General features: G+C 69.4%; 58 protein-coding genes and 1 tRNA gene (2 of these 59 only partly in view). 23 read left to right on the forward strand and 36 right to left on the reverse strand.

Annotated elements, in window-relative coordinates; genetic code table 11:
* A protein-coding gene (locus RS86_RS15540; RefSeq protein WP_045273158.1) for an alpha/beta fold hydrolase crosses the window boundary here: on the forward strand, positions 1 to 266 show its 3' portion. Its footprint begins 427 nt before the window's first position; 266 of the gene's 693 nt are visible here — the last part of the coding sequence; the start codon falls outside the window, past its left edge; the stop codon is at positions 264 to 266.
* Between the two features lie 84 nt (positions 267 to 350).
* On the opposite strand, the gene fabG is transcribed toward RS86_RS15540, so the two are convergent.
* Positions 351 to 1,061, reverse strand: a complete 711-nt coding sequence (fabG, locus tag RS86_RS15545) for a 3-oxoacyl-ACP reductase FabG (RefSeq protein ID WP_045273159.1) — start codon at positions 1,059 to 1,061, stop codon at positions 351 to 353.
* 119 nt (positions 1,062 to 1,180) lie between these two features.
* Here fabG and RS86_RS15550 point away from each other — a divergent pair, with 119 nt between their 5' ends.
* Genes RS86_RS15550 through RS86_RS15565 form a run of 4 tightly spaced genes read left to right on the forward strand, consistent with a single transcriptional unit; the run spans position 1,181 to position 3,214 of the window.
* Complete coding sequence (locus RS86_RS15550; protein ID WP_052680309.1) at positions 1,181 to 1,774, forward strand: DUF4190 domain-containing protein; 594 nt, start codon at positions 1,181 to 1,183, stop codon at positions 1,772 to 1,774.
* A 38-nt stretch (positions 1,775 to 1,812) separates the two neighbouring features.
* The gene (locus RS86_RS15555) at positions 1,813 to 2,169 is read left to right on the forward strand and encodes a DUF3099 domain-containing protein (protein ID WP_045273160.1); all 357 of its coding nucleotides are present in this window, start codon (positions 1,813 to 1,815) and stop codon (positions 2,167 to 2,169) included.
* Positions 2,166 to 2,390: a hypothetical protein gene (locus tag RS86_RS15560; RefSeq protein WP_045273161.1), complete on the forward strand. Its 225-nt coding sequence runs from the start codon at positions 2,166 to 2,168 to the stop codon at positions 2,388 to 2,390. The genes RS86_RS15555 and RS86_RS15560 overlap by 4 nt, the downstream gene beginning before the upstream one ends.
* A complete protein-coding gene (locus RS86_RS15565; protein ID WP_045273162.1) occupies positions 2,387 to 3,214 on the forward strand; it encodes an SURF1 family protein in 828 nt (275 codons plus the stop codon). Before RS86_RS15560 ends, RS86_RS15565 begins: the two co-directional genes overlap by 4 nt.
* 122 nt (positions 3,215 to 3,336) lie before the next feature.
* Here the strand turns inward: RS86_RS15565 and RS86_RS15570 are convergent, their stop codons facing one another.
* The 4 genes from RS86_RS15570 to RS86_RS15585 form a co-directional block, all read right to left on the reverse strand.
* On the reverse strand, positions 3,337 to 4,935 hold the full coding sequence (locus tag RS86_RS15570) for an ABC-F family ATP-binding cassette domain-containing protein (protein ID WP_045273163.1): 1,599 nt from the start codon (positions 4,933 to 4,935) through the stop codon (positions 3,337 to 3,339).
* Positions 4,936 to 5,063: 128 nt separating this feature from the next.
* Complete coding sequence (locus tag RS86_RS15575; RefSeq protein WP_045273164.1) at positions 5,064 to 5,666, reverse strand: energy-coupling factor transporter transmembrane component T family protein; 603 nt, start codon at positions 5,664 to 5,666, stop codon at positions 5,064 to 5,066.
* Positions 5,667 to 5,676: 10 nt separating this feature from the next.
* Positions 5,677 to 6,357 (reverse strand): energy-coupling factor ABC transporter ATP-binding protein, encoded by a 681-nt coding sequence (locus RS86_RS15580; RefSeq protein WP_200892822.1) that lies wholly within the window; start codon positions 6,355 to 6,357, stop codon positions 5,677 to 5,679.
* Complete coding sequence (locus tag RS86_RS15585; RefSeq protein ID WP_045273165.1) at positions 6,347 to 6,916, reverse strand: biotin transporter BioY; 570 nt, start codon at positions 6,914 to 6,916, stop codon at positions 6,347 to 6,349. Before RS86_RS15585 ends, RS86_RS15580 begins: the two co-directional genes overlap by 11 nt.
* A gap of 98 nt (positions 6,917 to 7,014) precedes the next feature.
* Between RS86_RS15585 and RS86_RS15590 the strand changes: the two genes are divergently transcribed.
* Positions 7,015 to 7,584 carry a TetR family transcriptional regulator gene (locus RS86_RS15590; protein ID WP_045273166.1) on the forward strand — a complete coding sequence of 190 codons (570 nt, stop codon included), beginning with the start codon at positions 7,015 to 7,017 and terminating at the stop codon, positions 7,582 to 7,584.
* On the opposite strand, the gene RS86_RS15595 is transcribed toward RS86_RS15590, so the two are convergent.
* From RS86_RS15595 to sufB, 7 genes are all read right to left on the reverse strand, one after another.
* Positions 7,547 to 8,986 (reverse strand): MFS transporter, encoded by a 1,440-nt coding sequence (locus RS86_RS15595; RefSeq protein WP_045273167.1) that lies wholly within the window; start codon positions 8,984 to 8,986, stop codon positions 7,547 to 7,549. The genes RS86_RS15590 and RS86_RS15595 overlap by 38 nt on opposite strands.
* Positions 8,983 to 10,155 carry a MalY/PatB family protein gene (locus RS86_RS15600; RefSeq protein ID WP_235281796.1) on the reverse strand — a complete coding sequence of 391 codons (1,173 nt, stop codon included), beginning with the start codon at positions 10,153 to 10,155 and terminating at the stop codon, positions 8,983 to 8,985. Before RS86_RS15600 ends, RS86_RS15595 begins: the two co-directional genes overlap by 4 nt.
* A 76-nt stretch (positions 10,156 to 10,231) precedes the next feature.
* Complete coding sequence (locus RS86_RS15605; protein WP_045252088.1) at positions 10,232 to 10,561, reverse strand: metal-sulfur cluster assembly factor; 330 nt, start codon at positions 10,559 to 10,561, stop codon at positions 10,232 to 10,234.
* A gap of 9 nt (positions 10,562 to 10,570) precedes the next feature.
* A complete protein-coding gene (gene sufC, locus RS86_RS15610) occupies positions 10,571 to 11,341 on the reverse strand; it encodes a Fe-S cluster assembly ATPase SufC (RefSeq protein WP_045273168.1) in 771 nt (256 codons plus the stop codon).
* 46 nt (positions 11,342 to 11,387) lie between these two features.
* Complete coding sequence (locus RS86_RS15615; protein WP_045273169.1) at positions 11,388 to 11,723, reverse strand: non-heme iron oxygenase ferredoxin subunit; 336 nt, start codon at positions 11,721 to 11,723, stop codon at positions 11,388 to 11,390.
* Positions 11,720 to 12,922 (reverse strand): Fe-S cluster assembly protein SufD, encoded by a 1,203-nt coding sequence (gene sufD / locus RS86_RS15620; RefSeq protein WP_045273170.1) that lies wholly within the window; start codon positions 12,920 to 12,922, stop codon positions 11,720 to 11,722. The genes RS86_RS15615 and sufD overlap by 4 nt, the downstream gene beginning before the upstream one ends.
* A 1-nt stretch (position 12,923) precedes the next feature.
* The gene (gene sufB, locus RS86_RS15625; RefSeq protein ID WP_045273171.1) at positions 12,924 to 14,342 is read right to left on the reverse strand and encodes a Fe-S cluster assembly protein SufB; all 1,419 of its coding nucleotides are present in this window, start codon (positions 14,340 to 14,342) and stop codon (positions 12,924 to 12,926) included.
* A gap of 250 nt (positions 14,343 to 14,592) precedes the next feature.
* Here sufB and RS86_RS15630 point away from each other — a divergent pair, with 250 nt between their 5' ends.
* Positions 14,593 to 15,606 carry a COX15/CtaA family protein gene (locus RS86_RS15630; protein ID WP_052680310.1) on the forward strand — a complete coding sequence of 338 codons (1,014 nt, stop codon included), beginning with the start codon at positions 14,593 to 14,595 and terminating at the stop codon, positions 15,604 to 15,606.
* A 9-nt stretch (positions 15,607 to 15,615) separates the two neighbouring features.
* Here the strand turns inward: RS86_RS15630 and RS86_RS15635 are convergent, their stop codons facing one another.
* Positions 15,616 to 16,587: a helix-turn-helix transcriptional regulator gene (locus RS86_RS15635; RefSeq protein WP_045273172.1), complete on the reverse strand. Its 972-nt coding sequence runs from the start codon at positions 16,585 to 16,587 to the stop codon at positions 15,616 to 15,618.
* A 283-nt stretch (positions 16,588 to 16,870) separates the two neighbouring features.
* Between RS86_RS15635 and RS86_RS19960 the strand changes: the two genes are divergently transcribed.
* On the forward strand, positions 16,871 to 17,347 hold the full coding sequence (locus RS86_RS19960) for a hypothetical protein (protein ID WP_052680311.1): 477 nt from the start codon (positions 16,871 to 16,873) through the stop codon (positions 17,345 to 17,347).
* Here RS86_RS19960 and RS86_RS15645 read toward each other — a convergent pair.
* A complete protein-coding gene (locus tag RS86_RS15645; RefSeq protein ID WP_045273173.1) occupies positions 17,293 to 18,225 on the reverse strand; it encodes a heme o synthase in 933 nt (310 codons plus the stop codon). The two genes, RS86_RS19960 and RS86_RS15645, sit on opposite strands and share 55 nt — an antisense overlap.
* Before the next feature lie 235 nt (positions 18,226 to 18,460).
* Between RS86_RS15645 and tkt the strand changes: the two genes are divergently transcribed.
* The 6 genes from tkt to pgl are packed head-to-tail and all read left to right on the forward strand — an operon-like array spanning position 18,461 to position 26,610.
* Positions 18,461 to 20,563: a transketolase gene (gene tkt, locus RS86_RS15650; protein ID WP_045273174.1), complete on the forward strand. Its 2,103-nt coding sequence runs from the start codon at positions 18,461 to 18,463 to the stop codon at positions 20,561 to 20,563.
* A gap of 21 nt (positions 20,564 to 20,584) precedes the next feature.
* Positions 20,585 to 21,697, forward strand: coding sequence for a transaldolase (gene tal, locus RS86_RS15655; protein ID WP_045273175.1), 1,113 nt, complete (start codon positions 20,585 to 20,587; stop codon positions 21,695 to 21,697).
* A complete protein-coding gene (locus RS86_RS15660; protein ID WP_045273176.1) occupies positions 21,694 to 23,313 on the forward strand; it encodes a glucose-6-phosphate isomerase in 1,620 nt (539 codons plus the stop codon). The genes tal and RS86_RS15660 overlap by 4 nt, the downstream gene beginning before the upstream one ends.
* A 36-nt stretch (positions 23,314 to 23,349) precedes the next feature.
* Entirely contained in the window at positions 23,350 to 24,897 is a 1,548-nt protein-coding gene (zwf, locus tag RS86_RS15665; protein WP_045273177.1) for a glucose-6-phosphate dehydrogenase, read from the forward strand.
* Positions 24,894 to 25,829 (forward strand): glucose-6-phosphate dehydrogenase assembly protein OpcA, encoded by a 936-nt coding sequence (locus tag RS86_RS15670; protein ID WP_045273178.1) that lies wholly within the window; start codon positions 24,894 to 24,896, stop codon positions 25,827 to 25,829. Before zwf ends, RS86_RS15670 begins: the two co-directional genes overlap by 4 nt.
* Position 25,830: 1 nt before the next feature.
* Positions 25,831 to 26,610 carry a 6-phosphogluconolactonase gene (gene pgl, locus RS86_RS15675; protein WP_045273179.1) on the forward strand — a complete coding sequence of 260 codons (780 nt, stop codon included), beginning with the start codon at positions 25,831 to 25,833 and terminating at the stop codon, positions 26,608 to 26,610.
* A 39-nt stretch (positions 26,611 to 26,649) separates the two neighbouring features.
* Here the strand turns inward: pgl and RS86_RS15680 are convergent, their stop codons facing one another.
* Complete coding sequence (locus RS86_RS15680) at positions 26,650 to 27,744, reverse strand: DMT family transporter (protein ID WP_152642208.1); 1,095 nt, start codon at positions 27,742 to 27,744, stop codon at positions 26,650 to 26,652.
* A 127-nt stretch (positions 27,745 to 27,871) separates the two neighbouring features.
* On the opposite strand from RS86_RS15680, the gene def reads away from it, so the two are divergent.
* From def to RS86_RS15700, 4 genes are all read left to right on the forward strand, one after another.
* Positions 27,872 to 28,438, forward strand: a complete 567-nt coding sequence (gene def, locus RS86_RS15685; protein ID WP_082076822.1) for a peptide deformylase — start codon at positions 27,872 to 27,874, stop codon at positions 28,436 to 28,438.
* 141 nt (positions 28,439 to 28,579) lie between these two features.
* On the forward strand, positions 28,580 to 29,092 hold the full coding sequence (locus RS86_RS15690; RefSeq protein ID WP_045273181.1) for a septum formation family protein: 513 nt from the start codon (positions 28,580 to 28,582) through the stop codon (positions 29,090 to 29,092).
* A gap of 158 nt (positions 29,093 to 29,250) precedes the next feature.
* Positions 29,251 to 29,326, forward strand: a tRNA-Asn gene (locus tag RS86_RS15695).
* A 246-nt stretch (positions 29,327 to 29,572) separates the two neighbouring features.
* Complete coding sequence (locus RS86_RS15700) at positions 29,573 to 31,144, forward strand: Na+/H+ antiporter (RefSeq protein ID WP_045273182.1); 1,572 nt, start codon at positions 29,573 to 29,575, stop codon at positions 31,142 to 31,144.
* 50 nt (positions 31,145 to 31,194) lie between these two features.
* On the opposite strand, the gene RS86_RS15705 is transcribed toward RS86_RS15700, so the two are convergent.
* From RS86_RS15705 to RS86_RS15720, 4 genes are all read right to left on the reverse strand, one after another.
* On the reverse strand, positions 31,195 to 31,590 hold the full coding sequence (locus RS86_RS15705) for a pyridoxamine 5'-phosphate oxidase family protein (RefSeq protein WP_045273183.1): 396 nt from the start codon (positions 31,588 to 31,590) through the stop codon (positions 31,195 to 31,197).
* Between the two features lie 9 nt (positions 31,591 to 31,599).
* Entirely contained in the window at positions 31,600 to 32,442 is an 843-nt protein-coding gene (locus tag RS86_RS15710) for a universal stress protein (protein ID WP_045273184.1), read from the reverse strand.
* A gap of 169 nt (positions 32,443 to 32,611) precedes the next feature.
* Positions 32,612 to 33,268, reverse strand: a complete 657-nt coding sequence (locus RS86_RS15715; RefSeq protein ID WP_045273185.1) for a hypothetical protein — start codon at positions 33,266 to 33,268, stop codon at positions 32,612 to 32,614.
* Between the two features lie 608 nt (positions 33,269 to 33,876).
* Positions 33,877 to 34,641, reverse strand: a complete 765-nt coding sequence (locus tag RS86_RS15720) for an AraC family transcriptional regulator (RefSeq protein WP_160299700.1) — start codon at positions 34,639 to 34,641, stop codon at positions 33,877 to 33,879.
* A 325-nt stretch (positions 34,642 to 34,966) separates the two neighbouring features.
* Here RS86_RS15720 and RS86_RS20665 point away from each other — a divergent pair, with 325 nt between their 5' ends.
* A complete protein-coding gene (locus RS86_RS20665) occupies positions 34,967 to 35,125 on the forward strand; it encodes a hypothetical protein (protein WP_160299701.1) in 159 nt (52 codons plus the stop codon).
* A 168-nt stretch (positions 35,126 to 35,293) separates the two neighbouring features.
* On the opposite strand, the gene RS86_RS15725 is transcribed toward RS86_RS20665, so the two are convergent.
* From RS86_RS15725 to dusB, 4 genes are read right to left on the reverse strand one after another with little or no spacing between them, the layout of a single operon-like run.
* Positions 35,294 to 36,064: an ATP-binding cassette domain-containing protein gene (locus RS86_RS15725; protein ID WP_045273187.1), complete on the reverse strand. Its 771-nt coding sequence runs from the start codon at positions 36,062 to 36,064 to the stop codon at positions 35,294 to 35,296.
* A gap of 53 nt (positions 36,065 to 36,117) precedes the next feature.
* Complete coding sequence (dnaG, locus tag RS86_RS15730; protein ID WP_045273188.1) at positions 36,118 to 38,007, reverse strand: DNA primase; 1,890 nt, start codon at positions 38,005 to 38,007, stop codon at positions 36,118 to 36,120.
* Entirely contained in the window at positions 38,007 to 39,392 is a 1,386-nt protein-coding gene (locus RS86_RS15735) for a deoxyguanosinetriphosphate triphosphohydrolase (protein WP_045273189.1), read from the reverse strand. The genes dnaG and RS86_RS15735 overlap by 1 nt, the downstream gene beginning before the upstream one ends.
* Entirely contained in the window at positions 39,382 to 40,536 is a 1,155-nt protein-coding gene (dusB, locus tag RS86_RS15740; protein ID WP_045273190.1) for a tRNA dihydrouridine synthase DusB, read from the reverse strand. Before dusB ends, RS86_RS15735 begins: the two co-directional genes overlap by 11 nt.
* A gap of 60 nt (positions 40,537 to 40,596) precedes the next feature.
* Between dusB and RS86_RS15745 the strand changes: the two genes are divergently transcribed.
* Entirely contained in the window at positions 40,597 to 41,088 is a 492-nt protein-coding gene (locus RS86_RS15745; protein WP_045273191.1) for a glutathione peroxidase, read from the forward strand.
* Positions 41,089 to 41,226: 138 nt separating this feature from the next.
* Here RS86_RS15745 and RS86_RS15750 read toward each other — a convergent pair whose 3' ends face one another.
* The gene (locus RS86_RS15750) at positions 41,227 to 41,910 is read right to left on the reverse strand and encodes a DsbA family oxidoreductase (RefSeq protein WP_045273192.1); all 684 of its coding nucleotides are present in this window, start codon (positions 41,908 to 41,910) and stop codon (positions 41,227 to 41,229) included.
* Positions 41,911 to 41,964: 54 nt separating this feature from the next.
* Here RS86_RS15750 and RS86_RS15755 point away from each other — a divergent pair, with 54 nt between their 5' ends.
* On the forward strand, positions 41,965 to 42,534 hold the full coding sequence (locus RS86_RS15755; protein ID WP_045273193.1) for an ATPase AAA: 570 nt from the start codon (positions 41,965 to 41,967) through the stop codon (positions 42,532 to 42,534).
* Between the two features lie 37 nt (positions 42,535 to 42,571).
* On the opposite strand, the gene RS86_RS15760 is transcribed toward RS86_RS15755, so the two are convergent.
* Both RS86_RS15760 and RS86_RS15765 read right to left on the reverse strand, forming a co-directional pair.
* Positions 42,572 to 43,516, reverse strand: coding sequence for a tetratricopeptide repeat protein (locus tag RS86_RS15760; RefSeq protein WP_045273194.1), 945 nt, complete (start codon positions 43,514 to 43,516; stop codon positions 42,572 to 42,574).
* The gene (locus RS86_RS15765) at positions 43,513 to 45,402 is read right to left on the reverse strand and encodes a hypothetical protein (protein WP_045273195.1); all 1,890 of its coding nucleotides are present in this window, start codon (positions 45,400 to 45,402) and stop codon (positions 43,513 to 43,515) included. The genes RS86_RS15760 and RS86_RS15765 overlap by 4 nt, the downstream gene beginning before the upstream one ends.
* A gap of 187 nt (positions 45,403 to 45,589) precedes the next feature.
* Between RS86_RS15765 and RS86_RS15770 the strand changes: the two genes are divergently transcribed.
* Positions 45,590 to 46,654: an AI-2E family transporter gene (locus RS86_RS15770; protein ID WP_045273196.1), complete on the forward strand. Its 1,065-nt coding sequence runs from the start codon at positions 45,590 to 45,592 to the stop codon at positions 46,652 to 46,654.
* Between the two features lie 4 nt (positions 46,655 to 46,658).
* On the opposite strand, the gene RS86_RS15775 is transcribed toward RS86_RS15770, so the two are convergent.
* From RS86_RS15775 to rpsB, 9 genes are all read right to left on the reverse strand, one after another.
* Entirely contained in the window at positions 46,659 to 47,372 is a 714-nt protein-coding gene (locus RS86_RS15775; RefSeq protein ID WP_082076825.1) for an alpha/beta hydrolase, read from the reverse strand.
* Position 47,373: 1 nt separating this feature from the next.
* Positions 47,374 to 47,658 carry a hypothetical protein gene (locus RS86_RS15780; RefSeq protein ID WP_045273198.1) on the reverse strand — a complete coding sequence of 95 codons (285 nt, stop codon included), beginning with the start codon at positions 47,656 to 47,658 and terminating at the stop codon, positions 47,374 to 47,376.
* 13 nt (positions 47,659 to 47,671) lie between these two features.
* Positions 47,672 to 48,235: a transglycosylase SLT domain-containing protein gene (locus RS86_RS15785; protein ID WP_235281797.1), complete on the reverse strand. Its 564-nt coding sequence runs from the start codon at positions 48,233 to 48,235 to the stop codon at positions 47,672 to 47,674.
* 219 nt (positions 48,236 to 48,454) lie between these two features.
* Entirely contained in the window at positions 48,455 to 49,036 is a 582-nt protein-coding gene (locus tag RS86_RS15790) for a DivIVA domain-containing protein (protein WP_045273200.1), read from the reverse strand.
* Complete coding sequence (locus tag RS86_RS15795; protein WP_045273201.1) at positions 49,033 to 50,100, reverse strand: phosphatidate cytidylyltransferase; 1,068 nt, start codon at positions 50,098 to 50,100, stop codon at positions 49,033 to 49,035. Before RS86_RS15795 ends, RS86_RS15790 begins: the two co-directional genes overlap by 4 nt.
* Before the next feature lie 8 nt (positions 50,101 to 50,108).
* Positions 50,109 to 50,663: a ribosome recycling factor gene (gene frr, locus RS86_RS15800; protein ID WP_045273202.1), complete on the reverse strand. Its 555-nt coding sequence runs from the start codon at positions 50,661 to 50,663 to the stop codon at positions 50,109 to 50,111.
* Between the two features lie 103 nt (positions 50,664 to 50,766).
* A complete protein-coding gene (pyrH, locus tag RS86_RS15805; RefSeq protein WP_045273203.1) occupies positions 50,767 to 51,483 on the reverse strand; it encodes a UMP kinase in 717 nt (238 codons plus the stop codon).
* 141 nt (positions 51,484 to 51,624) lie between these two features.
* Positions 51,625 to 52,452 (reverse strand): translation elongation factor Ts, encoded by an 828-nt coding sequence (gene tsf / locus RS86_RS15810; RefSeq protein WP_045273204.1) that lies wholly within the window; start codon positions 52,450 to 52,452, stop codon positions 51,625 to 51,627.
* A gap of 77 nt (positions 52,453 to 52,529) precedes the next feature.
* The gene (gene rpsB / locus RS86_RS15815; RefSeq protein WP_045273205.1) at positions 52,530 to 53,495 is read right to left on the reverse strand and encodes a 30S ribosomal protein S2; all 966 of its coding nucleotides are present in this window, start codon (positions 53,493 to 53,495) and stop codon (positions 52,530 to 52,532) included.
* A gap of 285 nt (positions 53,496 to 53,780) precedes the next feature.
* Between rpsB and RS86_RS15820 the strand changes: the two genes are divergently transcribed.
* Positions 53,781 to 54,446: a murein hydrolase activator EnvC family protein gene (locus RS86_RS15820; protein ID WP_082076826.1), complete on the forward strand. Its 666-nt coding sequence runs from the start codon at positions 53,781 to 53,783 to the stop codon at positions 54,444 to 54,446.
* Between the two features lie 55 nt (positions 54,447 to 54,501).
* Here RS86_RS15820 and RS86_RS15825 read toward each other — a convergent pair whose 3' ends face one another.
* Positions 54,502 to 55,241, reverse strand: partial view of a tyrosine recombinase XerC gene (locus RS86_RS15825; RefSeq protein WP_045273206.1) — the 3' portion only. The gene runs 163 nt beyond the window's last position; 740 of the gene's 903 nt are visible here — the last part of the coding sequence; the start codon falls outside the window, past its right edge; its stop codon occupies positions 54,502 to 54,504.

The raw sequence follows: 55,241 nt of genomic DNA on the forward strand, positions 1-55,241 counted from the left end.
CCCGCACCGCGCTGAGCGTTCCCGCGCAGGTGCCGACGGATCCGATCGCCCTGACGGATCCGCGTCGCTACGAAGTGCCGGCGACCCTGCTCATGGGTTCGCTCACGCAGCCCGAGCTCGAGGGATACATCGAGCAGTGGGGCTCCTACGGTGACGAGTACCGCAGCATCCGCGATGCCGAGGTCGTGCGGATCGGCTCCGGGCACTGGCCGCAGTACTCGGCCCCGGATCGGCTCGCGGAGCTGCTGGTCGCAGCTGTGCGCTGACGCGACCGGTCAAAGGCCGTGTGCCGGTGTACCTCTGCGCGCTGGCGTGCTGTCGATCGCTGCGAGCCGAAGGATCGCCTGCGCTCAGTGCCCCATGCCGAGGCCGCCGTCGACCGGGATCACGGCGCCCGAGATGTACGCGGCGTCATCCGAAGCGATCCACGTGACCACGCCTGCCACCTCGTCCGCGGAGGCGAAGCGTCCTGCCGGGATGCTCGCCTTGTACTGCTTCTGGGTGTCCTCGGGGAGCTCGGCGGTCATGTCGGTCTCGATGAAACCGGGCGCGACGACGTTCGCAGTGATCCCACGCGCCCCGAGCTCGCGGGTGAGGGAGCGGGCGAAGCCGACGAGAGCGCTCTTGGACGCGGCGTAGTTGATCTGCCCGGCGGAGCCGTAGAGGCCGACCACGCTGGAGATGAGGATCACCCTGCCGAAACGCGCCTTGAGCATCCCCTTCGAGGCGCGCTTGACGACGCGGAAGGATCCGCCCAGGTTCGTCGACACCACGCTGTCGAAGTCGTCCTCGCTCATCCGCAGCAGCAGCGTGTCCTTCGTGATGCCGGCGTTCGCGACGACGATCTCGACGGGACCGAGCTTCTGCTCGACCTCCGTGAACGCCGCATCCACCGCGGCCGCGTCCGTGACGTCGGCCCGCACCGTGAGCGTCCCCTCGGGCCCTTCGCCGCTGCGCGCGGTGACGGCGACGCGGTAGCCGTCACGCACGAAGCGCTCGGCGATCGCGCGGCCGATGCCGCGGTTTCCGCCGGTGACGAGGACGACGCGATCAGTGCTCATGCAGGGCTCCCAAGAAATCGAGGTGTACGGCTCGCAAGCCTATCGAGCCGATGTGGCGGCAGGAATTGACACGGCCCTGAGAGCACGGAAATCTTTGTGTTGACCCAGGAGGAACAGTCATGAGCAACGACAACGGCGGTATCCCGCCCCAGGGGCAGCAGCCCCCCGCATATCCGGGCGCCCCTGTGCCCCCGCAGCAGCCCGCCTACCCGTCCGCCGCGCCGGAGCCGCAGGCCCCGGTTCCGCCGGCCCCCGCGTATCCGGCTGCCGCGCCGCAGCAGCCGGCCGCCCCGCAGCAGCCCGGCTACCCGGCCCCGGCCGCGCAGCAGCCCGCCGCACCGGCCTATCCGGGCGCCGCTCCGACCGCCCCCGGCTATCCGGCGCCGGCGTACGCGCAGCCCTACGGCCAGCCGTACGCCGCACCGCTGAAGTCGAACGGTCTCGCGATCGCCTCGATGATCTGCGGCATCGCGAGCGTGCTGTTCTGCTGGGTGTACCTCATCCTGCCGCTGGCCCTCGGCCTGGCGGCGGTCATCATGGGACACATCTCGCTCAAGAAGATCAAGAACGATTCGACGCTCGGCGGCAAGCCGCTCGCGCTCACCGGCCTCATCACCGGTTACGTCGGAATCGCCCTCGGCGTCATCATCGGCGCCTTCCTGATCTTCGCGATCATCTACGCCGTCTCGGTGAGCAACAGCTACGGCTACTGAGCGCCCGTGAGGTCACGGCGGCGTAGGCTGGAGTCATCGTGAGAAGGACTCCAGACGCCGCTGTGACCTCCCTGCCGCGCGCACCGCGCGACGAGGCGAGGGACCGTGTGCGCCATTACGTCATCACGATGTCGATCCGCATGGTCTGCTTCATCCTGATGTTCGTCGTCCAGCCGATGGGCTGGTGGACCTGGGCGTTCGGCATCGCCGCCGCGGTCCTTCCGTACATCGCGGTCGTCTTCGCGAACGCCGGAGACGACTCCGTCCCGACCAGCGTCGAGTCGCCCCGCATCCAGATAGAGGCGGCCGATGATGCGCCCCCGCCTGCGCCGAGCGATCCGCCGGTGATCACGATCTCCGAGACCGCCGCGCACCCCGCCGAGCCGCGCTCGTGATCGCTCGCGAACCCGCCTTGAAGTGCTCACGTGCAGGCTGCCGCTCTGCGGCGACGCACCGCATCGTGTGGCGCAATCCGCGCATCCACGGTCCAGAGCGGGAGAAGATCTGGCTCGCGTGCGACGAGCACCTGCGCTTCCTGTACGACTACCTGCGCGCCCGGGAGTTCCCGGCCCGCATCGACGACGCCGTGGGCGAAGGCGAGGGCGAACCCGAATGATGCGTCAGCGCCTGCTCCGATGGAGCGCCTACCTCGCCGTCGCGATCGTGTTCGCAGTCGTGTGCGCCTATCTCTCGAACTGGCAGTTCTCCCGCAACGACGGCCGCCAGACCCAGCTCGAACTGGTGCAGCAGAACTACGACGCGAAGCCCGTCCCGCTCGGTCAGCTGCTCTCCCCCGGTGGGTCGCTCGCGGAGAAGTCACAGTGGCACCCCGTGTCGCTGAAGGGGCAGTACGAACCCTCCGGACAGCTGCTGGTGCGCAACCGTCCGCACGGCGGCACCAGCGCCTTCGAGGTGCTCGTACCGTTCCGCACGGACGATGGGCGCGTCTTCATCGTCAACCGCGGCTGGGTCATCGCCGGAGACGGATCCGATGTGCCCACCTCGGTCCCGGCGCCTCCCACGGGCGAGGCCACCGTCATCGCGAGGCTGCGCCCGGCGGAGCCGCTGCCGCCGTCCGGCCGCGGTGCCCCGGAGGGCCAGGTGCCCAGCATCAACCTCGCGCTGGTGGCGGACAAGATCGGCGGCGGGGCCGCCGTCGACACCGGGGCCTATGGCGAGCTCGTGAGCGAGTCCCCGGCTCCTGCCACGCGTCCGCACGCGTTCGAAGCCCCCTCCGACGATCCAGGGCCGTTCCTGTCCTACGCGATCCAGTGGATCCTGTTCGCGATCATGGGCTTCATCTTCATCGGGTACGTGATCCGCACCGAGATCATCAAGCACCGCGACGAAGCGGCGGGACGCCCACCGCGCGAGCCCCGTCGCCGTCGCGACCGCGACATGGACGACGAGGATGCCCTGCTGGACGCCGTCCAGCACTGACCTCCCCGCCCCGCACATACCGCGAGACTCCATCTGGGCGACGAGACTGCGGCATTCGCATGCAGTCTCGTCGCGGAGATGGAGTCTCGCGGATAAGAAGGCCGGAACGAGCTCGGCGCGGGTCAGGCGAGCTCGATGAGGTCCTGGTAGTCCTTGGACCAGATGTCCTCGACGCCGTCGGGCAGGATCAGCACGCGCTCCGGGTTGAGCGACTCCACCGCGCCGGGATCGTGCGAGACGAGGACGACCGCGCCCTCGTAGTGCGCGAGCGCGCCGAGGATCTCCTCGCGCGACGCGGGGTCGAGGTTGTTCGTGGGCTCGTCGAGCAGCAGCATGTTCGCCGCCGAGACGACGAGCGTCGCGAGCGAGAGACGCGTCTTCTCGCCGCCGGAGAGCACCCCGGCGGGCTTGTGCACGTCCTCCCCCGTGAACAGGAAGGATCCGAGGACCTTGCGCGCCTCGGTCTCGTTGAGATCGGGCGCGGAGGACATCATGTTCTCCAGCACAGAGCGCTTCACGTCCAGGTTCTCGTGCTCCTGCGCGTAGTAGCCGACCTTGAGGCCGTGACCCGGCTCGAGCTGTCCCGTGTCGGGCTGATCGACACCCGCCAGGATCCGCAGCAGCGTGGTCTTGCCGGCACCGTTCAGGCCCAGCACCACGACCTTGGAACCGCGGTCGATCGCGAGGTCGACGTCGGTGAAGATCTCCAGCGAGCCGTACGACTTCGACAGGCCCGACGCCATGAGTGGCGTCTTGCCGCAGGGCGCGGGCTTCGGGAAGCGCAGCTTGGCGACGCGGTCGACCTGGCGCACCTCCTCGAGACCCGAGAGCAGCTTCTCCGCGCGCGCCACCATCTGGTGCGCGGCGGCGGCCTTGCTGGCCTTCGCGCCGAAGCGGGCGGCCTGCTGCTGCAGCGACGTCGCCTTCTTCTCGGCGTTGGCGCGCTCCTTCTTGCGGCGCTCCTCGTCGGCCACGCGCTGGCGGAGGTAGTTCTTCCAGTTCATGTTGTAGATGTCGATCATCTGGCGGTTCGCGTCCAGGTAGAACACCCGGTTCACGGTCTCACCGACGAGCTCCACGTCGTGGCTGATCACGATCAGCCCGCCCCTGTACCCCTTGAGGAACTCGCGCAGCCACACGACGCTGTCCGCGTCGAGGTGGTTCGTGGGCTCGTCGAGGATCATCGTCTCGGCGTCGGAGAAGAGGATGCGCGCGAGCTCGATGCGACGGCGCTGTCCGCCGGAGAGCGTCTTGAGCTGCTGGTCGAGGATGCGGTCCGGCAGCGACAGGTTGTGGGCGATCGACGCCGCCTCCGCCTCCGCGGCGTATCCGCCCATCGCCTCGAAGCGCTCAGTGAGGTTGCCGAACTGGCGCATGGCCTTCTCCGCGACCGCAGGATCGTCGGAGCCCATGAGCTCGGACGCCTCACGGATCCGCAGGGTCAGGGATCCGAGTCCGCGGGCGTCCAGGATCCGGGTGCGGGCCAGCATCTCGGGGTCGCCGGTGCGCGGGTCCTGCGGCAGGTAGCCGAGCTCCCCGCTGCGATCGACCTTGCCGTTGGCGGAGATCAGATCCCCCGCCAGCACCTTGGTCAGCGTGGTCTTGCCGGCGCCGTTGCGGCCGACGAGGCCGATCTTGTCGCCGTCGGCGACGCGGAAGGACACGTTCTCCATGAGGAGGCGCGCTCCCACGCGGATCTCGAGGTCGTGCACGGCGAGCACAGCGGACGTCCGTTCTTCAGAAGGGGGTGAGCGGCCGGATGGCCAGCCTCCCAGTATAGGACGCACGACTGAACCGGATCTGCGCGTCCAGGCGGACGACCGCGTCGACCGCGTCGCTCTCGACGGCGTCAGCCCAGCCCGCGCGCGGCGAGGGCCTCCCCCACGGCGTCCGCGTGCTGCAGCGTGCGGACCAGAAGCGGCACCGCCATGCGCGGCCCCAGGCGCACGCCCCGCGCCTCCTGGGCCTCTCGCACAGCGTTCACGAAGCCGCCCACGACCGGCACCATCGTGATGGTCAGCGACAGGATCAGCGCGACGGCATCCGTATCCACGCCGAGCGGCTGCAGTGGGCGCAGCATCCTCCCGATCGTCGCCATGAGCGCGCTCATCGAGGTGGACCGGGTGACGAGTTCCGCGAGCAGTAGGAGGACGACGACCCGGCCCGTGTTCACGATCGCCGCCGGCACGCTCACGAAGATCACCAGCGCGACGCCGAGGAGGAGGATGAGCCAGCGCAGCCGCCACCACGCCTGCCCGAGCGCGCGCACGTCGAACCCCGCGAGCAGGAACAGCACGCTGACCATCAGGACCGCCCCGATGATCGGCAGGACGGCGCCAGGCGTCGCAGGCACGAACGAGAGCCCGAGCGCGATCGCGGCCAGCAGCGCGAGCTTCACTCCGGCGGGCGCCCGGTGCAGGAACCCGGATCCGGGTCGGTAGAGCGAGATCATCCGCGGATCCTCACGCGCAGGCCTGCAGGTACGCCGCGATCACGTCGTCCGGAGCGCCCTGGGCGAGGACACGTCCCTCCTCGACGAGCACGGCGTCGTCGCAGCGCCGGGCGAGGTCGAGGTCGTGCGTCACCAGCACGAGCGGCACGTCGAGCTCGTCCAGCAGCGCATCCCCGATGCGGCGGCTGTTGCGCAGATCGAGGCGCGTGGTCGGCTCGTCGGCCACCACGAGCCGCGGGCGGCCGATGAGCACGGAGGCCAGCGCGAGCAACTGCTTCTGGCCTCCGGAGAGCTCCGACGCGGGAGCGTCCCGGAAGGCGCCGAGGCCGCACAGCGCCAGGGCTTCGTCCACCCGCACCGCGCGCTCGTCGGCGGGGACGCCGCGCAACGACAGCGCCAGATCCTCGGCGGGCGTCGGCATCAGGATCTGGGCCTCCGGATCCGCGAACACGAAACCGACCCTGCGTCGGATCTCACGCACGTCCCGCGCCGGATCGAGTCCGCCGACGCTCACCGTGCCCGCCGTCGCGACGTGCAGCCCGTTCAGCAGCCGGGCCAGACTCGACTTCCCGGATCCGTTCGCGCCGATCACAGCTGTCCGGCGCGCTGTCAGCCGCAGAGACACGTCGTCGAGGATGGTGCGCTCGTCGACGCGCAGCGAGACGGCGCGCAGCTCGATGTCAGGCGACACGCGCGGCCGTCTGCCGGAACGCCCGCGGGTAGGCGCGCTGCAGCGCGCCGCACAGCACCGTGGCGAGGGCCGCCTTGAGGAGGTCGCCCGGGAGGAACATGAGACTCGACAGGGCCGTCGGGCCGAGCGGCACCCCGGTGACCAGCGCCTGCACGGGGATCCCGAACAGGTACACGACCCCGATGCCGCCGAGCACCGCGGCGAGACCCGCGCGCCACCAGGTGACGCCCCGGGACCCCAGGATCAGGCCGATCACGACGACGCCCGCGACCCACCCCAGAAGGTAGCCCGCGCTCGGACCGACGAAGACACCCAGCCCGCCGCGTCCGCCGGCAAGCACGGGGAGCCCTACCGCCGCGAGGGCGAGCACGACCAGCACGGAGAGCGGCGCGAGACGCGGACCGAGGATGAGTCCTGCGAGCATCACGCCGAGGGTCTGCGCCGTGATGGGCACTCCCCCGGGCAGGGGGACGATCACCAGCCCCAGAGCGATGATGAGCGCCGCGAACACGGCGATGCGGGCGGCGTCTGCGCCCCACGGGCGGGAGGTCGAGGTCATGGGATCCCCTTCGGATCTGGGACGGAGCGGCGGCTCGGGTATGGCCACTCGTCTCCTGAACAGTGTTCACCTGAACGGCGTTCAGTATACTCATGCCCATGACCCCCGCACGCACCGGACGCCACGATCGCGAACACATCGTCGGTATCGCGCTCGACCTGCTCGACCGCTACGGCCTGCCCGACCTCACCATGCGGCGCCTGGCGACGGAGTTGGAGGTGCAGCCCAGCGCCCTGTACTGGCACTTCGACAGCAAGCAGGACCTGCTGGCGGCCGTGTCGGACCGCATCCTCGCGCGCATCCCCGCTGCGGAGCCGGGCGCGGACCTCCTCGTCGCGGCGCATGCGGTGCGAGACGCCCTGCTCTCTTACCGAGACGGCGCCGAGGTCGTGCTGAGCTCCGCCGCCCTCCGCCCCGGCCGGTCCCGCGCGGAGGACGCCCTCCGCGCGGCATTGCCGACCGCGCTCCCCGACGCCGGCCTCGCGGCCACGGCGGTGCTGCAGTTCATCCTCGGCCACACCACGCTCGTGCAGCAGCGCATGCACGGCGAGAGTCACGGCGCGGCGGACTCCGCCGTCGACCCGGCCGACGGTGAGGACGCGGCCGTGTTCGCGGCGGGGATCGCGCTGCTCAGCCGCGGCGCGGGTCTGACACCGATGCTGCGCTGACGGCATCCGCGTCGATCGCGCCAGGGCCGTCGCCGATCCGCAGCCCGGGGATCGACGCGACCAGCAGGACCGCCGCCGCCAACGCGAAAACGACGGGGAAGCCCGACCCGGTGAACGGAAGGCTCACGAACAGCAGCCCCGCGACCGCGATCGTGACCGCCGAACCGGTCGCATCCGAGATCGAGAGCGCCGAGGAGTTGAACCCCTCGTCGGCCGGGGTCGAGTACGCGAGGGTGAGCACCGTGAGACGCGGGTAGAGCAGGCCCATCGCGCCGCCCGCGATCCCCCACAGCACGACGACGGCCCAGGGCAGTGCATGAGTCGACGCGACCACGGCGAGGCCGAGGAAGGCGATGAGGAGGAGCGCCGCGCTGATCACGACCATCCGGCGGCTCCCCAGTTGCTCGCCGTACCGGCCCTGCACCGCGGAGGCGCCCGACCAGGCGAGGGCCGCCGCGGTGAGAGCGAGGCCGGCGATCGTCGGGCTGAAGTCGAAGCGCTCCATGAGCATCTTCGGCACGTAGGCCTCGGCGGCGAAGAATGCACCAGCGACGAGGCCGCGCATCAGCACGACGCTCGGGAGCCGCGGCGCCGCGCGCAGCGATCCCGCCGGCAGCAGCGGCTTGATGGCGAACGCGATGACGACGATCGAGACGAGGGCGAGCGGCCAGCCGATCGCCGGAGCGGCGTCCGCCGCGAACCCGACGGCGACGGCGGCGATCGCCACGACGACGGCGAGGATGATCCGCAGACCGATCCGGCCGCCGTCCGGTGCGGCGGCCTGCTGATCCGGGGAGGCGTCGGGGTGCGCGTTCAGATCCACGGCGCGCAGCCGCACGATGACGAGGATGAACGCGATCACCGTCAGCACGGCGACCCCGAGGAAGGTCCACCGCCAGTGCAGGTACTGCGCGACCGCACCCGCGAGGAATGGGCCGATCATCGAGGGCACCACCCAGGCCGCGGCGAAGGCGGCGAAGATCCGGCCGTGCAGCTGCGGCGGGTACACGCGGGCGACGACGACGTAGAGCGCGACGGTCTGGCCGCCCGCGCCGAGCCCCTGGATGAGCCGGCCGAGGATCACGACGTACATGTCCGTCGCGACGCCCGCGATCAGCAGACCGGCGATGAACAGCACGACTGCGGTGTAGAGCGGCGCTCTCGGACCCGAGCGGTCGCTCCACGCCCCGGCGACGACCATGCCGATCACGCCCGTGGCCAGTGTTCCGGCGAAGGCAACCGCGTACAGCGCCTCGCCGTGCAGGTCCGCCGCGACCAGGGGCATGACCGTGGTCACCGCCAGCGCCTCGATCGCACCGAGGAAGATCAAGACCACGGATCCGACGGTGATGCCCAGGCGATGCCGGTCCCAGATCGTGGCGACGGGCAACCCGCCGCTCACCGCTGCACCAGCGCCGCGATCCGCAGCACGGCCTCGGTCAGCACCTCCGGCGCACAGCCGAGATTGATGCGCACGTGCCCGTTGCCCTCTGCACCGAACGTCGGGCCGCGGTTGAGCGCCACCCTGGCCTCGCGCAGGATGCGCCCTGCGGGGTCGTCGCCCCAGCCGAGGTCGCGCAGGTCGACCCAGGCGAGATAGCCCGCATCGGGCAGGCGATAGCGCGCTTCCGGGATGTGCTCGGCGAGCAAGCGGCCGAGAAGGCGCCTGTTCTCATCGAGCGCGACGAGAAGAGCGTCCAGCCAGGAGTCGCTTGCGGGATCCCACGCGGCCACGGCCGCCAAAGCGCCGAAGAGCCCCGTGCGCCATTCCACCTCCGGCGGCAGCGCGCGCACCACGGCGGCGGTCTGCTCGCTCGCCGTCACCATGACCGCGCATTTGAGCCCGGCGAGGTTGTACGCCTTGCTCGCGCTCGTGACTGTGTAGCCGACCTCCTCCGCGAGCGGCGACGCCGCCAGGAACGGCGTGTAGTCGACGCCGGGCTGCACGAGCGGCGCATGGATCTCGTCGCTCACGACCACAGCCCCGTGCGCGGCCGCGAGCTCGGCGAGCCGCGCGAGCACCGCGCGGCTGTGCACCGTGCCGGTCGGGTTGTGCGGGTTGCACAGCAGCACGGCGCGCGCACCGCCCTCGAGTGCTCGCTCAATGCCCTCGAGATCGAGGACCCAGGACCCGTCGACGTCGAGGAGCGGCACCCGCTCCACCACGCCTCCGGCCTCCTCGACGCAGTCGAAGAAGGGCGGGTACACCGGCGGCGCCACGATCACGCGATCTCCCGGTGTGAGGACCGCACGAAGGATCTCGACCACGCCCATCATCACGTCGCAGGTGGACCGGACGCGGGCGGGCTGCACGCTCCAGCCGAACCGGCGCTGAGCGAAGACGACGAAAGCGTCCCGCAGCCCGGGGTCCGGCGGGGTGTACCCGGTGTCGCCGAGCTCGACCGCCTCGTGCAGGCGCGCGGTGATCGCATCCGCCAGCGGGAAGTCCATCTCCGCCACGAACAGCGGCAGCACGTCCTCCGGATACGAGCGCCATTTGGTGCTGGTACGACGGCGGAGCTGATCGAGCGGCAGCGCCTCGAGGGCTGCGGTGCGGGCGGCGATGGTCACCGTTCGAGCCTATCGAGGCGCAGACGACGAAGGGCCCGACGCCGTCATACGGCGTCAGACCCTTCGGTCGTACGTGTCAGATCGCGAAGCCGAGCGCGCGCATCTGGTCGCGACCGTCGTCGGTGATCCGCTCGGGACCCCACGGCGGCATCCACACCCAGTTGATGCGGAAGCGGTCGACGACATCGTCCAGCGCCTGGCCGGTCTGCTCCTCGAGCACGTCGGTCAGCGGGCACCCGGCGCTCGTGAGCGTCATGTGGATGACGAGGGCGTCGTTCTCCTCGTCCCAGGAGAGGTCGTAGATGAGGCCGAGGTCGACGACGTTGATCCCGAGTTCCGGGTCCACCACGTCCTTGAGCGCCTCGGTGACCTCGTCGTACTTCTCTCCGGTCAGCGTTGCCGTCATGCCTTCAGCCTACGCTTCGATGGGAGCAGCGGGGTCGAGGAAGCGGTCGTAGCCCTCGTCCTCGAGACGGTCGGCGAGCTCCGCGCCGCCCTCTTCCACGATCTTGCCCGCGACGACCACGTGCACGTAGTCGGGACGGATGTAGCGCAGGATGCGCGTGTAGTGCGTGATCAGCAGCACGCCGAGGTTCGTGTGCTCCTTGGCGCGGTTGACGCCCTCGGAGACGATCTTCAGCGCGTCGACGTCGAGGCCGGAGTCGGTCTCGTCGAGCACGGCGATCTTCGGCTTGAGCACCTCGAGCTGCAGGATCTCGTGACGCTTCTTCTCGCCGCCCGAGAAGCCCTCATTGACGTTGCGCTGCGCGAACTTCGGGTCCATGCGCAGGTTCGCCATGGAGGCCTTCACGTCCTTGGTCCACTGACGGATCGAGGGCGCCTCGCCGTCCAGCGCGGTCTTCGCGGTGCGCAGGAAGTTGGTGACGGTGACGCCGGGGATCTCGACCGGGTACTGCATCGCGAGGAACAGGCCGGCGCGAGCCCGCTCGTCGACGCTCATCGCGAGGACGTCCTCGCCGTCGAGAGTGATCGATCCGCCCGTGACGGTGTACTTCGGGTGGCCGGCGATCGTGTAGGCGAGCGTCGACTTGCCGGACCCGTTCGGGCCCATGATCGCGTGGGTCTCCCCCGTGCGCATGGTGAGGGTGATGCCGTTGAGGATCGGCGTGGTGCCAGCCTCGGTCTCGACGGTGACGTGCAGGTCCTTGATCTCCAGGACAGTCATGGATGGTTCCTTCGTATTCGTGAAGCTTCGTGTGCGGGCGTCGGGCTCAGAGGCCGCTGACGTCCTTCGTGACGGTGGGGTCGATCATGAGGTCGTCTCCGACGATCTCCGTGACGTACACCGGGACCGGCTCGTAGGCCGGGAGGTTCAGGGGCTTGCCCGAGCACAGCGAGAACGCCGAGCCGTGCGCCCAGCACTCCAGCGTCGTGCCCTCGACGAACCCTTCCGACAGCGAGATGTCGCCGTGCGTGCAGGTGTCGCCGATCGCGTGGATCTCGCCCTCGGAGTCGAGCACGACCGCGATCGGCACGCCGTCGAGCTCGACGCGCAGCGGAGTGTCCTCCTGCAGGTCGCTCACGGCGCAGGCCCGCTGAGCGGTCACGCGTTCACCGCCTGCAGCTCGAGCTCGATCGCGGCGAGCAGCTCCTTCTCGAGGGAGGGCACGCCGAGACGCTGCACGATGTCGCTGAGGAAGCCGAGCACGACGAGGCGGCGAGCCTCCTCCTCGGTGATCCCCCGCGCCTGCAGGTAGAAGAGCTGCTCGTCGTCGAAACGTCCAGTGGCACTCGCGTGACCCGCGCCGAGGATGTCGCCGGTCTCGATCTCGAGGTTCGGGATCGAGTCGGCGCGTGCACCCTCGGTGAGCACCAGGTTGCGGTTCGCCTCGTACGAGTCGGTGCCGGTGGCGTCCGGGCCGATCAGCACGTCGCCGATCCACACGCTGTGCGCGTTCTGGCCCTGCAGCGCGCCCTTGTACAGGACGTCGCCGACCGTGTGCGGGCCCTTGTGGTGCAAGTACACCTGGCTCTCCAGGTGCTGGCCCGCATCCGCGTAGGACAGTCCGTACAGACGCGCCTCGGATCCGGCGCCCGCGAGCTCGACGTTCGGGTTCACGCGCACGACACCGCCGCCGAAGCTCACGACGAAGTGTGTGAGCGAGGCGTCGCGATCGACGCGGGCCTGGTGCGATGACGCGTGGACCGCGTCATCGGCCCAGCGCTGCACGGTGACCACGGTGAGGCGCGACCCGTCGCGGGCGATGACCTCGACATTCTGCGCGTACTGGGCGGCACCGTGGTGGTCGAGCACGACCGTGGCACGGGAGTTCGGCATCGCCTCGATGAGGATCTGGCCGAACGCGCGCTTGCCCGCGTCCGTGCCGTCGATGCGGAGCACGATCGGCGCGTCGATCTCGTCGTCCTGCGGGATGCGCACGTGCAGGCCGCGGCGGGCGTGCTTCCACGCCAGCGCGCTGGGCAGATCCTCCGGGCGGAAGAACTCGCCGTACGCGTCGACCTCGTCGGGGACGAGGAAGGCCTCGACGTCGTCGAGGTCGATCGACACGGCGAAGTCATCGCCGGGCTCGTCGGCCATCAGGCCGGCGAGCTGCGCGACGGGCGTGTGCTTCCAGTTGACCTCACGGCCTGTCGGTGCGCCGAAGTCGGCCGGGTCGTACGAGTGCGGCCGCTCCGAACGGGTCTGCACCGGAACGGTCTTCTCCGCAGCCACGAGCTGGGCCGCGGGGTCGATGTGGGCGTGCGTGTCCTGCGCCTCCGCGGGCGCGGCAGTGGGGGCCGTCATCTCAGCCGACCGATCCTTCCATGCCCATCTCGATGAGCTTGTTCAGTTCCATCGCGTACTCCATGGGCAGCTCGCGTGCGATCGGCTCGATGAAGCCGCGCACGATCATCGCCATCGCCTCGTCCTCGGGCATGCCGCGGGACTGCAGGTAGAAGAGCTGCTCCTCGCTGACCTTCGAGACCGTCGCCTCGTGGCCGAGCTGCACGTCGTCGACGCGGATGTCGATCGCGGGGTAGGTGTCGCTGCGGGACTTGGTGTCCACGAGCAGCGCGTCGCAGCGCACGGTGTTGGCGGAGTGGTGCGCGTTCGCGTCCACCCTGACCTCGCCGCGGTAGCCGGCGCGGCCGCCGCCGCGGGCGATCGACTTCGAGACGATCGACGACTGCGTGTACGGCGCCATGTGGATCATCTTCGCGCCCGCGTCCTGGTGCTGCCCGGGGCCGGCGAAAGCCACGGAGAGGGTCTCGCCCTTCGCGTGCTCGCCCATCAGATAGATCGACGGGTACTTCATCGTCACCTTGGAGCCGATGTTGCCGTCGACCCACTCCATGGTCGCGCCCTCGTGCGCGACCGCGCGCTTGGTGACCAGGTTGTAGACGTTGTTCGACCAGTTCTGGATCGTCGTGTAGCGCACGCGGGCGTTCTTCTTCACGATGATCTCGACGACGGCCGAGTGCAGCGAATCGCTCTTGTAGATCGGCGCGGTGCAGCCCTCGATGTAGTGGACGTAGCTGTCCTCGTCCGCGATGATCAGCGTGCGCTCGAACTGGCCCATGTTCTCGGTGTTGATCCGGAAGTAAGCCTGCAGCGGGATCTCCACGTGGACGCCCTTGGGGACGTAGACGAAGGATCCGCCGGACCACACGGCGGTGTTCAGCGCGGCGAACTTGTTGTCGCCGGCCGGGATCACGGAGCCGAAGTACTCCTCGAAGAACTCGGGGTGCTCGCGCAGCGCGGTGTCGGTGTCCATGAAGATGACGCCCTGCGCTTCCAGATCCTCGCGGATCTGGTGGTAGACGACCTCGGACTCGTACTGCGCGGCGACGCCGGCGACCAGGCGCTGACGCTCGGCCTCGGGGATGCCGAGACGTTCATAGGTCTCGCGGATGTCCGCGGGGAGGTCTTCCCAGCTCTGCGCCTGCTTCTCGGTGGAGCGCACGAAGTACTTGATGTTGTCGAAGTCGATCTCGCTGAGGTCGGCGCCCCAGGTCGGCATCGGCTTGCGGCCGAAGAGCTGCAGGCCCTTCAGACGGGTCTTCAGCATCCATTCCGGTTCGCTCTTGAGCGCCGAGATGCCCCGCACCACGTCTTCGGACAGACCGCGTCGTGCGGTCGCGCCGGCGGCATCCGTGTCGTGCCAGCCGAACTCGTACACCCCCAGACCATCAAGCTCCGGGCGGTCGATCAGCACATCCGACATCACACTCTCCTCTTGGGCCGTAACGGTTCATCCGCCCCGGCACACCGCCGATCCTGTCGAGTCTGCAGGGAACGGGTGCCGCTTCTGGGCCCTCATCATGGACGCAAAGCATTCGCGCCTAAACTGTGTTGTCGATGGCAGTGCCATGCGCGTTCCGCGCTCCTGCAACCATCGCCAACACCTGAGATTCTACAGGTTCCCTCCGACATCCGGGCCGCAGTGCGCCCGCCGGAAGGGTTCCGGAGGAGCCATGCCCGAGATCGCACCACAGCCCGCCCCCCGCAGCCGCTCCGGATTCCTGAGCCGAGTCCAGGATTGGCTTCCCGATCGCGTGGACCTCCGCGTGCGGATCGCCGCATGGGTGTCACTCATCCTCGAGATCGCCATCGTCGGCACCGGAGGCGCTGTCCGCCTCACCGATTCTGGCCTCGGCTGCGAGTGGCCGCTCTGCACGCCGGACTCGCTGTTCCCCACCGCCGCGCAGAGTTACCACTCGCTCATCGAGTTCGGGAACCGCGGACTCAGCTTCTTCGTGGGGCTCGCCGCGATCGCGGTGATCGTGCTCGTGTCGCGCATGAGAGCCGAGCGCCGCGACCTGTGGATCATGTCCTGGATCATCTTCGCGGGCGTTCTCGTGCAGGCCGTGGTCGGCGGGATCCTGGTGATCTTCCAGCTGCACCCGAACATGGTCGCCTTCCACTACCTGGTCTCGCTCGTCCTCGTCGCGGTGTCGGCCGCCTTCGTGGTGCGGATGGGGCAGCCCAGGGGCGCACGAGAGCGCGCCGTGCCCAAGGGCGTCGCGATCCTGGTGCACATCACCTCCTTCGTCCTCGCGCTGACCGTGATCTTCGGCGTGCTCACCACCGGCGCCGGTCCGCACTCCGGCGACCCCGCGGTGACGCTGCGCAACGGCTTCGACGCGACGATCCTCGAGCACGTGCACTCCTGGCCCGCCTACGCGCTGTTCGCCCTCACCCTCACACTGCTCGTGATCGCACTGGCGAACTCGCTCACCGCGATCCGCAATGCCGTGATCGCGGTGCTCGCGATCGAGCTGGTGCAGATCGCCGTCGGCCTCTATCAGGCGCGCAACGCCCTGCCCCCGCTCGCCGTGGGCGTGCACATGGTCCTCGCCGCGATCCTCGTCGCCGCATGCACGGCCCTCGTGCTGCAGTTGAAGCGCCCTGCGGCGAGCCGGCCCTCGGCCGCCGGCGCCGAGGATGCCGGCGCCACCGGCACGGCCTCCGCGACCGCCCGCGGCTGAACCGCGCCCTCAGCCGCCCGACCGTTCGGCGCCAGGGCTGCCGTCCTGCGCCCAGGCGGCACCCAGCGCGAACAGCGTGGCGACCCCGTAACGATCCATCGCGGCCGCGATCCTGCGCCGTCCGGTGCGCGGCGTGATGCCGAGCGAGCGAGACGCCGCGTCCAGAGTCATCCCGCGACGCATCCGGTGCAGCAGCTGACCGTAGCCTCCCGGATCCTTCTCGACCGGACTGGCCTGCTGCCACAGTTCGGCGAAGTAGGCCTTTGCGATCCCGGCGATCACCGGACTCGCGACGGCCAGCACGCTCTGCGGCGCCTTGTCCCCCCACACCAGCGGCACGCCCGTGACGTCGAGATCGTCCACCCAGAACCAGCTCGGCGGATCCGCCAGCATGCGGAACTCGACCCCGGAGTCCCCGAAGCCGCGAACCATGGCCGTCAGCTGCTCATCGAGCGGCATCGCGGGGATGATCGCCTGCACCGACGAGTACGTGGACATCGCCTGCGCGAACGACCTGCTGCGCTCCGGGCTGCTCGCACGGTACCGGTCGAGGTCTGTGAGCACGGCACGCACCCTGCCGCCGGAGCCCACGCGCGAGGCCTGCACGGCGAACCACAGGTCCTCTGCCGCATGCGGTCCATGCGCGCTCTGCAACGAGAGCCGGTCCTGAGCCACCGCCTCGCCGAAGTTCCACGACGAAGTGCGGCGCGCGACCGCGTCCACGATCGCGGTGAGCCGGGCGCTGCGCGCCTGCGCCTCCGCGCGTTCCGATTGCAGCATCCGCTCGATCGCGATCGCGGCCGCATGCACGGGCGGATTGAGCAGGATCACCCCATCCCGCAGGGACAGGCTGCCGTCGTCCGCGAGGCGCTCCAGACTCGCGTGCGCGGCATCCGGCCCGAGACCGGAACGAACGACGACGGCGTCCACGTCGAGGAGCCGTTCGCGCAGCAGCAGATCCAGAAGTTCGTCGTCGGTCATGATCGTGTCCTCTTGCGGACAGCGCACGAACCGGACCTTGCGCCGTCCTGATCAGGTCGGTTGGAATGTGTTCTGGACGCTAGCAGGGTGTTCTGGATCAGGGACGGATCCGCACCCGGCGTGCTGGGGACGCCGGTCCCGGTGCCTGGGCGCCGGGACCTCTCCCCCGGTGGGACCGAGCGAGGCGTCGCGCTCGACGGGATCTCCCGAGCGGCGGCCGACGCATACCTGCCTCATAGGCGACGCAGATCGGACGCACGAGTTCGCCCGTGAGGCTGGGGCTATGACACGCGTACTGAACCGAAGCATCCCGTTCTGGATCCTCCTCGCCGCCTCGATCGCCCTCGTCGTCGCAGGCCTCCTCACGGTCCTCGACCATCTCGGCACCATGACCGCCACGCTCAAGGACGGTAGCGCGACAGGGCTCGAGGTCTACGGCGGACAGTCCTGGATCGTGCTCGGAGCCGCCCTGCTCGGCGCGGGAGCGCTCGGAGTGCTGCTCACGCTCGCTCTGGCGGTCGTCTCTTCGCTGCTCGGCGCCGCCACCGCGAAGCCCGTCGAGATCGCGCCCCTCGCCTTCGACGACCTCGAGCAGGATGTCGATCCCGAAGGAGCCATCGACGCGCCTGCCGCAACGCAGGAGATCGCGCAGGAGCAGCAGAACAGCGGCGCCGCCGAGGCCGACGAGACGTCGACCGAGGAGGCTCAGAACGGAAGCAGCGGGTCGACCGCGACGGCCACGAAGATCAACGTCAAGTAGGTGATGGAGGCGTGGAAGACGCGCATCGGCTTGGCCGATGCGCCCTTCACCGCCTGCGAGTACAGCCGGTGCGACTCGTACACGAACCATCCGCCGAAGACCAGCGCGGAGACCGTGTAGACCAGGCCCATGCCGGCGACCGGGATCAGCAGCAGCGAGCACGCGAGCGTCGCCCACGCGTAGAGGATGACCTGCAGGCCGACCTGCGATGCGGACCGCGTGACGCCGAGCATGGGCACGTCGACGTCGTCGTAGTCGTCCTTGTACTTCATCGACAGCGGCCAGTAGTGCGCAGGAGTCCAGAGGAACACCAGAACGAACAGCACGAAGGCCGGCCAGTCCAGCGAGCCGGTGACGGCCGCCCAGCCGATCAGGACAGGGAAGCATCCTGCGATGCCGCCCCAGATGATGTTCTGCTCGGTGCGGCGCTTCAGGATCAGCGTGTAGATCACCACGTAGAAGAAGATCGCGGCGGCCGACAGCACGGCGGCGACCCAGTTCGTGGTCAGCCACAGCCAGACGGTCGAGAGCGCCGCGAGCACCCAGGAGAAGATCAGCGCGCCACGAGGCGACACCTCGCCGGTCACGAGCGGACGCTTCTCGGTGCGGTGCATGTGCGCATCGATGTCGCGGTCGATGTACATGTTGAACGACGCCGCGGATCCGGCGCTCATCGAGCCGCCGATCACGGTCGCGGCGACCAGCCAGAGGTTCGGCAGACCGTGCTGCGCGAGGAACATCACAGGCACGGTGGAGACGAGCAGGAGCTCGAGCACACGCGGCTTGGTCAGCTCGATATAGGCCTTGACGGTCCGCTTCAGAGAGCGCTCGGCGGCGACGGACTCGATGGTGGTCGCGATGCTGACCGCCTCCTTCATGCGCACACGGGAACGCTTTCATCCTACGCCACGGCGGAGTCCGGCCCGTCCCCTCCGGACCCGCCGAACAGCACGGCAGACGGCCGCGCGCAACATAGCGTCCCGACCGGCCACGCGGCCATGCGACCGCACTATGCTGAAATCACTCGCGCGCCCGTCAACGTGCCACGCCTCCGTGAAGTAGCGGTAGCGCGCAACTGCCGGGCGCACTCACTGTCTTGGAAAGGGCTCTGGAGTGTCGGAACTGCTGTGGGATGAGATCGATCGACGCGCGGTGGACACCGCCCGGATTCTGGCGGCGGATGCCGTCCAGAAGGTCGGAAACGGCCATCCTGGAACCGCCATGAGCCTGGCCCCGGTGGCCTATCTGCTCTACCAGCGCGTCATGCGCCACGATCCGGCGGACACCCACTGGATCGGTCGCGACCGCTTCATCCTCTCCGTGGGACACTCCTCCCTCACGCAGTACGTCCAGCTCTACCTCGGCGGCTTCGGCCTCGAGCTGACGGATCTGGAGTCGCTCCGCACGTGGGGTTCGCTCACCCCGGGGCACCCCGAGTACGGGCACACCAAGGGCGTCGAGATCACGACGGGCCCCCTCGGCCAGGGCCTCGCCTCCGCGGTCGGCTTCGCGTACGCCTCCCGCTACGAGCGCGGCCTGTTCGACCCGGACGCCGCCGCGGGCACGAGCCCCTTCGACCACTACGTCTACGTGATCGCGGGCGACGGAGACCTGCAGGAGGGCGTGACGAGCGAGGCATCCTCGCTCGCGGGCCACCAGCAGCTCGGCAACCTCATCGCGATCTACGACTCGAACCGGATCTCGATCGAGGGCGACACGAACGTGGCCTTCACCGAAGGGGTACGCGAGCGCTACGAGTCCTACGGCTGGCAGGTGCAGCACGTCGACTGGGTGCGCACCGGCACCTACGTCGAGGACGTCAAGGAGCTGTTCGACGCGATCGAGCAGGCGAAGGCCGAGACCTCCAAGCCGTCCCTGATCATCCTGAACACGATCATCGGCTGGCCGGCGCCCAACAAGAAGGGCACCGAGTCGGTGCACGGCAACGCGCTCGGCGCGGACGAGGTCGCCGAGACCAAGGTCGTCCTGGGCTTCGACCCCGAGCAGTCCTTCGTCGTCGAGGACGCCGTGATCGAGCACACCCGCGAGCTCGGCGCGCGCTCGGCCGAGAACCGTGCCGCGTGGCAGCAGGGCTTCGACGCCTGGGCGACGGCCAACCCGGAGCGCAAGGCTCTCCTCGAGCGCCTCGAGGCGCATGAGCTCCCCGAGGGCATCGAGGACGTGCTCCCGGTGTTCGAGGCCGGCACGGAGCTCGCCACCCGCGCGGCCTCCGGCAAGGTCATCAACGCCCTCGCCCCCGAGCTCCCCGAGCTGTGGGGCGGATCGGCCGACCTGGCCGGATCCAACAACACCACGATCGCGGGGGCGAAGTCCTTCATCCCTGCGACCTGGTCCACGCACGACTGGGACGGCAGCCCGTACGGCCGCGTGCTGCACTTCGGCATCCGCGAGCACGCGATGGGCTCGATCCTCAACGGCATCGTCCTGCACGGCCCGACCCGGCCGTTCGGCGGCACCTTCCTGATCTTCAGCGACTACATGCGCCCTGCGGTGCGCCTCGCCGCCCTCATGAACGTGCCGAGCGTCTTCGTGTGGACGCACGACTCCGTCGCGCTCGGCGAGGACGGCCCCACGCACCAGCCCGTCGAGCAGCTCGCCTCGCTGCGCGCGATCCCCAACCTCGCGATCGTCCGCCCCGCGGACGGCAACGAGACCGCCGCCGCGTGGCTGGAGATCCTGCGCCGTCACGGCGGACCCACCGGGATCGCGCTGACCCGCCAGAACGTGCCGAACTTCGCGCGCGGCACGGGCGAAGCGTCGGGCGACACGTTCGCCGCCGCATCGAACACGGTCAAGGGCGCCTACATCCTGGCCGAGGCTCCGAGCGGCACGCCCGACGTGATCCTCATCGGCACCGGCTCCGAGGTCCAGCTCGCGGTCGCCGCCCGCGAGACGCTGGCTTCCGAGGGCGTCAACGCCCGCGTGGTGTCCGCGCCGTCGCTCGAGTGGTTCGCCGAGCAGGACGAGGCCTACCGCGAGTCGGTGCTGCCGTCCGGAGTCAAGGCCCGCGTCTCGGTCGAGGCCGGATCGACTCTGAGCTGGCACGGCATCGTCGGCTCGACCGGACGCTCGGTCGGCATCGACCACTTCGGTGCATCGGCCGACTACAAGACGCTGTTCCAGAAGTTCGGCATCACCGCGGAGGCCGTCGTCACCGCGGCCCACGAGACCATCGCCGCGAACGCGGCCGCCTAAGCACGGATTCGAGGAGAACGCATGACCACCCCCACCGCAGCACTCGCCGCCGCCGGAGTCTCCATCTGGCTGGACGACCTGTCCCGCACCCGGATCACCTCCGGCAACCTCGCCGAACTCATCGCCACCCGCAACGTCGTCGGCGTGACCACGAACCCGACGATCTTCGCGAACGCGATCACCAACCCCGACGACACCTCATACGACGCCCAGGTCGCGCAGCTCGCCGCGTCCGGCGCGAGCGCCGAGGAGGCCATCTTCGAGGCGACCACCCAGGACGTGCGCGATGCGCTTGACGTCTTCCGCCCCGTGTGGGAGCAGACCGGGCACGTCGACGGCCGGGTCTCGATCGAGGTCTCCCCCGACCTCGCCCACGACACCGACGGAACGGCCGTCCAGGCCAAGGAGCTGTGGACCAAGGTCGACCGCCCCAACCTGCTCGTCAAGATCCCCGCGACGAAGGCCGGTCTTCCGGCGATCACTGCGGCGATCGCCGAGGGGATCAGCATCAACGTCACGCTGATCTTCAGCCTCGAGCGCTACGCCGAAGTCATCGACGCCTACCTCACGGGCCTCGAGCAGGCCAAGGCCGCCGGCCACGACCTGTCCACGATCCACTCGGTCGCCTCGTTCTTCGTGTCGCGCGTCGACACCGAGACGGACAAGCGCCTCGCGGCGATCGGCACCGACGAGGCCGTCGCGCTGAAGAGCAAGGCCGGCCTCGCGAACGCACGACTCGCATACGAGCTGTACGAGCAGACCTTCGCGGGAGACCGCGCCGCCGCCCTGCTCGCCGCGGGCGCCAACCGCCAGCGGCCGCTGTGGGCGTCCACGGGCGTCAAGGACCCGGCCCTGCCGGACACGCTCTACGTGACCGAGCTCGTCGCGGCGAACGTGGTCAACACGATGCCGGAGAAGACGCTCGAGGCGACCTTCGACCACGGCGTCATCACGGGCGACACCGTCACCGGTGCGTACGAAGAGTCCCGCGAGGTGTTCGCAGGCCTCGCGGCCGTCGGGGTCGACTTCGCCGACGTGACCCAGGTGCTCGAAGACGAGGGCGTCGAGAAGTTCATCGACTCCTGGCACGACCTGCTCACCCAGGTCCGCGAAGGACTGGAAGCCCAGCGGTGAGTTTCGAGATCCACACCTCGGGCGCGCCGAAAGCGGCGATCGACGAGGTCGTCCCGCGTCTGGTCGGCGAACTGATCGCCTCCCGGATCACGGGCGGTGACCCGACGGTGTGGGGCGAGGCCGCCGAGGCCGAGGCGAGCATCCGCCTGGGCTGGGTGGACGCCGTCTCCGTGTCGCGTCCGCTCGTGCCCGAGATCGTCGCGTTGCGCGATGAACTCGCGGGCAAGGGCGTCACCCGCGTCGTGCTGGCGGGGATGGGCGGCTCCTCCCTCGCCCCCGAGGTCATCTCGCAGACCGCGGGCATCGACGTCACGATCCTCGACTCGACCTCTCCCGGCCAGGTGCTCGCCGCGATCGACGCCGGTCTCGCCGACGCCGTGCTCGTGGTGTCCTCCAAATCCGGATCCACTGTCGAGACGGATTCGCAGCGACGCACCTTCGAGGCCGCGTTCCGCGATGTCGGGATCGACCCCGTCGAGCGCATCGTCGTGGTCACCGACCCCGGCTCGCCGCTCGACGAGTCGGCGCGCGCCGCGGGCTACCGGGTGTTCAACGCCGACCCGAACGTGGGCGGCCGGTACTCCGCGCTGACCGCGTTCGGCCTGGTGCCCTCCGGACTGGCCGGCGTCGACATCGCCGAGCTGCTCGACGAGGCAGAGGCCACACTCCTCCAGGTCGCGATCGACTCCCCCGAGAACCCGGCTCTGCTGCTCGGTGCGGCGATCGCCGCCAGCGCGCAGACCCCAGATGGTCCCCGGCGCGACAAGCTGGGGCTGATCACGGACGGCACCCACATCGTGGGCCTGCCCGACTGGATCGAGCAGCTCGTCGCCGAGTCCACGGGCAAGGAGGGCTCCGGGATCCTTCCCGTCGTCCTGCTCCCCGTCTCCCCCGAGGTCGAGGCACGCCCGGCGGACCTGCAGCTGGTGCGCCTCGTCGACGAGGCGGACGAGTTCCACCTGCGCGAGCGCCACCCCGGCGAGATCCTCGTCAGCGGAACGCTCGGTGCGCAGTTCCTCGTGTGGGAGTATGCGACCGCGATCGCGGGATACCTGCTCGGGATCAACCCGTTCGACCAGCCCGACGTGGTGTCGGCCAAGGTCGCCGCCCGCGGGCTGCTGGATGCGCGCCCTGAGGCCGCGCCCGCCGCCTTCGTGCAGGACGGGGTCGAGGTCCGCGCCTCTGACGCCTCCCTCCTCGCCTCCGGCACGATCGCCGGCGTCCTGGACGCGCTGTGGCAGACGCTGCCGACGGACGGCTACGTCTCCATCCAGGCGTACGTCAACCGTCTCGAGATGCCGCAGCTGCAGGGTCTCCGGGAACTGATCGCCGCCGATTCGGGTCGGCCCACGACGTTCGGCTGGGGACCGCGGTTCCTGCACTCGACGGGTCAGTATCACAAGGGCGGTCCGGCACAGGGCGTGTTCCTGCAGATCCTGGAGCGTACGGATCTCGATCTCGAGATCCCCGACCGGCCGTTCACGTTCGGCCAGCTCATCGAGGCGCAGGCCGCGGGCGACGCGGGCGTGCTCGCCGCGCACGGACGGCCCGTGGTGACCCTCACGATCACCGAACCCCAGGACGATGTGCTGGACCTCTTCGAGGCCGCGCAGTAGGCACCCCCAGAGAGCACTCAGGAGAATCCCCCACCGATGACTGTTCCCGTCTCCCGCGGCAGCAACCCGCTCCGCGATCCCGACGACCGCCGGCTGAACCGGATCGCGGGGCCCAGCGCCCTGGTGATCTTCGGCGTCACCGGCGATCTGTCGCGCAAGAAGCTGATGCCCGCCGTCTACGACCTCGCCAACCGCGGTCTGCTGCCTCCCGGGTTCGCCCTGGTCGGCTTCGCCCGCCGCGACTGGGAGGACCAGGACTTCGCGCAGGTCGTCTACGACGCCGTCAAGCAGCACGCGCGCACCCCGTTCCGTGAGGAGACGTGGGCGCAGCTTCTCCAGGGCATCCGCTTCGTGTCGGGCGAGTTCGGCGACCCCGACGCGTTCCGCCGCCTCCGCGAGACCGTCGAGAAGCTCGACATCGAACGCGGCACGATGGGCAACCACGCCTACTACCTGTCGATCCCGCCGAACCAGTTCCCGCTCGTCGCGCAGCAGCTGCGCGACTCCGGGCTGGTCGAGGCCCATGAGGACGCGGACCACTGGCGCCGCGTGGTGATCGAGAAGCCGTTCGGCCACGACCTGGCCTCCGCGCGCGCGCTCAACGACGCGCTCGAAGGCACCTTCCCGGCCGACTCGATCTTCCGCATCGACCACTACCTCGGCAAGGAGACGGTGCAGAACATCCTCGCGCTGCGCTTCGCGAACGAGCTGTACGAGCCGATCTGGAACCGCAACTACGTCGACCACGTGCAGATCACGATGGCCGAGGACATCGGCGTCGGAGGACGTGCGGGCTACTACGACGGCATCGGCGCGGCCCGCGACGTGATCCAGAACCACCTGCTGCAGCTTCTGGCCCTCACCGCGATGGAGGAGCCGATCAGTCTCTCCGCCGAGCACCTGAGGGCCGAGAAGGAGAAGGTCCTGGCCGCGGTCTCGCTGCCCGACGACCTCTCCCTCGCGACCGCCCGCGGGCAGTACGCCGGCGGCTGGCAGGGCGGCGAGCAGGTCACCGGCTTCCTCGACGAGGACGGCATGGATCCGGAATCCATCACGGAGACCTACGCCGCGGTCAAGCTCGAGATCAACACCCGCCGGTGGGCCGACGTGCCGTTCTACCTGCGCACCGGCAAGCGCCTCGGCCGCCGTGTCACCGAGATCGCGGTCGTCTTCAAGCGCGCACCCGAGCACCTGTTCGGCAGCGGTCAGACATCGGAGCTCGGGCAGAACGCTCTCGTCATCCGCGTGCAGCCGGATGAGGGCGTCACGCTGCGCTTCGGTTCCAAGGTTCCTGGCAACGGCAGCAACGTGCGCGACGTGACGATGGACTTCGGCTACGGACACGCGTTCACCGAGGCCAGCCCGGAGGCGTACGAGCGGCTCATCCTGGACGTCCTGCTCGGCGACCCGCCGCTGTTCCCGCGTCATGAGGAGGTCGAGCTCAGCTGGAAGATCCTCGATCCCGTGGAGCAGTACTGGGCTGCAGAAGGCGGCCCCGTGGAGCAGTATGCTCCCGGATCCTGGGGCCCGGCCTCCGCCGACGCCCTGCTCGCCCGCGACGGACGTGTCTGGAGGCGCCCGTGATCATCGATCTGCCCGACACCAACATCAGCCAGGTCGCGAAGAACCTGGTCAAGGCTCGCGAAGAGGGCGGCGTGGTCGCACTCGGCCGCGTGCTCACGCTCATCATCGCGGCGCCGGACGACGCGCTCGAGGCAGCGGTCGACGCGGCGAACGACGCGTCCCGCGAGCACCCGATGCGCGTCATCGTGCTCACCACGAGCGAGGGCGACGCGCGTCTGGACGCGCAGATCCGCGTCGGCGGCGACGCCGGCGCGAGCGAGGTCGTCGTGCTGCACGCCTACGGCGCCGCAGCCAGCAACGAGGAGAGCCTGGTCACCGGCCTCCTGCTGCCCGACGCCCCCGTCGTCGTCTGGTGGCCGACACTGGCGCCGGAAGCCCCTGCCGAGTCGCCGCTCGGACGCATCGCGCAGCGCCGCATCACCGACGCTGCGACTGCGACCGACGTGCGGGCGCAGCTCGAGGTGCTCGGCCGCACGCACGTTCCCGGCGACACCGACCTCGCCTGGACCCGGCTCACGCACTGGCGGGAGCAGCTCGCCGCTGTCCTCGATCAGCCGCCGTTCGACGAGGTGACCACGGTCGAGGTGCGCGGTGCCGCCGATTCCCCGTCCACCGCGCTGCTCGCCGCCTGGCTGGGCCTCGCGCTGGACGTGCCGGTCCGCTGGGCATACGAGCCGATCGCGCAGTGGGCGCACGGCATCAAGTCGGTGCGGCTCACCCGTGCCAACGGCGACATCCTGCTGGAGCGCCCGGTACCGGGATCCGCGATGCTGACGCAGCCCGGACAGCCGGATCACGAGCTCCATCTGCCGCGGCGGACGCTGCGGGAGTGCCTGGCGGAGGAGTTGCGCCGGCTCGACCCCGACGTGCTCTACGGCCGCGTGATCACCGAGGGCTTCGCACAGCTCAGCGCCCCGGAGCCGGTGGCCTGACGTGGCCGCCGACTCCCCCGCCAAGCGGGTCGTCATCGGCGAGGATCCGGCGTCCCTCGCCGGGCTCGTCGCCGACCGCTTCCTCGTCCGCGTGCAGGCGCGGATCAGGGACAGACGGCTCGCCCACATCGCCCTCACCGGCGGCAGCATGGGATCCGCCGTGCTGCGGGCCGTCGCGGAGGACCCGCGCGCGGCCGAGGTGGACTGGTCGCTCGTGCACTTCTGGTGGGGCGACGAGCGCTTCGTGCCGGCGGACGACCCCGAGCGCAACGCGGGACAGGCGCGGGAGGCGCTCCTCGACCGGATCCCCGTCCCCGCCGAGAACGTCCACGAGATGGCAGCGAGCGATGCGGGACTGAGCCTGGACGAGGGCGCTGCAGCCTATGCGGCCGAGCTCGCGCGCTTCGGCGACGCGGGGCGCGCCTGGCCGTCCTTCGCCGTGTGCTTCCTCGGCGTCGGCCCGGACGGCCACATCGCATCGTTGTTCCCCGACCGTCCGGAGATCACGGTGACCGACGCCGCGGTCCTGCCGGTGCGCGACTCCCCCAAGCCCCCGCCGGATCGGATCACGCTGACCCGCCCGGTCATCAACGCTTCCAAGCGGGTGTGGCTCGTGCTCACGGGAGCGGAGAAGGCCTCCGCGCTCGGGCTCGCCCTGGCCGGCGCGAACTACGAGAACGTTCCGGCCGCAGGTGCCAAGGGGCGCAAGCGCACGGTGTTCTTCGTCGACGAGGCGGCCGCCTCCGAGGTCGCACCCGACCTCATCGACATCGACTACTGAGCGAACCCGTCGTCTGACGGGACCGGATCCGGTTCCCGCTCAGACGCCCGAGGATCCGTTCCCGCGTTCGCCGGCGTCGCCGCCGGTGCGGGGCGGATCCTCTCGCCGTATCGGGGCGACGTTGGACGGCCACTCCGGGGCTTCCCCCCGCGGGGCACCCGGGGACGCTGATCCACCGGGAGGTGCCTCGCTCGCCGAAGGTGCGGGCTCTGCGTGCGCGGCGGACGGCGTCGCGCCCCCGGAGCTGCCTCGCGTGATCGGCAGTTCCTGGCTCTCGCCGACCACCTGCGGGTGGTAGCGGGCGAGCGTCACGACGCCCCAGCCCGCGATCACGCCGGAGATGCCGAACGCGATGAACACCCACGAGGGGGCGGCAGCGCCCTCCTCGAGGACGAGCAGGCCGATCAGCACCGCGACCATCGGGTCGACCACCGTGAGGCCTGCGATCACCAGGTCGGGAGGGCCGGAGCCGTACGCGGTCTGCACGAAGTAGGCGCCCGCGGCACCCGCGGCGATCAGCGCGATGACGCACACGGCCGTGAGCCAGTCGAACTGCCCGGCCTGGATCCGGCTGATGACGGCCTTGGCCAGCGTCGCCACGAAACCGTACAGGATGCCGGCGCCGGTCACATAGAAGAGGGCGCGCATGCGGTGGCGCAGAATCAGCCAGCAGGTGCCGAGCAGAATGATCACGACCAGCAGGATGGTGAGGATCGTGAACAGCTGGATCTCGCTGATCGCGCGCTCGACCGCGAACAGCGCCGCGAACAGCACGAAGATGAAGATGCCGCCCACGCAGGCGAAGATCGAGACGAGCGAGCGTTTGGTCGGCGCGACGCCGCTCACCCGGGCGTTCAGCAGGGTGGTGATCACCAGCGCGATCGCGCCCAGCGGCTGCACCACGATCAGCGGAGCCTTGGTGAGCGCCGCGAGCTGGCAGACGATCGCCAGGGCAAGCATGAGCGTGCCGACGATCCAGGACGGACGTGTGAGCAGCCCGCGCACCTGCGCCCAGCTGAGGCCCGTGGCGGCGTCGGAGCCGCTCAGCCGTTCCACCTTCTCCACGCCGCGGTGCTGGTACTGCGCGCCGAGCGACATGAACACCGCGCCGGCGAGAGCGAGTGGAATGCCCATCAGCAGGCCAGGGTTCTGGAAGACCCCGGCGAGATGCTCGCCGACGTCGGCCGCCCCGGTAGTCCGCGTCAGGTTCTCAAGCACGCTTCGAGCCTACCCGCCGTCTTGCGCCGACTAGGGTTGACGCGTGGCAGTGCTTCCGATTCGCATCATGGGCGACCCCGTCCTGCATTCCCCCGCCGACCCGGTCGGCGAGATCACTGACGAGATCCGCACCCTGGTGGCGGACATGCACGAGACCATGGATGTCGCCCCTGGCGTCGGGCTCGCCGCACCCCAGGTGGGCGTCGGCCTGCGGATCTACGTCTACTCCTATGTGGACGATGACGAGAATCCCTGGCGCGGAGAGATCATCAATCCCGTGCTGTGGATGGCTCCCCTCGAGCCGGGCTCCCCCGACCCCGACCTCGAGTCGGAGGGCTGCCTCTCCTTCCCCGGCGAGCGGTTCCCGCTGCGACGCTCCGAGCGCGTGCTGGTGACCGGCGCAGATCTGAACGGCGATGACGTGCGCATCGAGGTCGACGGCTGGCGCGCCCGCATCATGCAGCACGAGTTCGACCACCTGGATGGCATCCTCTACGTCGACCGCCTCGACGACGGCGACTGGAAGACCGTGCAGAAGATCGCCCGCAAGCGCGGCTGGGGCCGCCCCGGCGTCAGCTGGCTGCCCGGCGTGGACGATCTCGAGGGCTGACCCCCAAACTTCGACTCGGAACAGAAATCCCCCTGGACAGAACTACTTTTTTGCAGGTTTGAGATTTGCGCTCCTGCACCGGTACGTTCTTAGCTGTCCCGCGTTCTGCGTGGATTCATAGCTTCTAGAGGGGGAATTCCCATGAACGACCGCGCACTTCTCCGTCGCGTCACCGTCGTCGGCTCCGCGCTGGTCCTGGCCGCTGGACTCAGCGGCTGCAGCATGCTCAGCAGCGTGCTCGGCAACGGGGGCGGCGATGCGCCGCGCGACGACAAGTCCCAGGTCACGGCGAGCTCGAACATCGGCATCTTCAACCTCAAGCTCGGCGACTGCAAGATGAGCGACACCGGCTCGACGGTCAGTGAGACCGACGTGGTGCCCTGCGACAAGCCGCATGACGAAGAGGTCTTCTACGAGTTCAAGCTGGAGGGCGTCGAGTACGACTCCGCCGCGATCGACGCCGAGGTGGAGAAGTGCGCCGGCGATGCGTTCACGACCTTCATCGGCGTCGCCTTCAACGACTCCGCCCTCGACGTCTCCTACATGACGCCGACGAAGGACACCTGGGACTCGATGAACGACCGCCTCGTGCAGTGCATCGTGAGCGACCCGGCAGGTCAGACCACCGGCTCCCTCAAGGGCGCCGCACGCTGATCCCCGCGGATCCTGCATCACACGGAGGGGCTCGCCACGGCGGGCCCCTCCGTCGTCCGCGAGGGGCGAACGGGCGACGCGCCCGGGCGCCGGCCCGTGTCGGAGTCGGCGCACATCCTTTGCTATAGTTGACGAGTTGCCCGCGCAGCGGGAAGCATTCCTCGGTAGCTCAATTGGCAGAGCAGCCGGCTGTTAACCGGCAGGTTCTTGGTTCGAGTCCAAGCCGGGGAGCCAATAGGCCCCCAACCCCCTTTGATATGAAAAGGAGGTTGGGGGCTTCTCCGTTTCTCGGGCCCGTCCGGGCCGTCGATCGTCTGAAGCCCCCGCGATCCTGCGCGAGCGAAACGCTCCCCGCTGCTGCCGGAAACGGTGCCGTAACGCCGGCCTGAGATGCTCGTCTCGACCGAGCCCTGCGGACCGGCGTCGCGATGGCGGGATCCCCGGTCCCTGCTCCGTCCCATCCGCCGGAGAGGACTGCCCATGGATCCGCTCGCAACCTTCGTCCTGGTCGGGTCCCTCGTGGTGGGCTCATCCTGGGCCGCACCGAGGCTCCGCCTGCCTGTCCCGCTGCTGCAGCTCCTGCTCGGGCTGCTGGTGGGACTCATCCCCCCGGTGCAGAGCATCCACCTGCCCTCCGATGCGGTGCTCGTACTGTTCCTGCCGGCGCTGCTGTTCTGGGAGGCGCTGATGACGCCTCTGCGCGAGGTGAGACGGGATCTGCGGGTCATCCTGCTGTTGAGCACGCTGCTGGTGGTCGCCACGACGTTCGGCACAGCCGGGATCGGCGTCGCCCTCGGCTGGGGATGGCTGCCCGCGCTGATCCTGGGCGCCGCGCTGGCCCCCACCGACGCCACTGCCGTCGGAGCGCTCGCCCGCGCGCTTCCGCACCGGAACATCGTCCAGCTGCGCACCGAGAGCCTGATCAACGACGGCACCGCGCTGGTCATCTACACGATCGTGATCGGACTCGCCGGGAGCAGCGCTCACTACTCCGGCGCGGAGGTCACGTGGCTCGTCGTGCTGGCGTACGGCGGCGGCGGGATCGTCGGCCTGCTCGCAGGCTTTCTCGGCACCGCCGTCCTCCGGCGCCTGAGCGACCCCCTCATGCACAACGCAGCCCTGATCCTGGTGCCGTTCGCGGCGTTCCTCGCCGCGGAGCAGATCCACGCCTCCGGCGTCATCGCGGTCGTCGTCGCGGGCCTCTACCTGAGCCGCACCGGGCCGCGCTCCGGAACACCGCAGTCGAGGCAGCAACGGGACGGCTTCTGGATCCTCGCGACCACGACGCTCAACGGCGCCCTTTTCGTCCTGATCGGGATCGAAGCGCAGTCCGCGCTCCGATCGGTCTCGACGCAGAGCATCCCTCTGCTGCTCGCGCTCTGCGTGCTGATCTGGATCGCCATCCTGCTCATCCGCTTCGTGTTCCAGATGTTCACGACATGGACGATCCGCCTCGTGGATCGGAGCCCCGCGCAGCGCAGGAAGCGGATGACGCATCGGGCCAGGGTCGTCTCGACCGTCGCGGGGTTCCGCGGAGCGATCTCCCTGGCGGTCGCACTCGCCGTGCCTGCCGGGATGCCCGGTCGCGCCGAGATCGTCTTCGTCGCCACGGGAGTCGTCATCCTCACGATCCTCGCCCAGGGTCTGCTCCTGCCGGCGGTGATCCGCTGGGCGCGCTTCGAGCCCGACTCGATGGTCTCCGCCGAGTTCACCCGCGCGCATCGGACCGCCCTGCTCTCCGCGATCCGCGCGATGCCCGCCCTCGCGCAGGAGATCGGCGCCCCGGACCACGTGCGCGACAGGCTCGTGAACGAGTACCGGGAACGCCTCGAGAGGATCGACGGCTCACCCGGGTCTGAGCACAGCACCCGGCGGGATCTGGATCGCGACTACGCAGCGCTGAGCCTCGCCCTCGTGGACCGCACCCGAGACATCGTGATCCGCCTCCGCAACCACGGCACGATCAGCGACGTGACGCTGCATCGGCTGCAGTCGCGTCTGGATCGCGACGCTCTGCACCTGGCACCGGCGTCGACGGAGCGGCACGAATGAAGCGGTCCGGTCGCAGGCCGGCCCTGACGACAGGCCGGCACGCTCGAGAGCTACGCCTGATCGCCGTGCACCGTCCGTCCCGTCATCCGTTCGATGCGGAATCGCAGCGGCAGATCCATGCCGGCACCGGCCCACGGCGAGACACGCGGCAGGACCGCCGCTGCGTCCCCCTCGTCGACACGTGAGAGCCGACCGTGCATCAGCACGCTCCATGCCGTGCGAGAAAGGGGAACATGGCTGTCGACTTCGAACGCCACCTCGCTCGGGGCCTCTGAGAGGGTGCTCAGAAGGCCGTCGGCGGTCGTGCGCAGGAGAAGATCCCGCCCCGACACCACGAAGTTGACGGGGAGGATGAGCACGCGGGCGTCGTGCACGAAGCCGATCCGGCCGACGGTCGTCGCGGTGAGCAGGTCGTAGCACTCCTGCTCGCTGAGTTCGATGATCATCGTCTGCTCCTATCGGACGACGGCCGTGACCGTGGCCGGATGCGCGATGACCTCCTGGCTGATCGATCCGAGCAGAAAGCGCCGGATCGCACCTCGCCCGCGTGAGCCGACGACGCAGAGTCTTGCCGTTGCCGCGAGTTCGTCGAGCACACGGGAGGGATAGCCGCTCTCGACGACGGGGACGATCGTGAGATCGGGATAGTCCGTCGACAGACCGGCCAGGGCGATCGCGAGGATCTCCTCCGTCGCCGTCTGCATGTTGTCGAGGTAGGGCTGTGAATATCCCACCAGGCCGTATCCGGGCGCCGTCAGAGGCGTCCACACCGACACCGCCGTCAGCGGCTCATCGCTGCGGTCGGCCTCGGCGGCGGCGAAGCGCAGCGCGCTCTCGGAGATCTCGGATCCGTCGACCCCGACGACGACTCCCTTCCGATCAGCCGGATCGAAGTCGGGGACGACGACGACGGGACAGTGCGCGCCGGCGGTGATGCGGACCCCATGGAATCCGCGGACCGAGGGCGATGATCCCCCCTGATAGTCGCTGCCGATGACCAGCAGCGCCGCATCCTCCGATGCGGAGACGAGTCGCTCGACGGGGTTGCCCACCTCCACCCGCACGCTGACCTCCACATCCCAGTCCGCGTGCAGCCGCACGTAGTCCTCGAGGAAGGAGCGGGACGCGGCGGTGGCCTCCGCCAGAGGGCCGCCTTCGCCGAGAGTGCCGATCGCTCCCCCGACGACGGAGACCAGTTCCACGCGCTGCGACCGTTCCGCGGCACGTGTCATCGCCCAGTCGACGACTCGTGCCGACACCGGTGCGCCCGAGACTCCTACAACGATCACTTCACTCATGACTCGTTCCTCTCATCCCTGCCTTCTTTCGAGGGTAGCCAGAGGGGCGTGCGCTGTGCAGGGGTTGCGACCGGGTTTAAGGTCCTGCTCACTGAGAAGGCCCCGCCGGGGTACGACCCGACGGGACCTTCTTCATCGCTCGACGACTCGACGCGCGTGCGATCGTGTCTCAGACCGTCGCGGTTCCGGTGAAGTTGACCGTGCCTGCCCCGAACGCCACGAGGCCGGTGGCGACGCCGTGCAGGTTCCAGGTGAGGACCATCGGGCACTGGATGGAGAGGCCGATTCCGTACTGGAGCGTCGTCTGCACCGTGACCGTGAGCTTGGTCGGGACATCGGTGTAGTTGCCGAGACCGCCGATGGCGCCGCCGTTGGGCAGCGACACGTTGGTGAACACGAAGGCACCGGGCATCGCGCCGACGGTCGAGATGTTTCCGGCGCCCGCACCCAGTCCGACGGCGGAGTTGTAGGTGTTGCCGTCGGACATCGTCAGCGTCGCCTGCGTCACGATGTAGGTGAAGGCGGGCTGGAAGATGTTGGTGAAGCTGATGCCGCACTGCGTCGCATCGAGGCCGAAGATCGACGGGAACGCGATCGTCCCCTTGTTCCCGGCGACGAGAGCCTGGGACGTCCAGGCTCCGGAGATGATGCCGCCGATGATCGGGAAGCCCGCCTTGATGCAGGTGGGGCAGCCCGGCGTCGACGCGGATGCCAGCGGCATGGCGGCAGCCGCCGCGACGACGGGGATGCTCCACGCCGCACCCTTGACGATCGTGCGGCGATCGACGCCAGGACGCCCGCTCCCCATGGTCTTGCTTTCGGACATGTGTGTTCCTCCCCAGAAAAGTGGATCTCAGACTGCTCGGCCCTGCGCCGCCTCGGCGGTCGCGCAGTTGCCGCGCTGGATCATCATCGACGCCTGCATCGCCTCGGTGGAGTGCCTGGACGCGATAATGATGAAATGTGGCGCTGAATCGAAGAGCATTCGCGATGCGCACGCCTTCGCCCTATGCTCTGCATACCCTGGAAGAGCCACTCGGCCTGTTCACTGGTTGGCGCGACGAATGGGCGGTATCGAATCGGATTGTCGATAGCAGGCCATTGCGGAGTCCGAGGAGGGGAATCCGCAATGGCACAATTGCGCGATGCTCCGTGAATGGGTCTCTGGGACCACCATTCGACCGATGGGAAATTCGGCCGGACTCCGAGCATTGCACAGCTTCCGGGAGTCGTCGAGCAGCATCTGGAGACCGGTTCGACATAGGAAGCCGTGAGACTCATCAAATCATGGGGATCCCGCACTCGTGCCACCGAAGGTGAAGAATGTCGCGCGAGCGTCGACAGAGTGCGCGCTTTGCCGCTCCAGTGTCGCAGAATCGAATATCTCTGGCGCGATAGTGATGAATCGGCTCACACCGGGCCTCCGGTCACTGGTCAGCGACGGGAGGCCCTGCGCAGTTCTCGCGGTGTCGTCAGCCCCGCCCACGCGAAGGCCCGGCGCAGCGCCGCAGCGTCGCGGAAGCCCGCGAGTTCTGCGATCTCGGTGATGCCCAGCGGCGCGTTGCCCACGTTGGCCAGCAGCTCCTGGGCGAGATCCACCCGTGCGTGCCGCAGCTCGTCCGCCGGCGTACTCCCGTCGACGGCGAAGAGTCGCTGCAGATTCCGGACCGACATGTGCAGATCCTGCGCCAGTGCGGCGACGCCGAACTCCGGCTCGGTGCGCCGGATCAGGATGAGCGTGCGCGCACGTGCGATGCCAGGGGCCTCGATGCCTGCGATCGTCGTGCGCGGTCCTGCCTCGACAAGGACGCCGAACACCATCTCGGTGATCAGCTGCTCGACGAGGTAGTCGGTGTACAGCGTCGGCTCCGAGGGCTGAGTGAGCAAGGAATCGAGGAACGCACGCAGCCCACGGCCCAGCGCACTCGCCGGGATCACCTCCATGGGGGCGCCGACGCCCGATTCGATCTCGACCAGTTCCGCCCAGGGGACCCATGCGATCATGACGGTGCCGGCCTTCACCGCACTCACCGACGCCGCCCGATGCGGATGCAGGAACACCAGCGCACCGGGAGGAACCTCTCGCGGTTCCCCCTCCGCACCGTGGATCTCGAGCGGGATCGACGAGACGAGGAGCGCCGCCGTCTCCGCTCCGTCGGCGTCCTGCGGCAACCATCGCCACAAGATGTCACGGCCCACGACGTGCTGCGTCGCAAGTACGCTGCGGTAGCGCAGCGCAACGATCGGATGCTGCCTCTCACCGCGGAGGAGCCGTGTTAAATCCCCTGAATTCGTGACAATCCCCATTTGACGATCTTCCCCCGTCGATCAGTGCGAGAGCGACTCCCCCAGCTGCGATATCCCGCATCAACATAACGTCATCAAATGGAGCGCGGCAACCGCGCCCCGGTGCGACGCGGGCGAGTTCGATGATGCTCGGGGGGTCGCGATCTTGTAGTGTCTTTTTCGTGCCCGGCGATCAGCGGAGTCGCTGTGCACGAGGTGACCACTGGGGAGGTCGGCAATGGCGGGCGAAAAGCGACGCAACCATGCGCGCAAGGGTGACAGCGACTATGAGATTCCTTGGCTGTTCAAGGAGTTCTACGGCGCGCCTATCTGGGCCATCCTCGGCCTCGGCGTTGTGGTCATCGGCCTCGGTGCCGCGTATCTTATGCAGCGCTAGAGGCACTGCAGGTTTTCGCATTGTGAGATACGAAGCTGCGCGTTCCTGCCTTTTATCGCGTCAGCACGATTCTGACCCGATTCGGTGATTCGCAGCGATGAGCCCGGAGAGGGGCGAGGGTCTCGACCCCGACAGTGCGTTCGTCCTCGCCGAACGGTGGCGAGCTGCTCAGCGGCTGTGCTCGGTGCCGGGAGTCCAGAGCAGATCCGCGCCCGCACCCCGTGCGACCACGTGTCCCTCGCGGATCATGAGCGTCTCCGCGCCGAGCTCGCGCGCGAACGCCGCGTCGTTGCTCACCAGCAGAGCGGCCATCCCCCGCTCGGTGCGACGACGCGTGATCGCGGCGAAGACCACGGGGCGCACCTCCAGATCGAGGTTCGCGAGCGGCTCGTCGGCGATCAGGACAGTCGGATCGAGCACCAGCGCTCGGGCGATCGCAACGCGCTGACGCATGCCCGCGCTGAGTTCGTAGGGGAAGGACGCGGCGAGGCCCAGAGGCAGGTGCAGCTCATCCAGCAGTGTCGCCACCCTGATCGCCAGAGCTTTCACGTTGACGCGCCGCTCGCGCTGCAGGATCGGCTCCGCGATGGTCTCCTGCACGGTCAGCTGCGGAGTGAGTAGCGCTCCGGCGTTCTGCGGCAGGTAGCCGGCCCGGTAGGTCAGCTCTCGCAGCCGGCGGCCGGGGTGGCGCACGGACACGCCGCAGACCGTGGCGGATCCGCCGACGACACGGATCGACGGATCGGCGGCGCCGGCGAGCGCCCCGACGAGCGTCGACTTTCCGGATCCCGTCGCACCGGCGATGCACATCAGTTCCCCCGCGGGCAACGTGAACGTCACGCCGTCGATCGCCCTCGTCGGCGCGGAATGCCCGATCCGGTCGATCACGATGTCCTCGCAGACGATCGCAGTGGATGCATCCCCCGTCGCACGTGCCATGTACCCATCCTGCCCGATGCCTGCGGGCGCCGGGTCGCGCTCCCCGGCGGGCCTCAGTTCTCGATGAAGCGCTGCCGCTCGGCGTCGATCTCGACGATGCGTCGTGCGATCGAACGGGCGCCGTCGGAATCGGCGGGCAGCCGCTGGATGGCGCCCAGCAGCTCATGCTTCTCCCGCTCCAGACCGCGCACGATGAGCCGGCGGCACAGGTCCGTCGCGGACGCCCTGGCGCCCTGCTCGTCCCGCGCCGGGAAGGCCGCCATGAGCAGTTCCCCGCCCAGCCCGCGGTAGGGCTCGCGCACGGCGTCGACGGCCTGCAGCGCCCACCCCGGCCGCTGCCGATCGGGGAACTGCGCGATCGCCTCGCGCACCGCGTCGAGCGCAGGCACGGCGAACGGCGTGGTCATCGCGCGCTGGAGCAACTCGGCGTCGAGCTGATGACCGTACTGCAGCGCCCCCATGAGCGCGTCGCGCTCGAGTGGCGAGTCGCCCGTCCTCGGAAGGGTGGCGATCGTCACCACCGGCATCGGCGCGGCGGCCGGCGCGTCCGGCGCACCGGGACGCGTTCCGGCAGCAGGGGCGGCCGTGCGCTGATCGTGCGCACCGGAGTCGCCCTGGCGGCGACGCCGCTCATGCCCGCGCACCTCGGCATGCACGTCGGTGGGGTCCATGCCGAGGCGCCTGGCGAGGATCCGCTCGTACTCCGGGCGCAGCAGAGCGTCTCGGATCTCGGCGACGATCGGCGCCGCCGCGCGCAGCGCGCCGACCCGTCCCTCCGCGGTGCTCAGGTCGAACGAGGCGATCTTTCGGTCGATCACGAACTCGAACATCGGCACCTTGGCCGACATGAGCCCTCGTACGGCCTGGTCGCCGCGCTGCAGGCGCAGATCGCAGGGGTCCAGCCCGTCGGGCGCCACCGCGACGAAGGTCTGCGCGTTGAACCGATCGTCCTCCGTGAAGGCTCGGAGCGCCGCCTTCTGCCCCGCTTCGTCGCCGTCGAATGTGAATACGACTTCGCCGGCGGCGGAGTCGTCCCCCATGACGCGGCGCAGCAGCTTGATGTGCTCGGCGCCGAACGCGGTGCCGCAGGTCGCGATGGCGGTGGTGACTCCGGCGAGGTGACAGGCCATCACGTCGGTGTATCCCTCGACCACGACCACGCGCTTGGGATCGCCGCGCGAGATGTCTCGCTTGGCCAGATCCAGCCCGTAGAGCACCTGCGCCTTCTTGTAGATCGGCGTCTCGGGGGTGTTCAGGTACTTCGGGCCCTGGTCGTCGTCGTAGAGCTTGCGCGCCCCGAATCCGATGGTCTGACCCGTCACATCGCGGATCGGCCAGACCACGCGTCCGCGGAACCGGTCGTAGACCCCGCGCTGCCCGGAGGACACGAGCCCCGCGGCGGTGAGCTCGTCACGGGTGAATCCCTGCGCGATCAGGGCCTTGAGCATGCCGTCCCAGCCGCGCGGGGCATAGCCCACGCCGAAGTGCGCTGCGGCGCCCGCGTCGAATCCGCGCTGACCCAGGAATGCACGCGCCGATTCGGCCTCGGGGCTGAGCAGCTGACTGCGGAAGAACTCTGCGGCCGCGGTGTTCGCCGCGTAGAGCCGGCTGCGCCCGCTCGTCTCCGGCGCGGGGCCGCCGTCCTCGTAGTGCAGCGTGTAGCCGACGCGGCCGGCGAGGCGCTCCACGGCCTCGGTGAAGCTCACGTGGTCCATCTCGCGGAGGAACGAGTAGACGTCGCCGGAGGCGCCGCACCCGAAGCAGTGGTAGTAGCCGACCTGCGGGCGTACGTGGAAGCTGGGGCTCTTCTCATCGTGGAACGGGCACAGGCCCTTCATCGACCCCACGCCCGCGGACTTCAGCGAGACGCGCTCCCCCACGATGTCGGCGATGTTGGTGCGCGACTTGACCTCGTCGACGTCCGCCTGCAGGATCCGCGGCATCAGTGGCCGCCGTGTTCGGCGGCGACGAGCCCGGCCCGCGACGTGTGCGCAGGGCGGGGCCTGGCGTGCCTGGGCGACCAGATGCCGACCTCGGCGGGGTCGATGTCCCCGACCAGGCGGTTGTGCCAGTCCACCGCGGTCTGGTCTGTGAGACTCGCGACCTGGTCGACGACCACCCTGGCCCGCTCAGCATCGGATCCGGCGGCATGGAAGTCGGCGGCGAACGCCGGCTCGAGCACGTCCGCCCCGGCCGTCCACAGCGCGTCGGTGGACCACAGCGCGTCCGCCAGGCGCTTGAGCACGCGCCGCTGCTCCTTGTACACCCCGCGACGGGCGTCGATCGTGACGATCGCCTGGCCCATGATCCCCTTCAGCACGGCGATCTCGGCCTCGATGACCTTCGGCACCACGACATGCGCGCTGTACCGGGCGAGGTTCGCGCCAGGGTAGGCCTCGCGGGTCGCGGAGACGGCGGCACGCGCGAAGCGGCCGATCATGTCGCTCGTGAGGTTCTTCAGCCGCGCGAGATCGCGACGAGAACGGTCGAAAGAGGACAGCCACATCGGCTGCCGGGTGAGCCGGTACAGCGCGTCGGCGAGGTCCTCACGGGTGAAGTCGTAGCCCACCCACTGCTGGACGCGCCCCACGAGCGCGTGGTGCTCTGCCGGATCCGCCAGTTGCGCCACGTCCAGGTACCCGTTGACGATCGCATCCTCGAAGTCGTGCACAGAGTAGGCGATGTCGTCGGAGAGATCCATGATCTCGGCCTCGATGCAGCGCAAGCGCCCAGGGGCGCCATCGCGCATCCAGCGGAAGACGTCCTCATCCTCCGGATAGACGCCGAACTTGAGCCGGCCGCCAGGATCGGGCAGCGGACTGTCCACGGTCCAGGGGTACTTGCAGGTCGCGTCCAGGCTGGCCCGCGTGAGGTTGAGCCCGACCGAGCGGTCCTGGTCGTCGAGCACCTTCGCCTCTAGCCGGGTGAGGATCCGCAGGGACTGCGCATTGCCCTCGAAGCCCCCGATGTCCTCGGCCCAGTCGTTGAGCGCGCGCTCGCCGTTGTGACCGAACGGAGGGTGCCCCAGGTCGTGGCTGAGGCATGCGGTGTCGACGACGTCGGCGGAGACCCCGAGGGCGACCGCGAGCTCGCGACCGACCTGCGCCACCTCGAGCGAGTGCGTGAGGCGGTTGCGGGCGAAGTCCGCGGTGCTCGCGGGGCTCAGCACCTGCGTCTTCGCGGCGAGGCGGCGAAGACCCGCGGAATGCAGCACCCGGGCGCGGTCGCGGGCGAAGTCGTCCCGTTCGGAGCGGTGGGTCTCGGCGAAGAAGCGAGCGGCGTCGTGCGCGTCGTAGCCGTCGACGAGCACCACGGCCTCAGCCGCCACTGTTCTCGACCTCGGCGCCGCGCATCATGTCGGTGACCTCGGAGGCGACGTCGCGGGAATCCAGCCAGCCGTCCGGCAGGGCCGTGCGCTTGGGCGTGCCCGCACGACCGCGCTGCCCTTCTGCCGGTGCGCCAGGATAGGGGGCGTCGCCCAGCGTGCCGAGGATGTCGTCGATCTCCTGCAGCGTCGAGACGCGGGCGAGCGCCGCCCTGGTCTCCCCGCCCACGGGATAGCCCTTGAAGTACCAGGCCACGTGCTTGCGGACGTCCTTGCAGCCGCGGTCCTCGTCCTCGAAGAACTCGACGAGGAGTTCGGCGTGCCGGCGGAACGCGTCCTTGACGAAGCCCAGGGTCGCATCGACCTGCACGGCGTTCTCGTCGCCGAACGCACCGGCGAGATCTCCGAAGAGCCAAGGGCGGCCGAGGCAGCCCCTGCCCACAACGACACCGTCGCAGCCGGTCTCCGCCATCATCCGCACGGCGTCGTCGGCACTCCAGATGTCGCCGTTGCCCAGGACCGGGATCGAGGTCACCGCCTGCTTGAGCTCGCCGATCGCCGACCAGTCCGCATGACCGGAGTAGTACTCCCCCGCCGTCCGCGCGTGCAGCGCGACCGCGGCAGCCCCGGCGTCCTCCGCGGCACGCCCCGCGTCGAGGAAGGTGAGGTGATCCTTGTTGATGCCCTTGCGCATCTTCACGGTGAGCGGCACGTCGCCCGCGGCCTTGACCGCGCGATCGACGATGTCGGCGAACAGGCCGATCTTCCACGGCAGCGCCGCGCCGCCGCCCTTGCGGGTGACCTTGGGCACCGGGCAGCCGAAATTGAGGTCGATGTGATCGGCACGGTCCTCTGCGACGATGATCCGCACCGCTTCGGCGATCGTCTGCGGATCCACCCCGTAGAGCTGGATCGATCGCGGCGTCTCGCTCTCGTGGTGCTGGATGAGACGCATGGTGATCGCGTTGCGCTCCACGAGCGCCCGCGACGTGATCATCTCACTGACGTACAGGCCGGCACCGTACTCGCGGCAGAGTCGACGGAAGGCCGTGTTGGTGATGCCCGCCATCGGCGCGAGCACGACGGGGACGTCGATGCGCAGCGGGCCGATCTGCAGGGGCCGGACGGAAGCAGGGGCGAGAGTCATATCCTGTCCATTGTCCCAGATCTGGAGCCTCCGATCCCCGTCGCTCCTAGGCTTGGGGATATGTCCGACACTCCACTGCGCCAGATCCCGTTCACCGACGCCGCAGGCGACACCCGCACGCTGGACGATTACGGCACGGGTCCCGTGCTCGTCGTCAACGTCGCGTCGAAATGCGGTCTGACGCCGCAGTACGAACAGCTCGAGGAGCTGCAGCGCCGATTCGGCGAACGCGGCCTCACCGTGGTCGGCTTCCCCTGCAACCAGTTCTTCGGTCAGGAGCCCGGATCCGTGGACCAGATCCTCGAGTTCTGCTCCACGACCTACGGCATCTCGTTCCCGATCAACGACAAGGTCAAGGTCAACGGACGCAGCGCCGCCGACCTCTACAAGTCGCTCAAGGAGACCGAGGACGGTCACGGCAAGGCAGGGCGCGTGGAGTGGAACTTCGAGAAGTTCCTCGTCGCGCCCGATGGATCCGTGCGGCGCTTCCGCCCGCGCCAGGTCCCCGACGACCCCGAGATCGTCGCCGCGATCGAGCACGCCCTGGACTGACCCCGCACGAGAGCGCGCGCTTCCCGGGGCACCCCACTTGGCCGCGAGACTCCATCTGGGCGACGAGACTGCACGAAACAACTGCAGTCTCGTCGCGGAGATGGAGTCTCGCGGTCAAAGAGGTTCTTGTGGGAGCGGTCAGCCCTCGAGGACGGAGCCCGCGTCGGCGCGCTTGGCCCAGAGGTCGCGCAGGACTCCGGCGAACGCCTCGGGCGGCTGCGCTCCGCTGACGCCGTACTGACCGTCGATCACGAAGAACGGCACGCCCTGGATCCCGTAGGCCTGAGCCTGCGCCTGGTCCGCTCGCACGTCGGCGAGGTGCCGCTCGGACCGCAGCGCCTCGAGAGCGGCGTCCCGGTCGAGCCCGACCTCCGCGGCGAGGTCGGCCAGGTCGTCGACGCGACCCACGTGACGGCCCTCGATGAAGTACGCGGACATGAGCCGCTCCTCCATGTCGTGTTGGCGCCCCTCAGCCTTGGCGTGGTGCAGCAGTTCATGGGCCTTGACCGTGTTCGTGTGCTGCAGGAGGTCGAACCGGTAGTCGAGTCCCGCCTCCTTCGCGACGCCCGTCACGCGGTCGAGCATCTGCTCGACCTGCGCGCGCGGCATGCCCTTGTGGCCCGCGAGGAAGTCGGCCTCATCTCCTTCGAAGTCGACGGGAGTGTCGGGAGAGAGCTCGAAGGAGTGGAACGTGATCGTCACCTGCGGCGCGTCGTCGTCCTCGGCGGTGGCGGCGAGCCCCGCCTCGAGATTGCGCTTGCCGATGTAGCACCAGGGGCAGGCGATGTCGGACCAGATGTCGATCGAGATGGGTTCACTCACACATCGATTCAACCGCATGTTCTTCGGGGATATTCCGGATGCTAGCCTCATCCGATGCCCGCCGACCCTGCCGATCCCGCCTCCGCGCCGCAGCGGATCCTCATCGCCGGTGTGACGGGAAGCGGAAAGACCACCCTGGCGCGGCGGCTGAGCGCGATCCGCGGTCTCCCCCACATCGAGCTGGACGCGCTGTTCCACGGTCCCGGATGGACGCCGCGAGCCTCGTTCCTGGACGACGTCCGCGCATTCGCCGGCACGGAGCGCTGGGTGACCGAGTGGCAGTACACCAGCAAGGGCACGGATCCGATCCTCGTTCCACGCGCGGACCTGGCCATCTGGCTGGACTACCCGTATCGCGTCGTGCGGACGCGGTTGCTGCGGCGGACGATCTCACGGAGCGTTCTACGCAGCGAGCTCTGGAACGGCAATCGCGAGAAGCCGCTGTGGGCCATGCTCCGCCAAGGCCCCGAGGAGAACATCCTGCGCTGGCAGACCACGACGCTGCACAAGTGGAGCGAGCGGATGCCCGAGATCTCCGCGGAGCACCCGCATCTTCCGATCATGCGGTTCGGGCATCCGCGCGAGACGGAGCGCTGGCTGCGCACGCTGCCACGCTCGTCCTGACGCGCAGGCGCCGGACCGGCTCAGAACAGCAGCGCGCTCAGAACAGCAGCGCGGCGAGGCGCTTGCGCGCCGTGACGACGCGCGCGTCCGCATCGCCGACCAGGCCGAAGAGCTCCACCAGACGCTCGCGCACCCGGCTCTGCTCGTCGGCGGGCACGGCGGTGAACAGGTCCAGGAGGCGGTCGAACGCATCGGCCACGTGGCCGCCCGCGACATCGAGGTCGGCGACGGCGAACTGCGCGGCGATGTCGGTCGGTGCTGCGGCAGCCGCAGCGCGTGCCTCATTCAGATCGAGATCCTGCGTGCGGAACAGCAGCTGGACCTGCCCGAGGCCCGAGCGGGCCTCCTCGTCGCGCGGATTCTCCGCCAGGGCCTTCTCGTACGCCTCGATCGCCTCGGCGAAGTCGCCGCGCTCGATCGCATCGAAGGCTGCCTGGTGCAGCGGCGGAAGCGGCTGCTCGACCGGTTCGGCGGGCTCGCCCTGCTCCGCTCCCTCGCCGACCGGGATCGTTCCGGTCACGCCGTGCTGCGCCGCGAGCTGGAGCAGCTGGGCGAACACCTCGCGCACCTGCTCCTCCGGCACGGCACCGGTGAACAGAGGAACCGGCTGACCGGCCACGAGGGCGACCACCATCGGGATCGACTGCGCTCGGAAGCCCTGGGCGAGCTGCGGATTGGCGTCCACATCGACCTTCGCGAGCACCACGCGACCCGCGAGTTCGGTCACGACCTTCTCGAGCACGGGGCTGAGCTGCTTGCAGGGCCCGCACCACTCCGCCCACAGGTCGACGACGACAGGAACGCTCTGCGACAGCTCGAGCACCTGCCCGAACGTGGCATCGGTGACGTCGAAGACCAGCGGGATGGCTGCGCCCTCCGCGGGCGTCTGCGCGGGAGCGTCAGACGTCGGCGCGGCAGGGCGATTGCGCAGCGAGGAAAGGTCGACGGCGCCACGAAGGGCGGCGGCGGACAGCTCGGTCATTTGATCTCCGTCACACTCTGGAGCTGCTGGGACGCGGCCAGCAGCGTGATCTTCGCATCGGATCCCTGCGCGGGCACGGCGAAGAACAGCTGCACGCCGTACACCGACACGAAGCCGGCCGCCGACTGATCGACACCGGTCAAGGCCTTCGCCGAAGGGTTCTTGTCCAGCTTGATCACGGCATCCGCCGATGTCGGCTTGATCGTCTGCGAGTCGTCGACCGTGACGGAGACGATCGCGCCGCTGTCGATGCTCGACATCGACACCGGCGCCTCGGTACCGGCCTTCGCCGCGAAGGCGAGAGTCGACGTGGTGTCGGCGTTGGCATCCTTGAGGGCCTGCACGACCGTCGCCCTGCTGTCCTGCACGGACTTGGCGAACGCGAGCGCCGACTTGTCGAACTTGTCGTAGAACTCGCTCTTGTCGCCCTGGTCGATCACGTTCGCGAACTCCGAGGCCAACTCATCCGGCGGGACCACGAGGAACGGGGAGTCCGGCGGGGTCAGCTTGGCGCCCAGCCAGGCTGGCGCCATGTTCGGCAGCTTCGCGGACGCCTGCATCTCGGCGACGTGGGAGATCTTGTAGTTCGACCAGGGATCGGCCTGCGTCATCGTCATGATCAACGGCGCGACCTTGTCGTTGCTGCCGTGCTCCACGAGCATCAGCACGGTGCGCGGCCAGGAGTCGTACGCCTGCGGCACGAGGATCTTGACCTTGTCGGCCGGGATCGTCGCGGGCAGTGCGAAGTCTGCGACGCTCTTATGGACGGCATACGCCGTCTTGCGCGCTTCGAGGGCCGAGCCCTCCAGGCGCGTCTCCGCCTTCGCCGCGTCGAGGTTCTTGTCGGCGTCGGCGAGCGTGCCGGAGATGCTCTCCAGGATCCGCGCGGCCTGCGCCTCGGTGACAGCCGGGGCCTGCTGGCCAGCTTCGACCGCTTGGGTCTCCGTCGGCGTCGGCGTCGGAGATGCCGCAGGGTGCGGCCAGATATCCGGGGTGCACCCGCTGAGCAGCGCGGCGGTGACGCCCACTGCGGGAATCAGCAGCAGGGCGCGCCGGCGCTTCGGCATCGTGGCGCGCCGCTCCCGCACGGCTCCGTCCTGGCTGGCGGCAGGATCGGGTTCCGGCTGCGTCCGCGAGCCGGTCGCGTCGGTCGCCGGCTCGGCGTCGGGAGCCGCGGCGCCCTCGGGCGCGGAATCGATGGCGGCACGGTCGGCCACGTCGATGGGCTCGGTCACGGGCAGGGGCGGCGGCGCCTTTCGGCGCGGGCCGCGGCCTCGGCGGGAGTGCCGGATCGCGAGCACGTACAGCACCAGCCCGAGCAGGAGGAAGATCCCACCGGCGACCATGAGCGGTCCTGCCCACGGCGTCGCCGTGTCGAGCGGCCACTTCACAGCGACGTCGGACGGAGCTTCCGCCTTGCCGTCTGAGGCGAGCAGCACGCTCACCCCTTCCGGCACCTGCATGCGGTCGACGAGCGAGTTCTTGTCCGTGAAGCTGTCCAGCCACAGATCGGATCCCGCCGGGTCGCGCTGCACATCCTTGCCGTCTTCGTTCTTCGCCGTCGGCTCCACCAGCTTCGAAGTGGTCGCGGTGCCGTCCTTGGCGAGCGTGATCCGGTTGTAGCTCGTGTCGCTGAGCCAGGCCTCGAGGTCGGCCGTGCGGGCCTGAGCCACGAAGATCGTGCCGTCGCCATGCGCAACGAGGGTCTGCTCGCCCGGATGGGCGCGGAGCACGGCGGAGTCGATCACGGTGAACGCCTGCGGGGCCTTGACCGAGAGCTCGGCCGTCACGTCCTTGGGGCCGAGGAAGATGGTCCGCTGCGCGATACCCGTCCCGATCAGGACGGCCGCCAGCACGAAGGCCAGAACAGCCCATACAAAACGCACGAAAAATCTCCTCCGCGATCCTCGGGTAGGCGCCCGGGATCTCCGCTCGACGTTTCAGACTAGCGAAACGACCTGTATGGATGCCACGAGAGGCCCCTCCGCCTGCTCGGCCACGGCCTCTCCCGCGATGCTCCAGGACCCGGAGAGGTCTGCCGGTTAGGCTGAGGGACCGAGTCAGAAGGATCTCATGAAGCTGCACAATCCGTTCCGCACCGCGCTGGTGGCGACGCTCGGCGTGGGTCTGGGCATCATGCTCATCCAGAGCGTGCAGTCCCTGTCCACGATCCTGCTGTACGTCGGCACAGCCTTGTTCCTGAGCCTCGGCCTGGATCCGATGGTGAGCTGGCTGACCCGGCGTCGCCTGCCCCGGTGGGCGGCGGTGCTGATCACGATCGTCGTGGTGCTCGGGGTCTTCGCGGGCATCGTGCTGATGGTGATCCCGATCCTGGTCAACCAGATCTCCCAGCTCGTCCAGCAGATCACCGTGATCGTCAACAGCGGCACGGCCCTCGCCGACTTCAAGCACTGGCTGGAGGGCCTTCTCCCCAATCTCGACGTCGACACCGTCTTCGGCTACATCAACGACTGGCTCAATAAGAACCTCGGCGACATCAGCAGCTCGATCGGCCAAGGGGTGATCGTGGTCGGGGGTGCGCTCTTCGCGGGGATCAGCGGCACGTTCATCGTGCTGATCCTGACCATCTACTTCACGGCCGCGATCCCCTCGCTCAAGGGGGCCGTGTACCAGGTGGTGCCCGCCTCCAAGCGCGACCGCTTCATCGATCTCGCCGAACAGATCACCGCTTCGGTGGGCCACTACGTCATGGGCCAGGTCGCGATGGGCGTGATCAACGGCGTGCTGAGCTTCATCTTCCTGTCGATCATCCGGGCGCCCTTCCCCATCGTGCTCGCCGTGATCGCGTTCTTCTTCTCCCTGATCCCCCTCGTCGGCACGCTGACCGGCTCGACGCTCATCGTCCTGCTGTGCCTGATCCCGGGGCTCGGCTCTCCCCCGTGGGCCTGGCTCATCGCGGCGGCGTACTACCTCGTGTACATGCAGATCGAGGCGTACGTCATCTCGCCGCGCGTGATGAATCGTGCGGTCGCCGTCCCCGGAGCCGTGGTCGTGATCGCCGCCCTGTCCGGAGGGGCGCTGCTGGGACTCCTCGGCGCGCTCATCGCGATCCCCGTCGCGGCCAGCATCCTGATCATCTACCGTCAGGTGCTGATCCCGAGGATGAACGAGCGCTAGCCGCTCAGGACGCCGGCCACTCCCGCGCGAGCGGAAGAGCGGAAGGGTTCACGGCGGCGACGATCTCGTCCATCACGCGGCGGGTCTGGCTCTCCCCCACCCAGAGGTGCTTGCCGCCGTCCACCGCGATGAACTCGGCGTGCGGTATCGCGGCGAAGCGCTGCGCGGCCTCGGCCGGTCGCAGATAGTCGTCGAGCTCGGGAACGAGCACCACCACGCGCCGGTCGTCGTGGGCCCAGGCGGCGACCTCGTCGGCGGTCGCCCGGTGCAACGGCGGCGAGAGCAGGATGACGCCCTCGATCTCGTGCTCACGGCCGTACTTCAGCGCGAGCTCGGTGCCGAACGACCAGCCCACGAGCCACGGGCGGGGCAGGCCGCGCTCGCGCACGAACGCCATCGCCGCGGCCACGTCGTTCCGCTCCGCCACTCCGCCATCGAAGACGCCTTCACTCGAGCCCCGCGGCGAACTCGTGCCGCGGGTGTTGAAGCGCAGCACCGCGAGATCGGCCAGCGCGGGCAGCCGCCCCGCCGCCTTGCGCAGGATGTGCGAGTCCATGAAGCCGCCGGCGGTGGGCAGCGGATGCAGCGTGACGAGGGTCGCCACGGGTTCGACGGTCTCGGGCAGGGCGAGCTCGCCGACCAGGCAGAGCCCATCCTCGGTGCGCAGCTCGATGTCCTCACGTCGCGCGGGCAGCGCACGGGGTCCGCGGATCTCCACCTCAGGTCCTCTTCCAGCAGCCGTTGTGCCAATGACGGCGCGCCGCCAGATCAGCCGCATCGCCCAGCACGCCGTCCGCGCGCCAGACCACCAGATGCGCCGTGGCCGCGGGGATCACGCTGCGGCACCCGGGGCAGATGTACTCCTTCTGCGCCTGCGCCGCCGTCAGCGGCTGGACGTACCACTCGACGCCTCCACGCACCTCGGTGCGCTTCCACCCGGCGATCAGCCGGTCGAGCGAATCCTCGCGCGGGCGCTCTTGACGTCGTCGATGCGGGCGTGGCATGGGTGAGCGCTGCTCACCACCAGTCGTTGGCGGACCAGAACGCCACCGCGGCGGCCCAGCTGCCGTAGCGGCCCACGGCGTACCCGTTGCCCCAGCGCAGGTTGTCGACGGGGTCGTAGCCGTTCCCGTCCACCTTGCTGCACGGGAGCGCCTGCACGAGACCGCACGCGCCGGATCCGCTGTTGGTGGCGTTCGGGTTCCAGCCGCTCTCGCGGCTCACGATGTAGTCGACGTAGCCCCAGTCGCTCGAGGCGATCCCGGCCGCGGCCATCCACTCGGCCGGCGCGCCTCCGCCGCTGTAGTACATCGGTCCGGCGTCTTTGGAGGACGAGGAGGAAGACGACGAGGAGTCGCTGGATGCGACCACCGGCTCCGGCGTCGGGGTCGGCTTCGGCGTGACGTAGACGTCGAAGGAGTCGCGCGTCTGCGCGGTCGGCGTCGCGCCGTGCACGGAGACGGTGATGTTCTGCGCATCGCGGGCCGCCAGCGAATACGCGGTGGTCACCGAGGCCTGCGCGGGCTCCGAGGCGGACATGGCGAGCCCCGCCGGCGCCACGATCGCGACGGAGAAACCCACCACAGCGAGCCCGGCGAACACCGCAGAGGTCGCACGCCGACCAGGGCGCGACTTCGCGTTCGGGCGGGATGCTGTGGCTGCGTCGTTCTGCGCGGCGGTTCGGGAGCGCGCCGCAATCGAATCGTTATCGGGAGTCACAATGGCTCCGAGTTTAGCCAGCCGAAGCTGAATTCGCCATGAGAATCGCCGCAATGCGCCCCGCGCCCGGTTCCGCCGTGCTCAACGGATCGCGAGCAGCACATCGATCGTCGCGTCGAGCAGTGCGTCGACCTGCTCCTCGCGATAGCCGCGACGCTGCATCCGGAACGCGGTCTGACGCACCTGCTCCGCGGTCAGGGCGTCGCCGTCCCGGAGGAAGCGCACGATCCGCTTGGCGACGTGATCCACCTCGTCGATCCGGTAGCCGAAGGTGAGCAGCCCGGTCCGCGCGAACTTCCGTCCCTGGGGGCGGCTGAGGTGATCCAGGATCACCTGTGCGTCGGTGCGCGCCCTTCCGACCCACGCGGAGGCGCCGTCGGTCGAGACGACCAGAGCGCGCTCGCGCTGGGCGAAGGCCTCCTCGACTCTTGCCAGGGCGGCGTCCACGGCCGCGATGTCGTAGCCGCCGCGCACCAGCGGGAACGAGGCTGCGCGGATGTCTGCGGATCCGACCCCGTCGGCGTCGTCCTCGAACGCGCCGCGTGCGCGCGCCAGGAACGTGTCGACGGCGGCGCGCTGGTAGCCCTTCTCACGACGAGGGACCACGGGGAAGCTCGCTGCGGCGCCGGACATGGTGCGGTCGGAACGTGCGGAATCGGTCATGCTGCCGCCAGAGGGGTGAGGAGGAAGTACAGGGCGAGGGCGACGACGGCGGAGGGGAGCATGCTGTCCAGCCTGTCCAGCAGTCCGCCGTGGCCGGGGAGCCAGGAGCTCATGTCCTTGATACCGAGGTCACGCTTGAGCAGCGACTCACCGAGGTCGCCCACGGTCGCGGAGGCGACCAGGCCGGCGCCGAGGATGACTCCCGCCCACCACGGCACCTCGAGAAGGTAGACGCCGACGAGGGCGCCTGCGACGAGGGATCCGAGCACGGCGCCCGCGAAGCCCTCCCAGGTCTTCTTCGGGCTCACCCGCGGTGCCATCGGATGGCGTCCGCCGCGTCCGAACAGCAGCCCGGAGGCGTACGCGCAGGTGTCGGCCACGACCACCACGACGATGAGCGAGAGCACCCACCACTCCCCGCGCGGCTGGCGCAGGAGCATCAGGATGAGAGCTCCGAGGAACGGCACGTACACCTGGATGAACCCGCCGGCCATCGCATCCGTCAGGACGTCGCCATAGGTGCGTCCGTCCTTCGCCACCATCTGGGAGACGAGCCGCCAGACGATGACACCGAACACGGCGACGAACAGCATGACCCAGGTCAGCCAGGGATCGGCGAAGTAGCCGCCGGCCGCCAGCAATGCGCCGAGCACGAGCTGCGGCCACAGGTCGACCTTGCGTCCGCCGCTGCGCAGCGCGAGCACCAGCTCCCAGACGGCGAGCAGGATGATCGCGAGACCGATCACGACGAACGACCACTTCGCGAACAGCAGTGAGGCGAGGATGACGCCGCCGATCAGCAGGCCAACACCGATCGCGACGACGAGGTCGCGGCCGGTGCGCTCCTTGATGCGCTCGTTCGCCTGGTCCAGCTGGTCACGGGCATGCGAGACGTGCGTCTCCAGCTCCGCCTTCTTCGCGCGGAACTGCGCCTGCAGGTTGTCTCCGGTGCGCGCCTGAGGGCTGTCACCGGCACGCGCGGGCTGGTCATCGCCGGCGCGGGGCGGAAGCGGCGGTCGCGGGGGGATCCTCGACGCCTCGTCGTCGTCGGACGGAGTGCTCATGGACGGTCTCAGACCTCGAGCAGCTCGGCCTCTTTGCGCTTGACAGCCTCGTCGATGAGGTCGACGTGCTGGCGCGTGAGGGCATCGAGCTCCTTCTCGCCGCGGGCGATCTCGTCCTCGCCGAGATCGCTCTTCAGGCCGTCCAGCTCATCCTTCGCCTTGCGACGGATGCCGCGGACGTGAACCTTCGCGTCCTCACCCTTGCTCTTCACGAGCTTGACGTACTCCTTGCGGCGGTCGGCCGTGAGCTCGGGCATCGTGACGCGCACGATGTTGCCGTCGTTCGTGGGGTTCGCGCCCAGGTTCGGCATGTCGCGGACGGCCTGCTCGATGGCCTTGAGCGCCGTCTTGTCGTAGGGGGTGATGATCAGCGACCGCGCCTCGGGGTTGGCGAGCGACGCGAGCTGCGCGAGCGGAGTCGGCGTGCCGTAGTAGTCCACCAGGACCTTCTGGAACATCTGCGGGTTGGCACGGCCGGTGCGCACCGTGCTGAAGTCCTCCTTGGCGGCCTCGACGGCGCGCTGCATGCGGGAGGTGGTGTCGGCGAGGACATCCGCGATCACGGTGGCTCCTATTCGTCAGGGGGGTTGCGTCCCCAGTCTATCGGGGAGGATGCACGGATCCCCGGCCAGACGCCCTGCGGCGCGGTCCGGGGATCCGATGCGTTCAGGCGATGACGCGGGTTCCGATCGGCTCGCCCAGGAGCGCACGGGTGATGTTGCCCGCGGGCTCCATGCCGAACACGCGCATGTCCATGCCGTTGTCCATGCACAGGCTGAACGCGGTGGAGTCGACGACCTTGAGGCCGCGCACGAGCGCATCCTGGAAGGTGATCTCCTCGATCCGCTCCGCGGACGCGTCCTTCTTGGGATCGGCGGTGTAGATCGCGTCCACGCCGTTCTTGGCCACGAGGACCTCGTCGGCGCCGATCTCCAGCGCGCGCTGCGCGGCGACCGTGTCGGTGGAGAAGTACGGCAGGCCCGCACCGGCGCCGAAGATCACGACGCGGCTCTTCTCCATGTGCCGCTCCGCGCGCAGCGGCAGGTACGGCTCGGCGACCTGGGTCATCGCGATCGCGGACTGCACGCGCGGCGAGGCGCCAGCCTGCTCCAGGAAGTCCTGCAGCGCGAGCGCGTTCATGACGGTGCCGAGCATGCCCATGTAATCGGCCCGCGAACGGTCCATACCGCGCTGGCTCAGCTCCGCACCGCGGAAGAAGTTCCCGCCGCCGACGACGACCGCGATCTCGACGCGGTCGGTGGCTGCAGCGATCTCCCGGGCGATCTGGCTGACGATGTCGGGGTTGACCCCGAGCTGGCCGCCGCCGAAGGCCTCACCGGAGAGCTTGAGGACGACGCGACGTCGACCCTGTCGTTCGGTCATGGAGTGCTTCCTCTCATCCGTGGAACAAACTACCGTGCGCGAGCACGGAGGTACTCGGGAGATGCGCCGTGCGACGCATCGAAACCCGGGGGCATGACGAAGGGGTTCGGATCCTGATGGATCCGAACCCCTTCGATGATGTTACGCGCCGACCTTGAAGCGGGCGAAGCCGGTCACGTTCAGACCGGCGTCCTTCGCGACCTGGCCCACGGACAGCTTGTTGTCCTTGGCGTAGTCCTGCTCGAGAAGGGCGACCTGCTTGAAGAACGCGGTCACGCGACCCTCGACGATCTTCGGCAGGGCGGCCTCGGGCTTGCCCTCGTTGCGGGAGATCTCGGTGACGATCTCGCGCTCCTTCTCCACGTCCGCAGTGGGGACGTCCTCACGGGTGAGGTAGGAGGGGTTCGCGAACGAGATGTGCTGAGCGATGCTGCGAGCGGTCTCCGCGTCGTCACCCGTGTAGGCGACGACGACACCGATCTGCGGCGGGAGGTCCTTGCTCGTGCGGTGCAGGTACACCTCGGTCTTCTCGCCGGAGATGGTTGCGACGCGACGCAGCTCGACCTTCTCGCCGATGATCGCCGCCTCGTCCGAGATCAGCTGCTCGACGGTCTGACCGCCGGCGTCGGCCGCGAGGGCCGCCTCGACGGAGTCGGCCTTGATGGCGGCCACGGCGTCGGCGACCTTGTCGGCCAGCGCGATGAAGCGGTCGTTCTTCGCGACGAAGTCCGTCTCGCAGGCGAGCTCGACGAGCGTCACGGCGCCGTCCTGCTCGCGGGCGACGACGAGGCCCTCGCTGGTGGAACGGTCCGCGCGCTTGGCGTTGCCCTTCGCACCCTTCAGGCGGAGGATCTCGACGGCCTTCTCGACGTTGCCGTCGGCCTCCTCGAGCGCCTTCTTGGTGTCGACCATTCCCGTGCCGAGCTGCTCACGCAGCGCCTTGATGTCGGCGATGGTGAAGTTGGCCATGTTGTGGTGGCTCCTTGCTTCGTGTGTGTGCGTGGTGGTTGCGGGTCGGCCGGCTTCCGCCGGCCGACAGACCGCGATTACTTGTCGGCGGACTCGGCGTCGGCGTCGGTCGCCTCAGCGGCGGCGTCGGTCGCCTCAGCGACCTCGTCAGTCGCCTCGGCCTCGGCCGCGGTCTCCTCGGCGGCGGCGACCTCGGTCACCGTCTCGTCGGCAGCAGCGGCGATCGCCTCGTCGTGCGCGGCAGCACCGGCCTCGTCTGCGGCGGACTCGGTCGCCGCGGTCTGCGCGTCGGCGCCCTCGAGCAGCTCCTGCTCCCACTCGGCGAGCGGCTCGGCGTCGCCGACCTCGGGGTTGTGCTTGAGCTGCAGGCCCTCGGCCGCGGCGTCAGCGATGATGCGGGTCAGCAGCGAGACGGAGCGGATCGCGTCGTCGTTGCCGGGGATCGGGTACTGGAAGTCGTCCGGATCCGCGTTGGTGTCGAGGATGCCGATCACCGGGATGCCGAGCTTCTTGGCCTCGTCGATCGCGAGGTGCTCGCGCTTGGCGTCGACGACCCACAGAGCCGAGGGGGTCTTGGTCAGGTTGCGGATACCGCCCAGCGACTTGTGCAGCTTGTCGAGCTCGCGCTTCTTGAGCAGCAGCTCCTTCTTGGTGAAGCCGCTGTTCGCCGGGGTCTCGTAGTCGAGCTCCTCGAGCTCCTTCATACGGGCGAGGCGCTTCGAGATCGTCGAGAAGTTGGTGAGGAGGCCACCGAGCCAGCGCTGGTTCACGAAGGGCTGGCCCACGCGGGCGGCCTGCTCGGCGAGGATCTCCTGCGCCTGCTTCTTGGTGCCCACGAAGAGGATCGTGCCGCCGTGCGCGACGGTCTCCTTGACGAAGTCGTAGGCCTTGTCGATGTAGCCCAGCGACTGCTGCAGGTCGATGATGTGGATCCCGCTGCGCTCGGTGAGGATGAAGCGCTTCACCTTCGGGTTCCACCGGCGGGTCTGGTGTCCGAAGTGAACGCCGCTGTCGAGCAGCTGGCGGATGGTGACGACGGCCATGGTCGTACTCCTTGTTGGTTGAGGTTGTTGCTGCCGATCGGGCGATCGGCGATCCTGGTACCCGGCGCGCACTCCGCTCTCTTGCGAGAGACCTGTGGAATGTTCGCCACGTTGAACGCTGTGGGCACGCGTAGTCACCCCGACATACGGGATGCCCTGCAAGCATATCAGGGTCGGGACCCCGGATCGCGCGCGTTCCCTTCGCACAATGAGCCGCTCCCGCGCGTTTCCCACCGATTGCGTGGCGGCGTCCCGCGCCGGGACCGACCGGCGCAGGATCGGGGGATGCCCCGCTCCCCCGACCACCCTGCCGCACCGGTGCTCACGCGCCGTCCTGCACTCATCACGGTCTCCGTCGCGGTCGCGCTTCTCGGCGGGCTGGTCCCGGTGCTCCTCACCGCCGCAGCGCCGGTCGCCATCGCGACGCCCGCAGCAGCCACGAGCGGGGCAGCCGTGGCCGCCACGGACCGGGCCGCCGTCGCCGCAGGCGTCCCGCGCGGGCTCGATGGGGCGGTCGACCCCGGCCCGCTGCCCGACGGCGACTGGCTGTGGCCGGTCGTGGGCGCGCGCACGGTCGTCGTGCCGTTCCGCGCCCCCGCGCACGCCTACGGACCGGGGCATCGCGGGATGGACGTCGCAGCGTCAGGAGAGGTGCGGGCGCCGGCCTCTGGCGCGGTCGCCTTCCACGGCGTGGTCGTCGACCGGGCGCTCCTGACGATCGACCACGGCAACGGCCTCGTCACCACCCTCGAGCCGGTGCAGTCGGATCTGGGTGCCGGCGCCGCGGTACGCCGGGGCGATGCGGTCGCGACCGTGTCAGCGGGCGGCCACACGGCGGAGGGCGCTCTGCACATCGGCGTGCGGTGGAACGGCGCCTATATCAATCCGATGCTGCTGTTCGGCGGTGTGCCGCGCGCGGTGCTGCTCCCATGCGGACCCGGCGGATGCTGACCGATGCTGACGGGGGCGCTGGTGGACACGGTGCTGCATGCGAACGGCATGGCCGTCACGCTCTGGGGTGCGCGAGCCGGTAGCTCGCGGTGAGCCTCTCCGCCGAGACGTGGGTGTAGATCTGCGTGGTCCCGAGGCTCGCGTGGCCGAGGATCTCCTGCACCGCGCGCAGATCGGCCCCACCGTCGAGCAGGTGCGTGGCGGCGGAGTGGCGCAGGGCGTGCGGGCCGACGGTCTCCGCGCCGATGACGGGTGCGAGCACGCGGGCCACCAGTTCGTACACCGTGCGAGGCCCGAGTGTCCCCCCTCTGGCGCCGCGGAACAGGGCCGGTCCCGGCCGCTCCGCACGCGCCACCAGCACGGGGCGCGCCCGGCGCAGATACTTCGCCACCGCGTCGCGTGCCGGCGCACCGAACGGCACGACGCGTTCCTTGTCGCCCTTGCCGAGCACGCGCGCGGTGCCCCGGTCGAGGTCGAGGTCGTCGACGGCGAGACCGCACAGCTCGGAGACGCGCATGCCGGATCCGTACAGCAGCTCCAGGATCGCGCTGTCGCGCAATCGGATCGGATCGCCGTCGAGAGCACCGTCGCGCGCCTCGTCCAGGAGCACGCGCATCGCGTCGGCGGAGGCGACCGCCGGCAGCGTGCGCCCGCGCTTGGGGGTCACGAGGCGCAGCGCGGGGTCGATGCCGACGAGGCCGGTCTCGGCCGCCCAGGAGAAGAACGAGCGCACCGCCGCGGTCCGACGAGCCAGCGTCGAGCGCGCATCGCCGCGCTGCGTAGCGCGCCACAGCC

The organism is Microbacterium azadirachtae (genome assembly GCF_000956505.1).
Lineage (GTDB): Bacteria > Actinomycetota > Actinomycetes > Actinomycetales > Microbacteriaceae > Microbacterium > Microbacterium azadirachtae_A.

Bases quoted from the DNA above. Each gene is read 5' to 3' on its own strand.
- RS86_RS15700 (WP_045273182.1), top strand. From the start codon at position 29,573: ATGGATCCGCTCGCAACCTTCGTCCTGGTCGGGTCCCTCGTGGTGGGC.
- RS86_RS15770 (WP_045273196.1), top strand. From the start codon at position 45,590: ATGAAGCTGCACAATCCGTTCCGCACCGCGCTGGTGGCGACGCTCGGC.
- RS86_RS15715 (WP_045273185.1), bottom strand. From the start codon at position 33,268: ATGTCCGAAAGCAAGACCATGGGGAGCGGGCGTCCTGGCGTCGATCGC.
- RS86_RS15790 (WP_045273200.1), bottom strand. From the start codon at position 49,036: ATGACCGATTCCGCACGTTCCGACCGCACCATGTCCGGCGCCGCAGCG.
- sufB (WP_045273171.1), bottom strand. From the start codon at position 14,342: ATGTCGGATGTGCTGATCGACCGCCCGGAGCTTGATGGTCTGGGGGTG.
- sufC (WP_045273168.1), bottom strand. From the start codon at position 11,341: ATGACTGTCCTGGAGATCAAGGACCTGCACGTCACCGTCGAGACCGAG.
- RS86_RS15760 (WP_045273194.1), bottom strand. From the start codon at position 43,516: ATGACCGAGCTGTCCGCCGCCGCCCTTCGTGGCGCCGTCGACCTTTCC.
- RS86_RS15590 (WP_045273166.1), top strand. From the start codon at position 7,015: ATGACCCCCGCACGCACCGGACGCCACGATCGCGAACACATCGTCGGT.
- RS86_RS19960 (WP_052680311.1), top strand. From the start codon at position 16,871: ATGACACGCGTACTGAACCGAAGCATCCCGTTCTGGATCCTCCTCGCC.
- RS86_RS15605 (WP_045252088.1), bottom strand. From the start codon at position 10,561: ATGACGGCAACGCTGACCGGAGAGAAGTACGACGAGGTCACCGAGGCG.
- RS86_RS15635 (WP_045273172.1), bottom strand. From the start codon at position 16,587: ATGACCGACGACGAACTTCTGGATCTGCTGCTGCGCGAACGGCTCCTC.
- RS86_RS15725 (WP_045273187.1), bottom strand. From the start codon at position 36,064: ATGGCACGTGCGACGGGGGATGCATCCACTGCGATCGTCTGCGAGGAC.
- RS86_RS15585 (WP_045273165.1), bottom strand. From the start codon at position 6,916: ATGACCTCGACCTCCCGCCCGTGGGGCGCAGACGCCGCCCGCATCGCC.
- RS86_RS15745 (WP_045273191.1), top strand. From the start codon at position 40,597: ATGTCCGACACTCCACTGCGCCAGATCCCGTTCACCGACGCCGCAGGC.
- dusB (WP_045273190.1), bottom strand. From the start codon at position 40,536: ATGACTCTCGCCCCTGCTTCCGTCCGGCCCCTGCAGATCGGCCCGCTG.
- fabG (WP_045273159.1), bottom strand. From the start codon at position 1,061: ATGAGCACTGATCGCGTCGTCCTCGTCACCGGCGGAAACCGCGGCATC.
- tsf (WP_045273204.1), bottom strand. From the start codon at position 52,452: ATGGCCAACTTCACCATCGCCGACATCAAGGCGCTGCGTGAGCAGCTC.
- rpsB (WP_045273205.1), bottom strand. From the start codon at position 53,495: ATGGCCGTCGTCACCATCCGCCAGCTGCTCGACAGCGGCGTTCACTTC.
- pyrH (WP_045273203.1), bottom strand. From the start codon at position 51,483: ATGACCGAACGACAGGGTCGACGTCGCGTCGTCCTCAAGCTCTCCGGT.
- zwf (WP_045273177.1), top strand. From the start codon at position 23,350: ATGACTGTTCCCGTCTCCCGCGGCAGCAACCCGCTCCGCGATCCCGAC.
- RS86_RS15575 (WP_045273164.1), bottom strand. From the start codon at position 5,666: ATGATCTCGCTCTACCGACCCGGATCCGGGTTCCTGCACCGGGCGCCC.
- RS86_RS15820 (WP_082076826.1), top strand. From the start codon at position 53,781: ATGCCCCGCTCCCCCGACCACCCTGCCGCACCGGTGCTCACGCGCCGT.
- RS86_RS15780 (WP_045273198.1), bottom strand. From the start codon at position 47,658: ATGCCACGCCCGCATCGACGACGTCAAGAGCGCCCGCGCGAGGATTCG.
- RS86_RS15690 (WP_045273181.1), top strand. From the start codon at position 28,580: ATGAACGACCGCGCACTTCTCCGTCGCGTCACCGTCGTCGGCTCCGCG.
- tal (WP_045273175.1), top strand. From the start codon at position 20,585: ATGACCACCCCCACCGCAGCACTCGCCGCCGCCGGAGTCTCCATCTGG.
- RS86_RS15645 (WP_045273173.1), bottom strand. From the start codon at position 18,225: ATGAAGGAGGCGGTCAGCATCGCGACCACCATCGAGTCCGTCGCCGCC.
- RS86_RS15705 (WP_045273183.1), bottom strand. From the start codon at position 31,590: ATGATCATCGAACTCAGCGAGCAGGAGTGCTACGACCTGCTCACCGCG.
- RS86_RS15550 (WP_052680309.1), top strand. From the start codon at position 1,181: ATGAGCAACGACAACGGCGGTATCCCGCCCCAGGGGCAGCAGCCCCCC.
- RS86_RS15565 (WP_045273162.1), top strand. From the start codon at position 2,387: ATGATGCGTCAGCGCCTGCTCCGATGGAGCGCCTACCTCGCCGTCGCG.
- dnaG (WP_045273188.1), bottom strand. From the start codon at position 38,007: ATGCCGCGGATCCTGCAGGCGGACGTCGACGAGGTCAAGTCGCGCACC.
- RS86_RS20665 (WP_160299701.1), top strand. From the start codon at position 34,967: ATGGCGGGCGAAAAGCGACGCAACCATGCGCGCAAGGGTGACAGCGAC.
- RS86_RS15710 (WP_045273184.1), bottom strand. From the start codon at position 32,442: ATGAGTGAAGTGATCGTTGTAGGAGTCTCGGGCGCACCGGTGTCGGCA.
- RS86_RS15755 (WP_045273193.1), top strand. From the start codon at position 41,965: ATGCCCGCCGACCCTGCCGATCCCGCCTCCGCGCCGCAGCGGATCCTC.
- RS86_RS15795 (WP_045273201.1), bottom strand. From the start codon at position 50,100: ATGAGCACTCCGTCCGACGACGACGAGGCGTCGAGGATCCCCCCGCGA.
- RS86_RS15630 (WP_052680310.1), top strand. From the start codon at position 14,593: ATGCCCGAGATCGCACCACAGCCCGCCCCCCGCAGCCGCTCCGGATTC.
- RS86_RS15680 (WP_152642208.1), bottom strand. From the start codon at position 27,744: ATGGGCATTCCACTCGCTCTCGCCGGCGCGGTGTTCATGTCGCTCGGC.
- sufD (WP_045273170.1), bottom strand. From the start codon at position 12,922: ATGACGGCCCCCACTGCCGCGCCCGCGGAGGCGCAGGACACGCACGCC.